Annotated in this window: 54 protein-coding genes and 1 riboswitch (1 of these 55 only partly in view); of the genes, 26 read left to right on the forward strand and 28 right to left on the reverse strand. The window is 72.4% G+C overall.

What is annotated here, in order from left to right:
• Positions 1-696: the end of an alkaline phosphatase PhoX gene (locus tag ACFVX4_RS16850; RefSeq protein WP_389977305.1), read on the forward strand. The gene continues 783 nt to the left of window position 1, outside the view; the window shows 696 of its 1,479 coding nt (coding positions 784-1,479); its start codon lies beyond the left edge, outside the window; its stop codon occupies positions 694-696.
• Between the two features lie 270 nt (positions 697-966).
• Positions 967-1,197 (forward strand): hypothetical protein, encoded by a 231-nt coding sequence (locus ACFVX4_RS16855; protein WP_037711258.1) that lies wholly within the window; start codon positions 967-969, stop codon positions 1,195-1,197.
• 122 nt (positions 1,198-1,319) lie between these two features.
• Here ACFVX4_RS16855 and ACFVX4_RS16860 read toward each other — a convergent pair whose 3' ends face one another.
• Positions 1,320-2,537, reverse strand: a complete 1,218-nt coding sequence (locus ACFVX4_RS16860; RefSeq protein WP_389977308.1) for a TerD family protein — start codon at positions 2,535-2,537, stop codon at positions 1,320-1,322.
• Between the two features lie 392 nt (positions 2,538-2,929).
• Complete coding sequence (locus ACFVX4_RS16865) at positions 2,930-3,739, reverse strand: NAD-dependent epimerase/dehydratase family protein (RefSeq protein WP_389977311.1); 810 nt, start codon at positions 3,737-3,739, stop codon at positions 2,930-2,932.
• A 342-nt stretch (positions 3,740-4,081) separates the two neighbouring features.
• On the opposite strand from ACFVX4_RS16865, the gene ACFVX4_RS16870 reads away from it, so the two are divergent.
• Both ACFVX4_RS16870 and ACFVX4_RS16875 read left to right on the forward strand, forming a co-directional pair.
• Positions 4,082-5,041 carry a 5-dehydro-4-deoxyglucarate dehydratase gene (locus ACFVX4_RS16870; RefSeq protein WP_389977314.1) on the forward strand — a complete coding sequence of 320 codons (960 nt, stop codon included), beginning with the start codon at positions 4,082-4,084 and terminating at the stop codon, positions 5,039-5,041.
• A complete protein-coding gene (locus ACFVX4_RS16875) occupies positions 5,038-6,216 on the forward strand; it encodes a hypothetical protein (RefSeq protein ID WP_389977317.1) in 1,179 nt (392 codons plus the stop codon). Before ACFVX4_RS16870 ends, ACFVX4_RS16875 begins: the two co-directional genes overlap by 4 nt.
• Here ACFVX4_RS16875 and ACFVX4_RS16880 read toward each other — a convergent pair.
• The 7 genes from ACFVX4_RS16880 to ACFVX4_RS16910 form a co-directional block, all read right to left on the reverse strand.
• Complete coding sequence (locus ACFVX4_RS16880; RefSeq protein ID WP_389977320.1) at positions 6,199-7,449, reverse strand: MFS transporter; 1,251 nt, start codon at positions 7,447-7,449, stop codon at positions 6,199-6,201. The two genes, ACFVX4_RS16875 and ACFVX4_RS16880, sit on opposite strands and share 18 nt — an antisense overlap.
• A 216-nt stretch (positions 7,450-7,665) precedes the next feature.
• Complete coding sequence (locus ACFVX4_RS16885) at positions 7,666-9,117, reverse strand: peptidoglycan D,D-transpeptidase FtsI family protein (RefSeq protein ID WP_389977324.1); 1,452 nt, start codon at positions 9,115-9,117, stop codon at positions 7,666-7,668.
• A 64-nt stretch (positions 9,118-9,181) separates the two neighbouring features.
• The gene (locus ACFVX4_RS16890) at positions 9,182-9,853 is read right to left on the reverse strand and encodes a response regulator (protein WP_389977326.1); all 672 of its coding nucleotides are present in this window, start codon (positions 9,851-9,853) and stop codon (positions 9,182-9,184) included.
• Positions 9,850-11,124, reverse strand: a complete 1,275-nt coding sequence (locus tag ACFVX4_RS16895; protein WP_389977329.1) for a sensor histidine kinase — start codon at positions 11,122-11,124, stop codon at positions 9,850-9,852. Before ACFVX4_RS16895 ends, ACFVX4_RS16890 begins: the two co-directional genes overlap by 4 nt.
• A complete protein-coding gene (locus ACFVX4_RS16900; protein ID WP_389977331.1) occupies positions 11,121-12,170 on the reverse strand; it encodes a hypothetical protein in 1,050 nt (349 codons plus the stop codon). The genes ACFVX4_RS16895 and ACFVX4_RS16900 overlap by 4 nt, the downstream gene beginning before the upstream one ends.
• Positions 12,171-12,260: 90 nt before the next feature.
• Positions 12,261-12,734, reverse strand: coding sequence for a GNAT family N-acetyltransferase (locus tag ACFVX4_RS16905; protein WP_389977334.1), 474 nt, complete (start codon positions 12,732-12,734; stop codon positions 12,261-12,263).
• 2 nt (positions 12,735-12,736) lie between these two features.
• The gene (locus tag ACFVX4_RS16910) at positions 12,737-13,507 is read right to left on the reverse strand and encodes an IclR family transcriptional regulator (RefSeq protein ID WP_389977337.1); all 771 of its coding nucleotides are present in this window, start codon (positions 13,505-13,507) and stop codon (positions 12,737-12,739) included.
• Between the two features lie 170 nt (positions 13,508-13,677).
• On the opposite strand from ACFVX4_RS16910, the gene ACFVX4_RS16915 reads away from it, so the two are divergent.
• From ACFVX4_RS16915 to ACFVX4_RS16950, 8 genes are all read left to right on the forward strand, one after another.
• Positions 13,678-15,198, forward strand: a complete 1,521-nt coding sequence (locus ACFVX4_RS16915; RefSeq protein ID WP_389977340.1) for an aldehyde dehydrogenase (NADP(+)) — start codon at positions 13,678-13,680, stop codon at positions 15,196-15,198.
• Complete coding sequence (locus ACFVX4_RS16920) at positions 15,195-15,806, forward strand: DUF1349 domain-containing protein (protein WP_389977343.1); 612 nt, start codon at positions 15,195-15,197, stop codon at positions 15,804-15,806. The genes ACFVX4_RS16915 and ACFVX4_RS16920 overlap by 4 nt, the downstream gene beginning before the upstream one ends.
• 108 nt (positions 15,807-15,914) lie before the next feature.
• Positions 15,915-16,250 (forward strand): hypothetical protein, encoded by a 336-nt coding sequence (locus tag ACFVX4_RS16925; RefSeq protein ID WP_389977346.1) that lies wholly within the window; start codon positions 15,915-15,917, stop codon positions 16,248-16,250.
• Between the two features lie 153 nt (positions 16,251-16,403).
• Complete coding sequence (locus ACFVX4_RS16930; RefSeq protein ID WP_389977349.1) at positions 16,404-16,538, forward strand: hypothetical protein; 135 nt, start codon at positions 16,404-16,406, stop codon at positions 16,536-16,538.
• Positions 16,535-17,050 carry a hypothetical protein gene (locus ACFVX4_RS16935; RefSeq protein WP_389977352.1) on the forward strand — a complete coding sequence of 172 codons (516 nt, stop codon included), beginning with the start codon at positions 16,535-16,537 and terminating at the stop codon, positions 17,048-17,050. The genes ACFVX4_RS16930 and ACFVX4_RS16935 overlap by 4 nt, the downstream gene beginning before the upstream one ends.
• A gap of 101 nt (positions 17,051-17,151) precedes the next feature.
• A complete protein-coding gene (locus tag ACFVX4_RS16940; protein ID WP_389977355.1) occupies positions 17,152-17,859 on the forward strand; it encodes a DsbA family oxidoreductase in 708 nt (235 codons plus the stop codon).
• Positions 17,860-17,979: 120 nt separating this feature from the next.
• Complete coding sequence (locus tag ACFVX4_RS16945; RefSeq protein ID WP_389977358.1) at positions 17,980-19,041, forward strand: aminotransferase class V-fold PLP-dependent enzyme; 1,062 nt, start codon at positions 17,980-17,982, stop codon at positions 19,039-19,041.
• A gap of 308 nt (positions 19,042-19,349) precedes the next feature.
• Entirely contained in the window at positions 19,350-22,040 is a 2,691-nt protein-coding gene (locus tag ACFVX4_RS16950; RefSeq protein ID WP_389977361.1) for a SpoIIE family protein phosphatase, read from the forward strand.
• A 393-nt stretch (positions 22,041-22,433) separates the two neighbouring features.
• Here ACFVX4_RS16950 and ACFVX4_RS16955 read toward each other — a convergent pair whose 3' ends face one another.
• The 6 genes from ACFVX4_RS16955 to ACFVX4_RS16980 all read right to left on the reverse strand — a co-directional run bounded on the left by ACFVX4_RS16955 (position 22,434) and on the right by ACFVX4_RS16980 (position 28,251).
• Complete coding sequence (locus ACFVX4_RS16955; protein ID WP_389977364.1) at positions 22,434-23,459, reverse strand: VOC family protein; 1,026 nt, start codon at positions 23,457-23,459, stop codon at positions 22,434-22,436.
• A gap of 111 nt (positions 23,460-23,570) precedes the next feature.
• Positions 23,571-24,464 (reverse strand): ectoine hydroxylase, encoded by an 894-nt coding sequence (gene thpD / locus ACFVX4_RS16960; protein ID WP_389977367.1) that lies wholly within the window; start codon positions 24,462-24,464, stop codon positions 23,571-23,573.
• Positions 24,465-24,467: 3 nt separating this feature from the next.
• Complete coding sequence (locus tag ACFVX4_RS16965; RefSeq protein ID WP_389977370.1) at positions 24,468-24,866, reverse strand: ectoine synthase; 399 nt, start codon at positions 24,864-24,866, stop codon at positions 24,468-24,470.
• Between the two features lie 67 nt (positions 24,867-24,933).
• Positions 24,934-26,202 (reverse strand): diaminobutyrate--2-oxoglutarate transaminase, encoded by a 1,269-nt coding sequence (gene ectB / locus ACFVX4_RS16970; protein ID WP_389977373.1) that lies wholly within the window; start codon positions 26,200-26,202, stop codon positions 24,934-24,936.
• An 83-nt stretch (positions 26,203-26,285) separates the two neighbouring features.
• Positions 26,286-26,750, reverse strand: a complete 465-nt coding sequence (gene ectA, locus ACFVX4_RS16975) for a diaminobutyrate acetyltransferase (protein ID WP_389977584.1) — start codon at positions 26,748-26,750, stop codon at positions 26,286-26,288.
• 394 nt (positions 26,751-27,144) lie between these two features.
• Positions 27,145-28,251: a pyridoxal-phosphate-dependent aminotransferase family protein gene (locus ACFVX4_RS16980; RefSeq protein ID WP_389977376.1), complete on the reverse strand. Its 1,107-nt coding sequence runs from the start codon at positions 28,249-28,251 to the stop codon at positions 27,145-27,147.
• 134 nt (positions 28,252-28,385) lie between these two features.
• On the opposite strand from ACFVX4_RS16980, the gene ACFVX4_RS16985 reads away from it, so the two are divergent.
• On the forward strand, positions 28,386-29,462 hold the full coding sequence (locus ACFVX4_RS16985; protein ID WP_389977587.1) for an amidohydrolase family protein: 1,077 nt from the start codon (positions 28,386-28,388) through the stop codon (positions 29,460-29,462).
• 325 nt (positions 29,463-29,787) lie between these two features.
• The gene (locus ACFVX4_RS16990) at positions 29,788-30,819 is read left to right on the forward strand and encodes an SCO1860 family LAETG-anchored protein (protein ID WP_389977379.1); all 1,032 of its coding nucleotides are present in this window, start codon (positions 29,788-29,790) and stop codon (positions 30,817-30,819) included.
• Between the two features lie 65 nt (positions 30,820-30,884).
• On the opposite strand, the gene cobC is transcribed toward ACFVX4_RS16990, so the two are convergent.
• On the reverse strand, positions 30,885-32,585 hold the full coding sequence (cobC, locus tag ACFVX4_RS16995; RefSeq protein ID WP_389977382.1) for an Rv2231c family pyridoxal phosphate-dependent protein CobC: 1,701 nt from the start codon (positions 32,583-32,585) through the stop codon (positions 30,885-30,887).
• 105 nt (positions 32,586-32,690) lie between these two features.
• On the opposite strand from cobC, the gene ACFVX4_RS17000 reads away from it, so the two are divergent.
• Positions 32,691-33,413 carry a ZIP family metal transporter gene (locus ACFVX4_RS17000; protein WP_389977385.1) on the forward strand — a complete coding sequence of 241 codons (723 nt, stop codon included), beginning with the start codon at positions 32,691-32,693 and terminating at the stop codon, positions 33,411-33,413.
• An 83-nt stretch (positions 33,414-33,496) separates the two neighbouring features.
• Here the strand turns inward: ACFVX4_RS17000 and ACFVX4_RS17005 are convergent, their stop codons facing one another.
• The 7 genes from ACFVX4_RS17005 to ACFVX4_RS17035 all read right to left on the reverse strand — a co-directional run bounded on the left by ACFVX4_RS17005 (position 33,497) and on the right by ACFVX4_RS17035 (position 42,028).
• Positions 33,497-34,876 (reverse strand): cobyrinate a,c-diamide synthase, encoded by a 1,380-nt coding sequence (locus ACFVX4_RS17005; RefSeq protein WP_389977388.1) that lies wholly within the window; start codon positions 34,874-34,876, stop codon positions 33,497-33,499.
• A gap of 10 nt (positions 34,877-34,886) precedes the next feature.
• Positions 34,887-35,486, reverse strand: coding sequence for a cob(I)yrinic acid a,c-diamide adenosyltransferase (gene cobO / locus ACFVX4_RS17010; RefSeq protein WP_389977390.1), 600 nt, complete (start codon positions 35,484-35,486; stop codon positions 34,887-34,889).
• Positions 35,486-37,492: a putative cobaltochelatase gene (locus ACFVX4_RS17015; protein WP_389977393.1), complete on the reverse strand. Its 2,007-nt coding sequence runs from the start codon at positions 37,490-37,492 to the stop codon at positions 35,486-35,488. The genes cobO and ACFVX4_RS17015 overlap by 1 nt, the downstream gene beginning before the upstream one ends.
• A gap of 61 nt (positions 37,493-37,553) precedes the next feature.
• Entirely contained in the window at positions 37,554-39,089 is a 1,536-nt protein-coding gene (locus tag ACFVX4_RS17020) for a cobyric acid synthase (protein ID WP_389977395.1), read from the reverse strand.
• A complete protein-coding gene (locus ACFVX4_RS17025; protein ID WP_389977398.1) occupies positions 39,086-40,084 on the reverse strand; it encodes a cobalamin biosynthesis protein in 999 nt (332 codons plus the stop codon). Before ACFVX4_RS17025 ends, ACFVX4_RS17020 begins: the two co-directional genes overlap by 4 nt.
• A gap of 144 nt (positions 40,085-40,228) precedes the next feature.
• A riboswitch (cobalamin riboswitch) is annotated at positions 40,229-40,360 on the reverse strand.
• 149 nt (positions 40,361-40,509) lie between these two features.
• Entirely contained in the window at positions 40,510-40,740 is a 231-nt protein-coding gene (locus ACFVX4_RS17030) for a hypothetical protein (RefSeq protein ID WP_389977401.1), read from the reverse strand.
• 22 nt (positions 40,741-40,762) lie between these two features.
• The gene (locus tag ACFVX4_RS17035; protein ID WP_389977404.1) at positions 40,763-42,028 is read right to left on the reverse strand and encodes an anion permease; all 1,266 of its coding nucleotides are present in this window, start codon (positions 42,026-42,028) and stop codon (positions 40,763-40,765) included.
• Positions 42,029-42,237: 209 nt separating this feature from the next.
• Here ACFVX4_RS17035 and ACFVX4_RS17040 point away from each other — a divergent pair, with 209 nt between their 5' ends.
• The 3 genes from ACFVX4_RS17040 (at position 42,238) to ACFVX4_RS17050 (ending at position 45,588) form a co-directional block, all read left to right on the forward strand.
• Positions 42,238-42,897 (forward strand): class II aldolase/adducin family protein, encoded by a 660-nt coding sequence (locus ACFVX4_RS17040; RefSeq protein ID WP_266421092.1) that lies wholly within the window; start codon positions 42,238-42,240, stop codon positions 42,895-42,897.
• A gap of 67 nt (positions 42,898-42,964) precedes the next feature.
• Entirely contained in the window at positions 42,965-44,092 is a 1,128-nt protein-coding gene (locus tag ACFVX4_RS17045) for an alpha/beta hydrolase (RefSeq protein ID WP_389977407.1), read from the forward strand.
• A 185-nt stretch (positions 44,093-44,277) separates the two neighbouring features.
• The gene (locus ACFVX4_RS17050) at positions 44,278-45,588 is read left to right on the forward strand and encodes a hypothetical protein (RefSeq protein ID WP_389977590.1); all 1,311 of its coding nucleotides are present in this window, start codon (positions 44,278-44,280) and stop codon (positions 45,586-45,588) included.
• 39 nt (positions 45,589-45,627) lie between these two features.
• Here ACFVX4_RS17050 and ACFVX4_RS17055 read toward each other — a convergent pair whose 3' ends face one another.
• Positions 45,628-46,041, reverse strand: coding sequence for a VOC family protein (locus ACFVX4_RS17055; protein ID WP_385331694.1), 414 nt, complete (start codon positions 46,039-46,041; stop codon positions 45,628-45,630).
• A 104-nt stretch (positions 46,042-46,145) separates the two neighbouring features.
• Complete coding sequence (locus tag ACFVX4_RS17060; RefSeq protein WP_389977410.1) at positions 46,146-47,036, reverse strand: neutral zinc metallopeptidase; 891 nt, start codon at positions 47,034-47,036, stop codon at positions 46,146-46,148.
• 289 nt (positions 47,037-47,325) lie between these two features.
• On the opposite strand from ACFVX4_RS17060, the gene ACFVX4_RS17065 reads away from it, so the two are divergent.
• From ACFVX4_RS17065 to ACFVX4_RS17075, 3 genes are all read left to right on the forward strand, one after another.
• A complete protein-coding gene (locus ACFVX4_RS17065) occupies positions 47,326-48,924 on the forward strand; it encodes an ABC-F family ATP-binding cassette domain-containing protein (protein WP_389977413.1) in 1,599 nt (532 codons plus the stop codon).
• A gap of 342 nt (positions 48,925-49,266) precedes the next feature.
• Positions 49,267-49,488 carry a helix-turn-helix domain-containing protein gene (locus ACFVX4_RS17070; RefSeq protein WP_018518904.1) on the forward strand — a complete coding sequence of 74 codons (222 nt, stop codon included), beginning with the start codon at positions 49,267-49,269 and terminating at the stop codon, positions 49,486-49,488.
• Between the two features lie 149 nt (positions 49,489-49,637).
• The gene (locus tag ACFVX4_RS17075; protein ID WP_389977415.1) at positions 49,638-50,429 is read left to right on the forward strand and encodes an enoyl-CoA hydratase/isomerase family protein; all 792 of its coding nucleotides are present in this window, start codon (positions 49,638-49,640) and stop codon (positions 50,427-50,429) included.
• Positions 50,430-50,646: 217 nt separating this feature from the next.
• Here the strand turns inward: ACFVX4_RS17075 and ACFVX4_RS17080 are convergent, their stop codons facing one another.
• Positions 50,647-51,348 (reverse strand): hypothetical protein, encoded by a 702-nt coding sequence (locus ACFVX4_RS17080; RefSeq protein ID WP_389977418.1) that lies wholly within the window; start codon positions 51,346-51,348, stop codon positions 50,647-50,649.
• Between the two features lie 174 nt (positions 51,349-51,522).
• Here ACFVX4_RS17080 and ACFVX4_RS17085 point away from each other — a divergent pair, with 174 nt between their 5' ends.
• Genes ACFVX4_RS17085 through amaP form a run of 5 tightly spaced genes read left to right on the forward strand, consistent with a single transcriptional unit; the run spans position 51,523 to position 53,876 of the window.
• Positions 51,523-51,996 carry an Asp23/Gls24 family envelope stress response protein gene (locus ACFVX4_RS17085; RefSeq protein ID WP_389977421.1) on the forward strand — a complete coding sequence of 158 codons (474 nt, stop codon included), beginning with the start codon at positions 51,523-51,525 and terminating at the stop codon, positions 51,994-51,996.
• Positions 51,997-52,028: 32 nt separating this feature from the next.
• Complete coding sequence (locus ACFVX4_RS17090; RefSeq protein ID WP_389977424.1) at positions 52,029-52,220, forward strand: hypothetical protein; 192 nt, start codon at positions 52,029-52,031, stop codon at positions 52,218-52,220.
• Complete coding sequence (locus tag ACFVX4_RS17095) at positions 52,217-52,579, forward strand: hypothetical protein (RefSeq protein WP_389977427.1); 363 nt, start codon at positions 52,217-52,219, stop codon at positions 52,577-52,579. Before ACFVX4_RS17090 ends, ACFVX4_RS17095 begins: the two co-directional genes overlap by 4 nt.
• Positions 52,576-53,292, forward strand: a complete 717-nt coding sequence (locus ACFVX4_RS17100; protein ID WP_389977430.1) for a DUF6286 domain-containing protein — start codon at positions 52,576-52,578, stop codon at positions 53,290-53,292. The genes ACFVX4_RS17095 and ACFVX4_RS17100 overlap by 4 nt, the downstream gene beginning before the upstream one ends.
• A gap of 5 nt (positions 53,293-53,297) precedes the next feature.
• A complete protein-coding gene (amaP, locus tag ACFVX4_RS17105; RefSeq protein ID WP_389977593.1) occupies positions 53,298-53,876 on the forward strand; it encodes an alkaline shock response membrane anchor protein AmaP in 579 nt (192 codons plus the stop codon).
• A 49-nt stretch (positions 53,877-53,925) separates the two neighbouring features.
• On the opposite strand, the gene ACFVX4_RS17110 is transcribed toward amaP, so the two are convergent.
• Both ACFVX4_RS17110 and ACFVX4_RS17115 read right to left on the reverse strand, forming a co-directional pair.
• Entirely contained in the window at positions 53,926-54,681 is a 756-nt protein-coding gene (locus ACFVX4_RS17110) for an SDR family oxidoreductase (RefSeq protein WP_389977433.1), read from the reverse strand.
• A 5-nt stretch (positions 54,682-54,686) separates the two neighbouring features.
• Positions 54,687-56,486 carry a glycoside hydrolase family 15 protein gene (locus ACFVX4_RS17115; RefSeq protein WP_389977435.1) on the reverse strand — a complete coding sequence of 600 codons (1,800 nt, stop codon included), beginning with the start codon at positions 56,484-56,486 and terminating at the stop codon, positions 54,687-54,689.
• Between the last annotated feature and the right edge of the window lie 2 nt (positions 56,487-56,488).

Here is a 56,488-nt window from a genome sequence, read left to right on the forward strand (position 1 = left end):
CGTTGGGTGCCGCCGCACGGCTTCCGGCACGGCCGCGGCAAGCTGCGCACGCTCGCCGACGACGCCGGTGTCCTCCAGGCCACCAAGTGCTTCGACAGCAGTGGCAAGTTCGTCGACGACCTGTCCCGCGCCACGAAGATCGGCACGGTGTACGGCGTGGACTGGGTCGATGTGCCCGACCGTGACGCCAGGACCGTCTCGGTGCGCAAGCAGTTCGCCGACGGCGAGGTCACCCGCGCCCGCAAGCTCGAAGGCATGTGGTGGGGCGACGGCGGCACCTACATCGTCTCCTCGTTCGCCCGTTCCGAGAGCCCCGTCCAGCACGACGGCCAGGTCTGGTTCTACGACCCGAAGCGCCGCACGCTGACGCTCAAGGTGCTCCTCGGCGTGAACGCCGACCCGTCGAAGGACGGCGCCTTCGACGGCCCGGACAACATCACCGTCTCGCCGTACGGCGGCCTGGTCATCGCCGAGGACGGCGACGGCATCCAGCACCTCTTCGGGGCGACCGAGAGCGGCCGGACCTATCCCATCGCGCGCAACGAGCTGAACACCGGCAGCGAGGCGGAGCCGGAGTACAGCGAGTTCACCGGTGTCACGTTCTCGCCCGACGGCCGGACGCTGTACGCCAACATTCAGACGCCGGGCATCATGCTCGCCATCACCGGCCCGTGGAAGCGCCAGCCGCAGAAGTAGCGGTAGCTCGTACGGGTGCCCCCGGGGCGGGAGCCCGCGCCGGGGGCCCGCGCCAAGGGCCGGCGGGGGCCGGACACGCCCCGGCGGGGGGGCGGGATGCGCCACACCTTCGGGGGTCTTTCGGACGCGGCGTCGCGCATGATGTCGCTGCCGGAGGCGGGCCGGGGCGCGGAACCGCCCGCCTCCGGCGGGTCACGAATCCGGCATCAGTGCGCCCCCAGCGGCGAACGGGCATGGCGTCGGGCGTTCCCAGGGCGCATACTCAAGGTAATGAAACAGTCAGCCGGTTCCCGGCGCCACCTGCCGTCCAGTCCCTTCAACCGCCCGGCCCAGGCGGCCCCACCGGTCGAATTGTTCGACGTGGGCGACAGGGTGTCGCACGACCAGTTCGGTCTCGGCCGCGTCCTTGCCGTCGAAGGCGACAACGACGCGGTGCTCATCGACTTCTCGGGGCGACAGGGGAGGATCCTGAGCCCGTACTCCAAGCTGACCAAGCTCTGAGAGCCGACCGGGCTCGGAGAGAGGCGGCGAGCACGCGCAGCGTCCGCGTCACGCTCTCCGGTTTCAGGGGCACCTGCACCCGCAGGTGCCCCTGAAGCCGTATCGGGAGGCCTACGCCCTGTTCACAGCGCCTGGGCGGCGGGCTTCACCATGCCGCGGACGGTGCGCGACTTCACGAAGTCGCCCAGGGCCGTCATCTCCCACTCGCCGGAGAACTGCTTGATCAGTTTGGCCATCATCACGCCGGTCTGCGGCTCGGCGCCGGTCAGGTCGAAGCGGACCAGCTCCTCGCCGGTGGCCGCGTCGACCAGTCGGCAGTAGGCCTTGGCGACCTCGGTGAACTTCTGCCCGGTGAACGAGTTGACCGTGAAGACCAGGCCGGTCGCCTCCGCCGGGATCCGGCCCAGGTCCACGACGATCACCTCGTCGTCACCCGCGCCCTCGCCCGTGAGGTTGTCGCCGGAGTGCTTGATCGCGCCGTTCAGGATGGAGAGCTTGCCGAAGTAGCAGCTGTCCAGGTGGTTCCGGTTGGGGCCGTAGGCGATCACGGAGGCGTCGAGGTCGATGTCCTTGCCCCGGAACGCGGGCTCCCAGCCGAGGCCCATCTTGACCTGGGAGAGCAGCGGCCGGCCGCCCTTGACCAGGGAGACCGTCTGGTTCTTCTGGAGGCTGACCCGGCCCTTGTCGAGGTTGATCTTGCCGCCGGCGGGCGCGGGCGGGGCGGCGGGCGGAGCCGGCGGGGCGGCGGGGACCGGGGGCGCGGCGATCCGGGGGTCCACCGGGGCTGCGGCGGGCACCGGGGGCGCCACGGGCGCGGGGGCCGGCGTGGCGGCGGGCTCCTCCTCGACCGAGACGCCGAAGTCCGTGGCGATACCGGCCAGTCCGTTCGCATAGCCCTGGCCGACCGCGCGGGCCTTCCAGGCGCCGTTGCGGAGGTAGACCTCGATGACCACGAGCGCCGTCTCGGCACCCAGCCGGGGCGGGGTGAACGTGGCGAGCACGCTGCCGTCGTCGGCGTTGCGCACCGTCGCGGTGGGCTCGATGCCCTGGAAGGACTGGCCCGCCGCGTCCGGGCTCGCCGTGACGACGATCTTCTCGATGCCGGGCGGGACTGCGGCGGTGTCCACCACGATCGCGTCCGGCGCGGTGCCGCCGCCGGAGCGGTAGGTCACGCCGGGGCCGTTGGGCTGGTTGTAGAAGATGAAGTCGTCGTCGGAGCGCACCTTGCCGTCGACGGTGAGCAGCAGGCCCGAAACGTCGAGCCGCACCGGTGCGGAGACGTCCACTGCCACGCGGGCCGCGGAGAGAGGGATGTTCGAGCCGGGGGTCATAGCGGTCATGCTCGGGGTAACGAACGACTTCGCTTTGCCGTTCCCTTACCTTCGCCGACCTTCGCCGACCTTCGCCGACCTTCGCGGGCCTTCGCGGCTCTTCGGTCGACCTCCGTGGATCGTCGTGGATCTTCGGTCGTGCGGGGCGGGCGCCCGCCCGTACGCCCCGTCAGCGGTTGCGGGGGTGGTTGCGCGCGGCGCGCTCGTTGCCGTGCTTGTACGCCCGTCCAGCGGGCCATCACCAGCTGTGCGTCCCCCGACTCCACCTCGGCCAGGAACTTCTCCGCACGGCTGCTCTGTCGCGCGGACTTCTCCGGGTGTGCGGATTTCTCGGGCATGAAGATCTCCCCGGACGCGAGGATTTTCCCGGACCCGCGGATCTCCGCGGCCCCGGGCCGTCGTCAGCGCGGCCAGATCGGCGGGTTGGTGCAGAAGTGGCCGCCGAGGTGGGTGTGGTCGGGGTTGTCCGGGTCGAGTTCGCCCTGTTCGGCGATGAGCCGGGCCGCGTACGGCTCCGAGTCGTCCCGCGGCTCGTATCCCAGCGAGCGGGCCGTCGTCAGGTCCCACCACAGCCGGGTGTTGTCGGACGAGCCGTGGACGACGGTGTGCCGCACGTCCTCGGCGGTGAGCGCGGCGTGGAAGAGCCGGGCGCCGTCCGCGGGGCTCATCCAGACCGAGAGCATCCGTACCGATGTCGGCTCGGGGAAGCAGGAGCCGATGCGCACCGAGACGGTCTCCATGCCGTGCCGGTCCCAGTACAGCTGGGCGAGGTCCTCCCCGAACGACTTGGACAGGCCGTAGAAGGTGTCGGGGCGGCGCGGGGCGCCGATGGGGATCAGCGGGTCGCCGGGCAGCGGCCGGGGGGTGTAGCCGACGACATGGTTGGAGGAGGCGAACACGATGCGCCGCACGCCCTCGTCGCGCGCGGCCTCGTAGAGGTTGTACGTGCCCTCGATGTTCGCCCGGAGAATCTTGTCGAAAGAGGCTTCCAGGGAGATGCCCGCGAGGTGGATGATCGCGTCGACACCCCGCACGGCCTCGCGCAGCGCCTCCCGGTCGCCGAGATCGGCGGTGATCGCGTCCGGCTCGCCCTCGACGGGGACGACGTCGAAGAGGCGGAGCTCGTAGCCGTACGCGGGCAGGAGTCCGCGCATCAGGGTGCCGAGGCCGCCGGCGGCGCCGGTGAGCAGGACGGTGCGGGGAGCGGGCATACGCGGATCTCCTCGGTACGTAGGTGCCCACGCGCGGCCTGGGCGCACGGCACGGCCCCTGCGGTACCTGCGACACCTGCCCGCAGGGCATCAAATCCATGGACGACATTCATATGCGTGGACAAGCTAAGAAGTCCTGGCGTACGGAGTCAAGTGTGCGACCCAGGGGTGGGTGCCGCTCGCCCGGAGCCGGCGGCTCCGCCTCAACTCCGCCTGCGGGGTCGGCTGTCTCGTGCGTTCCCCTCCTTGACCTGCGCCGGACGGCTGCCTTAGCGTGAAGGCGTTCATGAATATGGACGCCGATCAGAATTGTGCACGCCTGAACCCGCTCAGGGAGCGCCAGTGACCTCAGCCCCTCTTGCCGCCCGACTCGGCCGTGTCGCCGGGCCGCTCTTCTTCCCCGTCACCGCGTACGGACCGGACGGCGCCGTCGACCTCGATGCCTTCCGCGCGCATGTGCGGGCCGGTGTCGACGCCGGCGCGGCGGCGGTCTTCGCCTGCTGCGGCACCGGTGAGTTCCACGCGCTCACGCCGGAGGAGTTCCGCCGTGTCGTCGCCGCGGCCGTCGAGGAGACCGCCGGAGAGGTGCCCGTCGTCGCGGGGGCCGGATACGGCACGGCGCTCGCGATCCAGTACGCGAAGCTCGCCGAGGAAGCGGGCGCGGACGGGCTCCTCGCCATGCCCCCGTATCTCGTCGTCGCCGACCAGGAAGGGCTGCTGAGCCACTACGCCGCGCTCGCCGCGGCCACCTCCCTGGAGACGATCGTCTACCAGCGCGACAACGCCGTCTTCACCCCCGAGACCGTCGTCGCACTGGCCGGGACGCCCGGCGTCATCGGTCTCAAGGACGGCTACGGCGACCTCGACCTGATGCAGCGCATCGTCAGCGCCGTCCGCACCGAACTGCCGGGCCGGGACTTCCTGTACTTCAACGGGCTGCCCACCGCCGAACTCACCGGCCCGGCCTACCGCGGCATCGGCGTCACGCTCTACTCCTCCGCCGTCTTCGCCTTCGCGCCCGACATCGCGCTCGCCTTCTACCGGGCGATGGACTCCGGCGACGACGAACTGACGGGCGCCCTGCTCGACCACTTCTACCGCCCGCTCGTCGAACTGCGCGCCAAGGGCCGCGGCTACGCCGTCTCGCTCGTCAAGGCGGGAGTCCGGCTGGGCGGCCTGGACGTCGGCGAGGTCCGCACCCCGCTCACCGAGCCGCCCACCGCCCACGTCGAGGAGCTCGCCGCGATCATCGCGCGCGGCCGGGCCCTGCTGGAGAAGTACGGGCAGGAGCGGCGCGGGTGAAGACCTCGGCCTTCCTCTACCCCTGGGACGTCATCGGCGACCCGGACGCGGCCGCCCGCGTCGCGGACCTGGGTGTCCAGCAGGTGTCGCTCGCCGCCGCCTACCACTCCACCCGGGCGCTGACCCCGCGTCACCCGGCCCGCCGCATCGTCACCGCCGAGCACGCCGCGGTGCTCTACCCGCCGGACCCCGCCCGGTGGGCAGGGCGCGAACTGCGTCCCCACGCGCAGTCCTGGGTGGCCTCGGACGATCCGTTCGCCGAGGCCGCCGAGGCCCTCACCGGCGCCGGTCTGGAGGTCCATACCTGGGTGGTCCTGGCCCACAACTCCCGGCTGGGCGCCGAACATCCGGACACCTCCGTGGTCAACGCCTACGGCGACCGGTACCCCTGGGCCCCGTGCATCGCCCGGCCCGCGGTCCGCGAGTACCTGGTCGCACTGGCGGCGGAGGCGGCGGTGCGCGCCGGTGCGCGCGGCACCGAACTGGAGTCCTGCGGCTGGTACGGCTTCGCGCATCTGCACGCCCACGACAAGATCGCGGGTGTCGGGCTCGGGGACGCGGCGCAGTATCTGATGTCGCTCTGTTTCTGCTCAGACTGCCGGACCGGCTATGCCGAACACGGTCTGGACGCCGACGGGCTGGCCGCGGCCGTACGCGCGGCGCTGGAACCGGTCTGGGCCGGCTCCGGCTCCCCGGAGGCCGGCCGGGCGGGCATCGGGAAGCTCCTCGGCGCCGACCTCGCCGCCGCCACCCTCCAGTGGCGCGGCAAGGCCGCCCGTACGCTCCAGGAGTCCGCGGTCGCCGCCGTACGGGCGGCGGCGGAGCCGGGGTTCCAGGTGCTGCTGCACGCCGACCCCGCGTCCCACCGCACCGGTGCGAACGTCGGTGTCGACCCGGAGCACATCCTGTCCGTGGCGGACGGCGTGGTGCTGCCCTGCACCGGCGGCGACGCGGCGCGCGAGGCCGTACTCGGCCCGTTCGCCGGGCACGACGGGGTGCTCGCGGCCAACTTCTCCGTGGTCACGGGGATGGGCGGCAGCCCCGCCACGCTGGAGCGGGACGCCGCGCACGCCGCGGCGCTCGGCGCGGACCAACTGCGGCTGTACCACGCCGGGCTGGCATCCGATCCGGACCTCCGGGCCGTCGCCGGAGCGCTTTCACGCCTCCGCCGATGAAGGAGGCGGGCCGGTGGGGGCGTCCGTCAGCCACCCCCACCGGCCCGTCACCAGCAGGGTCGCGGTCAGCAGTCCCGCCGCGCCGACCAGCGGCAGCAGCACCCGGATGTCCACCAGCGCGATCAGGCCCGCGCCGAGTGCCAGTGCCACCGCGTTCGGCACCATCATCATCGTGTTGGCGGTCGCGGCGGTGCGGCCCAGCACGGCCTCCGGAGTCTCCCGCTGCACCGCCGTCATCGCGGCGATCAGCACACACGGCAGCCCGGCCCCGACGGCCGCGCTCGCCACCAGCGCCACCGCGTCGTACGGCAGTGCCCGCACCCCCACCGCCACCGCGAACAGCGCGATCCCGGCCGCCGTGAACACCCGCTCCGGAAGCCGCCGCAGCAGCGGACCGGCCAGCAGCCCGACCACGACGGACCCGGCGCCCTGCACCGCGTACAGCACACCCGCGTACGTGGGGGAGCGGCCCAGAACGATGTCGATGACGGCGTAGATCGCGGCCCCGTTGAGCCCCGCGCACAGCATCGCCACCGAGCCCGCCAGCACGAGCGGCCGCAGCACCGGCGAACCCCACACCTGCCTTATGCCTGCGGTGAGTTCGCCCCGCCGGCCGGCCGATGCGGCGTCGGCAGGCTCCCGGGCCGGCAGCAGCACGCAGACCCCGGCCGCCAGCGCGAACGACGCCGCGTCCAGCAGTGCCACGGCCCCGCCCCCGAACCGCGCGTACAGCCCGGCACCGGCCAGCGGCGCCAGCAGCTTCATGCCCTCGCTCGCCATCATCCGCAGCCCGTTGAAATCACCCAGCAGCCGGGCGTCGACGGCCCCGGCGATCAGCGACGACTCGGCCGCGCCCATCAGGACGAAACTCGCGCCGTACAGGACGAGCACGACGAAGAGGCTCCAGATCCGGCCCGCCGAATCGACCATCGTCAGCAAGGTGAGCAGCCCCGCCATGACGAGATTCGACCCGACGAGGAGCGGCTTCGCCGGGATCCGGTCGGCGATCGTCCCGAGCGCCGGCCCGACCAGCACCGGCAGCCACATGGCGAACACGGCGAGCGCCGCCAGGCTGTCCGACCCGGTGAGGGACTTGACCCAGACCCCGGCCGCGAGCCACATCGCGGAGGTCCCGAAACCCGAGACGACGACCACCACCAGAAACAGCCCGGCCGTACGGTCCCGCAGCACCCGCACCGTCGCCGACCCCGTCACCGCACCCACCGCACCCACCGAACCCTCCCGACCAGCGCCTTCGTCATGGGTCCAGGCTGCTGACCGAGGTGCCCCGGCGGCATCGGGAGGATGCCCTATTCCGCACCCGGCGCGAGGAGCCGGCCCGCGCGGGGAGTAGGGCACATGCCGGACGTCCGCGAACACGTCCGGCGCGGGTGCGTGCCCGGGGCCACGCGCCCGCGCCGGATCCGGCGTACGGCTCCCGACAGGCTCTCAGTCCGCCAGTGCCGCCTTCATCATCTTCTGGGCGATCGGCGCCGCCAGACCGTTGCCGCTGACCTCCGAGCGCGCCGCGCCCGAATCCTCGACGACCACGGCGACCGCGACCTCCTTGCCACTGGACGTGTCCTTCGCGTACGAGGTGAACCAGGCGTACGGGGTCTTGCTGTTGCCCACGCCGTTCTGCGCGGTACCCGTCTTCCCGCCCACCTCGGCCCCGGCGATCCGGGCGTTGGTGCCGGTGCCCTGCTCGACGACGGTCACCATTGCGCTGCGCAGCTGCTCGGCGGTGGACTGCGAGACCACCCGCTCGGTGTCGCCGTCCGCGAATTCCTGAAGCGTGCCGCCCTTGGAGTCGGTCACCTCGGACACCATGTGCGGCGCGGCCAGTTCGCCGCCGTTGGCGAGGGCGGCCGAGACCATGGCCATCTGCAACGGCGTCGCGGTGACCTCGAACTGGCCGATGCCCGTGAGCGCCGTCTGCGGCCTGTCCATGCCGGACGGGTAGACGCTCGCGGACGCCCGTACCGGCACATCGAGCTTGTCGGTGTTGAAGCCGAACTTCTCCGCCATCGCCCTGACCTTGTCCTGGCCGAGGTCGACGGCGGCCTTCGCGAAGACGTTGTTGCAGGAGTACTGGAGCGCGGTGCGCAGCGTGGCGTTCTCGCAGGGCGCCGACGCGCTCTCGTTCCGCAGGACGGTGCTGGTGCCGGGCAGCGTGTACGGATTGGGGCTGTCCGTGCGCTCGTCGACCGAGCCGTACAGCCCGTCCTCCAGCGCCGCGGCCGCCACCACCAGCTTGAACGTGGAGCCGGGCGCCAGCGGCTGCCGCAGCGCGCGGTTGACCATCGGCTTGTCCTCGTCGTCGAGCAGCTTCTGCCAGGCCTCGCCGTCCGTCGTCCCGCTGATCGCCGACGGGTCGTACGAGGGGGTCGAGACCATGCCCAGGATCCGGCCGGTCTTCGGGTCGATCGCGACCGCCGCCCCCTTGTCGTCGCCGAGCGCCTCGTACGCGGCCTTCTGCACGTCCGGGTCGATCGTCGTCAGGACGTTGCCCGGGGCCGCCTGCTTGCGCGTCAACGCGCCCATCGGGTTCTTCAGCCGGTCGTCGGTGCCGTCCAGCACATGGCTGTAGATCCCTTCGAGCTGCGTGGCGCCGTATGCCTGCGAGCTGTAGCCGGTGACGGCCGAGTAGAGCTCCCCCTGGGTGTATGTGCGCTTGTACGCGAGGTCGCTGCCCACCGTCCTCTTCGATCCGGTGACCGGGTTTCCGGCCACGATGATGTCGCCGAGCGGCTGCGCGTACTGCGCGATGGTGTTCCGCCGGTTGTGGTCGTCGTCTGCGAGCGCCCGTGCCTGGTACGCCTGCACCCAGGTCGCCCGCCCCAGCAGGGCGAGGACCAGCAGCAGGCAGAAGACCGAAGCGTGCCTGATCGTTCTGTTCATCCCGCCCGAGGGACGAGCGGGGCGCCGCGCACCGTTCCCGAATGCGGCGATTCTCACCGGTTTCTCATGGCGGGCCGGGGTGCCCGGGGGCGATGAAACCCGACTCGTACGCCGCTATCACCGCCTGGGTGCGATCCCGCGCACCGGTCTTCGCGAGCACCGCCGCCACATGCGTCTTCGCCGTCGCGGGCCCCACGGAGAGCCGCCCGGCGATCTCCGCGTTGGTCAGCCCCGCCGCCATCAGCCGCAGCACCTCCGCCTCCCGGTCGGTGAGCCGGGACGCCCACCGCGGCGGGTCGGGCGCCCGCTTCCGGTACTCGGCCGCGAGTGCCCGTACCGCCGACGGGAACAGCAGCGTGTCGCTGCGGGCGACCAGCCGCACCGCCTGCACGAGGTCCTCGGCCGCCGCCCGCTTGAGCAGGAAACCGGCGGCTCCGGCGACGAGCGCGTCGTACACGTAGGAGTCGTTCTCGAAGGTGGTGACGACGACGATCCTCGGGGGCGCGTCTAGCGTGCCGAGGATCTGCTCGGTGGCCCGGATGCCGTCGGTCTCCGGCATCCGTACGTCCATCAGCACCACGTCGGGGCGCAGTTCCCGCACCACGGACACCGCCTCCGCGCCGGTCGCCGCCTCGCCGACGACCTCCAGATCGGGTTCGGCGTCCAGGATGACGCGCAGCGCCGTACGCACCATCCGCTCGTCGTCGGCGAGGACCACCCGGACCGTCGTGCTCATCGGTTCTCCTGTTCGGTCGTACGCAGGTGTCCGGCCGCACGCAGCGGGAGGCGGGCGGTCACCCGCCACCCGCGGTCGCCGTGCTCGCCGGCCTCCGCGCGGCCGCCCAGCAGTACGGCCCGCTCGGCGATGCCGCGCAGCCCGCGGCCGCCCCCGGGCCGCACCACCGCGGCCCGCTCCGGCAGCGGATTGTCCATGGTGATCTCCAGCTCCGCCGCGCGCACCGTGATCCGCAGCTCCACCGGCACCCCGTGCCCGCCGTGCCGCAGCGCGTTGCTCAGGCCCTCCTGCACGATGCGGTACGCCTCCCTCGACACGGCGGCCGGGACCGTGCCGGGGTCGCCCCGCACGGCACAGGAGACGGGCACCCCGCAGTGCTCCAGCAGTCCGTCCAGCGCGTCGAGCGCCGGGCCGGTCGCCGCGGACGCCCCGTGCTCCTCGCCGCTGCGCAACAGGCCGAGCACGGAGTCGAGTTCGCCGACCGTGCGCCGGGTGGTCTCCTCGATCGCGGTCAGCGCCTCGCGGACGAACTCCGGGTCGCTGTCCAGGACCCTGCGGGCCGCGCCCGCCTGGAGGGTGACGGCGCTCAGCGCATGGCCGACCGAGTCGTGCAGCTCCCGGGCGAGCCGGTTGCGCACCGCGAGATCGGCCGCCCGGCGTTCGGCCGCGGCCAGCCGGTCCTCCGGCGTCGGGCCCAGCAGCACCGGCGCCCGGCCGGCCAGCAGCGCTCCGGCCAGTGCCGCGCAGCCGGCCATCGCCGCGAGCACCGCGAGCCCGGCGAAGGGGACCAGGGCGAGAATCCACGGCCGGTCCATCGCCTCGGGCAGACCGAAGGCAGGGGAGTCGCGCACCGACTCCGAGAACGGCAGCACCATGATGGTCACCGCGAGCGGCGGCACGGTCAGCGTCGCGCCGCTGATGATGCCGCCGAGCCCGAGATGCAGGGTGTACCAGCCGGCCGTGCGCACCCGCGCCTGCCGGGTCCTGGCGGACCCGTCGGCGAGCGGCCGGTCGCCGGGGATGCCGCACAGCGCACGGGCCGCGGCCACCGAGAGCTGCCGGGCCGGTCCGAAGAGCGCGGTGACCGCGGCCAGGGGCAGGGCGCAGGCGAACGCGGTGAACTGGTGGGACAGGGACGAGAAGATGTTGGTGTGCGGGCGGAACCAGCCGACGATCACCAGTGCCGCCAGGAAGTACGGCATCAGCAAGGCGCCGCCGATGATCAGGTGCAGCCAGCGCAGCCGGGCCCGCCGCCCGAAGAGCAGCGTCACGCGCGGGCGCCGGAGAGCCGTGTGGCCGACGCCGTCCCGGGGGAGCCGGGCAGCCGGTCGGGCACGACGGCCGCGCGTTCCGAGAGGAAGTACCCGCCGAGGGTGACCACCAGCGCTCCGAGCACCATCTGGACACCGTAGGTCAACATCATTGCGGGCGTGGCCCGTTCGGAGAGCTTCTCGGCCGTGGTCAGTGCGGCGAGGCTCATCCACCCTCCCCAGCAGGCCGAGGCCGCGGAGCCGCCCCAGGCCAGGACGAGCGGCACGGCGAGGGGGAGCGCGGCGCGGCGGCGGAAGGCGAGCAGCAGCACACCGGCGGCGGCGGCGAGGACGAAGAGGGTGTTGAGCGCTTCCATGACGTAGAAGACGTTGTTCCGGTCCGCGGCCCTGCCCTCGTCGAGCCCCGCGGTCGAGCCGGTGGCCCACACCAGATGCATGACGGCCGGTGCGAGTGCGAGCAGCGTGGCGACGGCCGCGGTGGTGCGCAGTGCGGGCCCGGTCGGGCTCGGCGGAAGATCCCGCAGCGTGCCCTGCCACAGATGGCCCCAGCGGTCCCGGGCGTACAGCGTGAAGAGGGTGCCGAGGGCGAGGCCCTGGAGGATGAAGCCGCCGTAGACGACGCCGAAGACCCACCCGTCCAGGAAGGAGGGCTCGTCGCTCCCGCTCCCGGTGCCGTCTCCACGGGCCAGGCCGACCACCAGCTGCAGCGGGTACCCGGTCATGATCGGCAGCAGCAGCCCGGACGCCACCCACATGGGCAGCACGAGCAGCCAGGTGGGCACCCGCCGCCCCCATGCCCGGGTGAGCAGCAGGGCGATGACCACGACGGCGCTGTCCATCAGGATCGTGATGCCGTTGGCGACGATCATCGTGGTGCGGTGGTCGAGCAGCGGGCTGCCTTCCGGGATGCCGATGCGACCGCCGAGGATCCAGACGGCCTTGAGCGCGATGTACGGCAGGGTGGCGGCGATGGCGAGGGTACGGAGCGCGGTGCGGGTGCCCGGCCGCCGTGGGGCGGCGGTCGCGGTGAGCGGTGTCTGTGTCATGACCACCACGCTTCCGTGCGGCCCGCGCCGGCACGTCCTGCCCCGTGACGATCCGTCTCCGCCGGACGGCGGAGACGGACCGCCGTCCGGTCATCCCGGCAGCGTGAACAGCAGCTCGTCGGTCTCCTCGCCGCGGGCGTGCGCGTACCCGTGGTCCTTGCCGGTGACGGCGAATCCGCACTTCTCCAGCACCCGGCGCGAGCCGGTGTTGTCGGCCGCGGCCCGTGCGTGCAGCGGGCGTTCCGGTACGGCGTCGAGCAGCGCCGACAGCGCGGCCGTGGCGAGCCCTCGGCCCCACTGCGCCCGGTCGATCCAGTAGGTGACCTGGCGGTCGCCCGGCGGCCCGTACACCCCGGCGTTGCCGACCACCGCGCCGTCCGCGACCACCGTGCGCATCACCACGGAGCCGTCGGCCAGGACGCGCCGCCAGTGGGCGCCGAAGGCCCGCCGGTCGGTGGGGTCCTCGCTGGTGAAGGCGGCCGTCCTGACCGACTCCGGGTCGGACATGAACGCGAAGAACAGCGGCAGATCGCTGTCGTGCACCTTGCGCAGGGCGATCCGCACGGTCAGAGCCTCCGGGTGGCGAGCGCCAGCCGGTCCCGGGCGTCGAACAGCGCGTCCTTCACCATCTGTTCGTGCGCGGGCGTGAGCCGGGCGACCGGCACCGAGCAGCTGATGGCATCGCGGGCGGGGGTGCGGTACGGGACGGCGACGCCGAAGCAGCGCAGTCCGAGGGTGTTCTCCTCGCGGTCCACCGCGTACCCCTGTTCGCGGATGAGGTGCAGCTCCTCGATGAGCTTCTCGCGGTCGGTGATGGTGTGCTCGGTCAGCGCGGGCAGCGTCTCGGGGAGCAGCTTGCGGACCTGCTCGTCGCTGTGGGTGGCCAGCAGCGCCTTGCCGAGCGAGGTGGAATGGGCGGGCAGCCGACGGCCGACGCGGGTGAAGGGGCGCAGATAGTGCTGGGACTGGCGGGTGGCGAGGTACACCACGTTCGTCCCGTCGAGACGCGCCAGGTGGATGGTCTCCGTGGTGTCGTCGGAGAGCCGGTCCAGGGTCGGCCGGGCCGCCGCGACGACCTCGTCGCCGTCGATGTACGAGGTGCCGACGAGCAGGGCCCGTACGCCGATCCCGTACCGCGTGCCCGTCGCGTCGGTCTCCACCCAGCCCAGCTCCACCAGCGTGCGCAGCAGCATGTAGAGGCTGGACTTGGGATAGCCGACGGCCTCCTGCACCGCGGCGAGCGAGTGCATGCCGGGCCGCCCCGCGAAGTATTCGAGCAGCTCCACCGTCCGTACGGCGGACTTGACCTGTGCCCCACCGGATTCGGCAACCGACATCGCCCTACGCCCCTTCCAGCCCACTTGCGAAACCCTGAGACTTCTTGAACCGGCGACTTCTTGCCAACACTGAACGCCCGGAAATAGAGTCGCTTCATATTCACGATCAGGAACAATGTTCAGAATACCGAACAACTTCTGATGTGTGGCAGTGAGCGGAAGGAATCACGGTGGCAGCAGCACCAGTCTGGAGCGTCGACCCCCGCACCGGGAACCCGCGTGAGCAGGTTGCGGTGGAGGCTACAGCGGAGGAGCTCGACCGTGCGGTCCGGGCCGCCCACGCGGTACGTGAATCGCTCGCCGACCGCACCGTGCGCGCCGCCTTCCTGCGCACCGCGGCCGATCTGCTCACCGAGGCCGGGGAGCACGTCATCGAGGCCGCCGACGCGGAGACCGCGCTCGGACCGGCCCGGCTGACCGGTGAACTCGCGCGCACCGCCGCCCAGTTGAGGGCCTTCGCGGAGGTCGTCGACGAAGGCGCCTTCCTCGACATCCACATCGACCACGCGGACGCCACCCGGACCCCGCCCTGGCCCGACCTGCGCCGCTACAAGGTCCCGCTCGGTGTCGTCGCCGTCTACGCGGCCAGCAACTTCCCGCTCGCCTTCTCCGTCCCCGGCGGCGACACCGCGAGCGCGCTGGCGGCCGGCTGCCCCGTCGTAGTCAAGGCGCACCCCGACCACCCCGCCACCTCCGAACTGTGCGCCTCCGTACTGCGCAGGGCGGCGGCGAAGGCCGGCCTGCCCGAGGACGTGCTGATCCTGGTCCACGGCTTCGACGCGGGCATCGAGCTGATCCGGCACCCGCTCGTCGCCGCCGCCGGGTTCACCGGCTCGGTCCGGGGCGGACGCGCCCTGTTCGACGCCGCGGCGGCCCGCCCCCGCCCCATCCCCTTCCACGGCGAACTGGGCTCCCTCAACCCCGTCGTCGTCACCGGGGCGGCCGCCGCCGAGCGGGCCGAGGAGATCGGCGCCGGGCTCGCGGGCTCGATGACCATGGGCGCGGGCCAGTTCTGCACCAAGCCCGGCTTCGTCCTGGCCCCGGCGGGCGAGACGGGCGACCGGCTGCTGAAGTCCCTCACCGACGCGGTCAGCGACACCGAGGCCGCGGTCCTGCTCGACCACCGGATGCGCGACGCCTTCGTCGCGGGCGTACGGACCCGGGCCGAACTCCCCGGCGTGGCGGCCCCGGTCACCCCCGGCGCGGGCGGCGACCACACCGTCTCGGCCGGCTTCCTCACCGTACCGGCGCAGCTCCTCGCCGCCGAGGGCCCGCACGACGAACTCCTGGAGGAGTGCTTCGGCCCCGTCACCGTCGTCGCCCGCTACACCTCCTACGACGAGATCACCGCCGTGCTCTCCCGCCTCCCCGGCAACCTCACCGCCACCCTCCAGACCGCCACGGACGGCGCCGACGCCGACGCCCCCGGACTCCTCGCGGCCCTCACCCCGCTGGCCGGCCGGGTCCTCGTCAACGGCTGGCCGACCGGCGTCGCCGTCGCCCCCGCCCAGCACCACGGCGGCCCCTACCCGGCCACCACCTCCACCTCCACCTCGGTCGGCGCCACCGCGATCGAGCGCTGGCTGCGCCCGGTCACCTACCAGACGACCCCCGAGGCCCTGCTTCCGCCGGAGCTCCGCGAGGACAACCCCCTCGACCTTCCCCGCCGAGTGGACGGACGACGCGCATGACCCCGCAACTTCCCGAACTCCCCTTCGAGCTCGGCCCGTTCGGCCCCAGCGGCGACTGGACGTACGAGAACGGCACCCTGACCGGCCGCGCCGGCGCCCGCCAGGACCGCTTCGTACCGCCGGGCGGCGAAGCCCTCGACTCCGCGAGCGACGCCCCCCGCCTGCTCGGCCCCGTGCCCCGGGGCGACTTCCAGCTGCTCGCCCGGGTGAAGGTCGGCTTCGCGGCGGCCTTCGACGCCGGGGTGCTCTACCTGCACGTCGGGGAACGGGAGTGGGCCAAGATCTGCCTGGAGCTCTCCCCGGACCGCCCCACCGTCTGCACGGTCGTCACCCGCGGCCACTCCGACGACGTCAACTCCTTCGTCGTGGACGGCGACAGCTGCTGGCTGCGCCTCAGCCGCACGGGCAACGCGTTCGCCTTCCACGCCTCCGCCGACGGCGAGAAATGGACCTTCGTCCGCGTCTTCGCCCTCGGCGCCCCGGAACACGCGGCCGAGGCGTCGATCGGCTTCCTGGTCCAGTCACCGACGGGCGAGGGCTGCGAGGCGTCCTTCGACCGGATCGCGTTCCGCGCGACGGGGCCGGGGGACCTGCGGGACGGGAGCTGAAGCCTCTCGGACCTCCGTCGTGCCATCGAACGAATGAGCACGAGTACACGGTGGAACCGAGTAGCGGCACTCAACCCTCCAGCCGTGCCGGAGGGTTGGATGATCCGCATGGACATCACTTCCACCCCCGCCGAACACCAGGACCGCGGCATCCGCAGGGCCTCCTGGATCGCCCTCGCCCTGCTGGTGCCGGTGGTCGTCGGCGCCGGCCTCGTCACGCTGAGCACGACCCGGGCGAGCGGCTGTGTGACCTACGGCGTGGAGTGTGCCGATGTGCCCGACGGCTCGATCCCCGGCTCTTTCCTGGCCGCACTTCTGCTCGGCATCCTGGCGGTGGCCTGGCCGAGGAAGCTGCTGCCGTTCGCCTCTGCGCGTGGCTGGCTGCTGGGCCTGCACGGTGCGGCGCAGCTCATGACGGCGGCACTGATCCTCGGCTTCGCCTGACGCCCGGGGCCCGGGAGGGAGGCGCAGACCTGGCGGCCGGGACTGCGGGCGAATGTGGTTGATAGTGCTTTGGCGGGCATGATTTTCTGCTCTGGCCTGCGGCAGGGGTTCTGTCGTGTCGTGCGACAGGGGGAGGGGCGAGCGGTGCCCAAGATGTCAAGGTTCGATCAGCGGGCGGTTGCTCCGGGCGACCTGCGCTGCGCGCGGCGCCGCCCCGGCCTCACCCCCGGCGCCTGCCGAGCCTCCCTCGGCGGACCGACCGCACCGGCCGGGGCGGCGGCGCTGTGACCGCCCGGAGCGGGGAGACGTTCGGGACCGGCCGCGCGGTCTCCGACATCGAGGCGCTGCTCGCCGGGCCTGTACCCGTCGCGGGGCCGACGGTCGCCGAGGGGGAGCCGGACACCGGGGAGTGGAGCGCGACGGCGGGCGAGGGATTCCGGATCGTGCCGCTCTGGGAGAGCGACGATCTCGTGGGCGTGTACGAACGTGAGTGGGAGGAGGCCGAGGAGGCCGCCTCGGGTCATCGCGCGGAGCTCGTCGGTGAGTTGGACCGCCGGTGGGGCGCCCATCGGATGGCGGGCATGCGGGTGCCGATCTTCCGCGACCTCGCGGGCGAGCCCTTGCCGCCGCTGTACCGGGCGCTGTGCGACGCGGACTGCCGCGGCGACCTGGCGGTGTGGGGGCCGGTGGACGGCCGGTGGGTCGCGGTCTCCCTCAACCAGTGCGACGGCGACGCACCGATGATCCTGGTGGCCGTGGTCGCCGACCGGCCGATCGTCGAGCTCGACGACGGGGCGTGAGAGGGAATGAGGGAGTCCGCTCCTGTGTTGTGCACGGGAGCGGAGGGTGGCTCCGCCACCACTTGAGCTGTACGTACGAGGACACGGAGAGAAGAAGAGACATGCGCGTCGAGATCTGGAGCGACATAGCCTGCCCCTGGTGCTACATCGGGAAGGCCCGCTTCGAGAAGGGCCTGGCCGGGTTCGCCCACCGCGACCAGGTCGAGGTCGTGCACCGGTCCTTCGAGCTCGACCCCGGGCACGCCAAGGGGGACACCGCGCAGGTGATCGACATGCTGGCGCAGAAGTACGGGCGCACCCGTGAAGAGGCGCAGGCCATGGAGGCGAACGTCGCGGCCAACGCGCAGGCCGAAGGGCTCGGCTACCTCACCGAGGGCCGTGACCACGGCAACACCTTCGACATCCACCGGCTGCTCCACCTGGCCAAGGCGCGCGGGCGCCAGGACGAGCTGCTGAGCCTCGCCTACCGGGCGAACTTCGCCGAGGAGCGGTCCGTCTACGACGGCGACGTGCTGGTCGAGCTGGCCGTGGAGGCCGGGCTCGACGCCGACGAGGCGCGCGCCGTGCTCGCCGACCCGGAGGCCTACGCGGCCGAGGTGCGGGCCGATGAGCGGGAGGCGTCCGAGCTGGGTGCCGACGCGGTGCCGTTCTTCGTGCTCGACCGGCGCTACGGCATCTCCGGCGGCCAGCCCGCGGAGGTCTTCGCCCAGGCGCTGGAGCAGGCGTGGAAGGACCGTCCGCTCACCGCGATCGGCGGGGACTCCGCGGCGTGCGACGCCGACGGCGCCTGCGAGGTTCCGCAGGCCTGAGGCACCACGTCCGGGGCCGCGCCCGAATGCCGATTCCGGCGGCAGGCATAAGCGGTGCTTGGGAGTTCCCCCCAACTTTTCGTGATTGACCAGAGGTTGAGGGGGCCCCAGGCTGGGCGCATGGACACTACTTCGCTCAGCCGTGCGGCGGACGGCGAGTTCGCGCCGAGGACGAGCTATCTCAACACCTCCACCTGCGGGCTGCTGCCCCGGCGGACCGTGGCGGCCGTGACGGCGCTCGCCGAGGCGATCGCCTCGGGCGTCACGGACGGTTCCGGCGACTCCGAAGTGGTGGAAGCGGCCAGGGCCGGCTTCGCCCGCCTCGCCGGGGTGGACGCCGACCGGGTCGCCGTCGGCAGCTCGGTCTCCGTGCATGTCGGACTGATCGCCGCCTCGCTGCCGCCGGGGGCCGAAATCGTGGCACCCGAGGGAGAGTTCAGCTCCGTCGTCAGTCCCTTCGCGGTCCGCGGCGACCTCAGGATGCGCTACGTCCCGCTGGACCGGCTGGCCGATGCGGTGCGGCCGGGCACCGCGCTCGTCGCCTTCTCCTCCGTGCAGTCGGCCGACGGCCGGATCGCCGACCTGAAGGCGGTGCGCGCGGCGGCCGCCGCCCACGGTGCCCGGACACTGCTCGACGCCACCCAGTCGGCCGGCTGGCTGCCGCTGGACGCCGGGGAGTACGACTACACCGTCACCGGCGGCTTCAAGTTCCTGCTCTGCCCGCGGGGCGCGTCGTTCCTCACCGTCACCGAGGAGGCGCAGCGGGCCCTGCCGCCGGTCTTCGTCGGCATGTCCGCCGCCGACGACCCCTGGAGCAGCACGTACGGCCCGGTCGAGCAGCTCTCCCGGACCGCGCGCCGCTACGACGAACCGCCAGCCTTCCTCTCGTACCACGGCGCCGAGCGGTCCCTCGCGCTGCTGGGCGAGGTCGGGGTGGAGGCCATCCACGCCCATGCCACCGGGCTCGCGGCCCGCCTGCGGGCGGGGCTGGCCGGGCTGGGGCACGAGACGGTGCCGGGGGAGTCGGCGATCGTGGCCGTGCCCGGACTGGGCGGGCGGGAGCCGGAGCTCGCGCGGGCCGGGGTGGTGGTCTCGAACCGGGCGGGGAGTCTGCGCGCGGCCTTCCACCTGTACAACACGGAGGCCGATGTGGACCGGGTCCTGGACGTGCTCTCCGGCTGAGAGCCTGTCGGGGGGCAGCGGCGCTCGGGGCCGTCCCCGGACCTCCGGCCGGTCGCGACGGCGGCTACGACGAATCGCGGTGCACCGGCTTGGAGGGGAGTATCACCGGGGCCGGATCCTCCCCACCGATCCGGGCCGGCCGCATCCCGTACCGTCCTGGCGTCGATCCGGTCCCGCGGCTGCCGGATCGTCGTCGGGCCGCCGCGCGGTACCGCCTCCGAGCGAGCCCCGGCCGCACGCACCTTCGACCGCGCGGTGTTACAAAGGGCAGTGGGGTCAATCGTTTCGGCCGATTCCGGAGTGCACAGATGCGGTCACTCACGGGCAAGCATCCCCGGAGCCTCGCAGGCCAGGTCTTCGCCCTGCAGGTGGCTGTGGTCGTGCTCCTCGTGGCCGCTTCGGTGCTGGCGCTCGTAGTGCAGGCCCGGCACAACAGCAGTACGGAGGCGAGAAACCGCTCCATCGCCGTCGCGCAGACATTCGCTCACTCACCGGGCCTCCTGACCGCGCTGAAGGCTCCTGATCCTTCCAAGGTGCTCCAGCCGCTCACCGAGGCGGGGCGGAAGGCGGCCGGCGTCGACTTCATCGTGGTGATGGACACGAAAGGGATCCGCTACACGCACCCCCGGCCGGAGCTGATCGGGAAGAGGGCCGTCGCCACCCTTGCGCCGGCGCTGGCCGGCCACGTGTACACCGAGAGCGTCAATGGCCCGCTCGGCCGCGAGGTGCAGGCGATCGTCCCCGTCCACGATCACGCGAAGGTCGTGGCCCTGGTAACTGCCGGCATGAAGGTCAAGCACGTGACCGGCGTGGTGGCACAGCAGACTCCGATCATCCTCGGTGCAGGAGCGGTTGCGCTCGGAGTGGCCACGAGCGGGACGGCGCTGGTGGCCAGGCGGCTGCGGCGGCAGACCCACCGTCTGGGCCCTGCCGAGATGACTCGTATGTACGAGCATCACGACGCGGTGCTGCACGCCGTGCGCGAAGGCGTGCTCATCGTCAGCGAAGACGGTCGACTGCTGCTGGCAAACGACGAGGCCAGACGGCTGCTGGATCTGCCGCTCGACGCCGAGGGGCGACACATCCCGGACCTGTCCAGCCTTGATCCTGGCATGGTGGAGCTGCTGACCTCGGGGCGCACGGCCACGGACGAAGTGCACCTCGCGGGGAGCCGACTGCTCGCGGTGAACCAGCGGCCGACAGGTCGCCGCGGCGGCCCCCGGGGGACAGTCGCGACCTTGCGTGACTCCACGGAGCTGCGGGCACTGTCCGGCAGGGCGGAGAACGCCCGCGAGCGGCTGCGCCTGCTGTACGACGCCGGTCTCGGTGTCGGTACCACCCTCGATGTGGTGCGCACGGCCGAGGAACTGACCAAGATCGCGGTCCCCCGGCTCGCCGACTTCGTCACCGTCGATCTGGCCGAACCGGTCCTCCACGGGGACGAGCCGACCCATACGGACATGGACATGCGCCGCACCGCTGTACGCGGCATCCGGGACGACCATCCCCTGTACGAACCCGGTCAGCTGATCAACTTTCTCCCCTCCACGCCACAGGCACGGGCCTTCGCCACAGGCCGGCCGGAGCTGGTGCCCGACCTGTCCGACGCACCCGGCTGGCTCGCCCAGGACCCGGAGCGGACGCGGACGATCGTCGATTACGGCATCCATTCGCTCATCACGGTGCCCCTCCAGGCGCGGGGCGTCATCCTGGGCATGGCCAACTTCTGGCGCTCCGAGAAGCCCCAGCCGTTCGAGGAGGACGACCTTTCCCTGGCCGAGGAACTGGCCGCCCGGGCGGCCGTCAGCATCGACAACGCCCGCCGCTACACCCGTGAGCACGTCATGGCCGTGACTCTGCAACGCAGCCTGCTCCCGCGGGCCCTGCCCGAACAGAGCGCGCTCGACGTCGCCCATCGCTACCTGCCCGCATTCTCCGGGGTGAGCGGCGACTGGTTCGACGTGATCCCGCTCCCGGGCAGCCGGGTGGCGCTGGTCGTCGGGGATGTCGTCGGCCACGGCCTGCACGCGGCCGCCACGATGGGACGGCTGCGCACGGCCGTGCACAACTTCTCCACACTCGACCTGCCGCCCGACGAGATCCTCAGCCATCTGGACGACCTGATCGGGCGCATCGACCAGGAGGAGGCGGGGTCCGACGCCGACGCGGGGATCATCGGAGCCACCTGTCTGTACGCGATTTACGATCCCGTCTCCCGTCACTGCGCCATGGCTCGGGCCGGGCATCCCCTGCCCGCACTGGTCCGGCCCGACGGCAGTGTGTCGTTCCCCGACCTGCCGGCCGGCCCGCCCCTGGGCCTGGGCGGTATGCCGTTCGAGACGGCGGAACTGGAAGTGGCGGAGGGCACGCAGTTCGTCCTCTACACCGATGGGCTCATCGAGGACCGCACCCGAGACATCGACGTGGGGCTCGAGCTGCTGCGTGAGACCCTGGCGGGCCACCCCGACCGGTCGCCGGAGGAGAGCTGTCAGGCGGTGCTCGACGCGCTCCTGCCCAGTCGGCCGAAGGACGATGTGGCGCTGCTCATCGCCCGGACACGGGCGATCCCGTCCGACCGTGTCGCCGACTGGGACGTACCGTTCGATCCCGCCGCCGTGGCGGGGATGCGTGCTGTCGTGGCCGAGAAGCTCGACGACTGGGGTCTGTCCGAGCTCGCGTTCACCACGGAACTGGTGCTCAGCGAGTTGATCACCAACGCCATCCGCTACGGCTCCGCGCCGGTCACCGTACGACTGCTGCACGACCGCACCCTGACCTGCGAGGTGGCCGACAGCAGCAGCACCTCGCCCCATCTGCGCTATGCCGCCGCGATGGACGAAGGAGGCCGCGGTCTCTTCCTCGTCGCCCGACTGGCCGAACGCTGGGGCACTCGTTACACCTCCCAGGGAAAGGTCATCTGGGCGGAGATGGCGCTGCCCCGGCCCGACGGGAGCGCGGACGGCACGGCGTGGGCGGCCATCCTCGACGCGGAACTCTGACCGCTGGACCGGCAAGCCTTCGAGAAGAGCGCTTCCTCGACCATCCCGGCACGGTGGCCGGGACAAGGGTCGTCGTACGACCGCCGCCGATGCCGACGGCCACGCGCTTTCGCGGACCGGCCGACGAGCTGACATCCGTGGCCCGCACACGCCGCGTGAGCAGTCACTCCCTGTCCGTCCCCGGGTGCGGTCTCGTTCAGGAGTTCTGCTGGACCGTGGGCCGGGCGTCCGGAAAGAGGCTCCGTACGTCCTCCTGCAGGCTCATGATGTCGGTCATGACCCAGAGGCCCTCGCCCGGCCGGGGCTCCTCACCGTGCGGCGGGCGGGGCCGCTGCGCCTCGACCGATTCCGGCAGTTGCCGCGACCGGCCGGCCGCCCGGACCCCGCCTCGCGCTAGTCCCGGCCGGACTCGTCCAGCGGCGCGCTGTGCCACTTCCACGAGGTGACGCGAGGGCGGCCGGGCAGCTCGGCGCGGCCGGTGGCCCAGCACAGCACGGCCCACCGGTCGGCGTCCTCGGGGGCGTCCGGGAACAACCGGGCCAGCACCCGGTCGCAGAGGCCGGCGGGCGGCGTCCAGGCGACACCCAGGCTCCCGGCGAGATCGTGTGTGTGCACCAGGGTCTCCACGATCCCCATCGCGGCGAAGCCCTCCGGGTCGGACACCCCGTAGGAGTGGTACGAGCGGAGTCCGGGCGAGGCCGTCCGCACCATCGCGGCGAGCAGCGCGCCGCTCGCCTCCAGCGTCCGCAGCAGCCCGACGGGTCCGGCCGACCGGTCCGCGAAGACCGCGTTCCACGGACCGCCCTCGCGCCCGGGACTCCAGCGGTACGGGACGTACGCGTCCAGCGCCGGCCGCTGCGGGCCCAGCTGGGTCGCGTAGGAGAAGAGGTCGTCGCTCAGGTGCTCCGCGGTCTCCCAGCAACTCCACTCCAACGACCCTGCCGGGACGTCCCAGTTCTCCACCGGGGACTCCTGGAGCGCGGCGACCGCGAGCCGTACCGCGGTGGTGACGTCGTCCGCCGTGACCGGCAGCCGGGTCCCGGTCAGGGCCGCTCGTTCCGCCGCACCGCACTCGACGCAGAACTCGTTCCCCTCGGGGTCGGCGAGCGTCGCCCAGCCCCGCCCGTCCGGCCTGCGGTGGTCGGCGACGAGGGTGGCACCCAGGCCGAGCAGCCGCTCGACCTCCTCGTCCCTGGTCCGGTCCTGCGGCTGGATGTCCAGGTGGACACGGTTCTTGGCGCTCTTCGCTTCCGGCACCGAGATGAAGAGCAGCGCGGCACCGGGGGACTCGACGAGCGCCTCGGGATCACCGGGGGCGTCCCCGTCCGAGATCCGCGCGCCGAGCACTCCGGCCCAGAAACCGGCCAGCCCGTAGGCGTCGGCGCAGTCGATCGTGATGTGACGTACGAGTGAGGTCATGGGCCCCACTGTCTCCGGGCGGGGCCGTCGTGGTCCACCGGCTTTCGGCGGAGGCGGGCGGTGCGACACCGCCGCACCGCCCGCCCGGTCCCGATTCGGCCCGGCAGTCCCTCACCTCACCGGCGTGAAGTCCCGCGCCCCGATGAACTCCGGCCGCCGCGTCGGTGCCGAGAACGGCTCCCCGGCGGCGTTCTCCACGCTGTTGAAGACGATGAAGACATTGCTGCGGGGGTACGGAGTGATGTTGTCGCCCGAGCCGTGCATGCAGTTGCAGTCGAACCAGGTCGCCGAACCCGCCTTGCCCGTGAAGAGCTTGATGCCGTGCCGGTCGGCCATCTTCGTCAGCGCCTCGTCGGACGGGGTGCCGGCGTCCTGCATCTTCAGGGACTGCTTGTAGTTGTCCTTCGGCGTCCCGCCCGCACAGCCGAGGAACGACTTGTGCGAGCCAGGCATGATCATCAGCCCGCCGTTGGTGTCGTGGTTCTCGGTCAGCGCGATCGACACGGACACCGCCCGCATGTTCGGCAGACCGTCCTCGGCGTGCCAGGTCTCGAAGTCCGAGTGCCAGTAGAACCCCGAAGCACCGAAGCCCGGCTTGACGTTGATCCGGGACTGGTGGACGTACACGTCCGAGCCGAGGATCTGACGGGCCCGGCCCACCACCCGCTCGTCGCTCACCAGCCGGGCGAAGACCTCGCTGATCCGGTGGACCTCGAAGACCGACCGCACCTTCTGCGACTTCGGCTCGATGATCGAGCGCTCGTCGGCCCGGACCGACGGGTCGGCGATCAGACGTTCCAGTTCGGTGTGGAGGACGGCCACCTCGTCGGGCGTGATCATCCGGTCCACGGAGAGGAAGCCGTCGCGTTCGAAGGCCTGGAGATCCTTCACGCCCACCGGCCCCGGGGCGCCGGGCGCGGACCAGATCACCGGGTCCTGACGGGGGGTTGTCATCTCGGCGGTGCCGCGTGTCGGGTAAAGGTCGGCGCGCACATCGGTGGTCATGGTTCAGCCCTCCTCGGTGAGCAGCGGGTAGACACCGTTCTCGTCGTGCTCCTCCCGCCCGGTGACCGGTGGGTTGAAGACACAGACGCAGCGGAAGTCGGTCTTCGGCCGCATGGTGTGGTGTTCATGGCCATTCAGCAGATACATCGTGCCGGGGGTGATCCAGTGCTTCTCGCCGGTCTCGTCGTCGGTGAGCTCGGCCTCGCCCTCGACGCACAGGACGGCCTCGATGTGGTTCGCGTACCACATCGACGTCTCGGTGCCCGCGTACATCGTTGTCTCGTGGAGCGAGAAGCCCACCTTCTCCTGCGCGAGCACGATGCGCTTGCTCTCCCAGGTGCCGGAAGCGGCCTTCACATGCCGGTCGGTGTTCTCTATGTCACGGAACGATCGGACGATCACGGTGGGTCGGTGCCTTTCTCTCTGCAGCGGTGTTTCTCGTCGGACCCGCGTCGGGGCGGGCCCGGGATCAGGCGGTGTCGCGGACCGCGCGGGCCAGCGTGCGCAGCCCCTCGTCCAGCTCCTCGGGGGTGACGGTCAGCGGCGGCAGCAGCTTCACGACCTCGCTCTTCGGGCCGGAGGTCTCGACCAGGAGGCCCAGCTCGAAGGCACGGGCGCAGATCGCGGCGGCACGCGACGCGTCGGTGAACTCCATGCCCCACACCAGGCCGCGGCCCCGGAACCGCGCACCGAGCCGGGTGTGTTCGTCGCAGATCGCGAGCAGCGTCTGCTCGACCTGCTCGCCCCGGGCCAGGGTCTGCTTCTCCATCTGACCGTCCGCCCAGTAGGCGTCCAGCGCGGCGGTGGCCGTGACGAACGCCGGGTTGTTGCCGCGGAAGGTGCCGTTGTGCTCGCCCGGTCCCCAGATGTCCAGCTCCGGGTTGAACAGGCAGAGCGACATCGGCAGGCCGTAGCCGCTGATGGACTTCGACAGGGTGACGATGTCGGGCGTGATGCCGGCCTCCTCGAAGGAGAAGAACGCCCCGGTACGTCCGCAGCCCATCTGGATGTCGTCGACGATCAGGAGCATGTCGCGGCGGTGGCACAGGTCGGACAGTGCCCGCAGCCACTCGGGGCGCGCCACATTGATGCCGCCTTCGCCCTGCACGGTCTCGACGATCACCGCGGAGGGCTTGTTGAGGCCGGAGCCCTGGTCCTCCAGGAGCCGCTCGAACCAGAGGAAGTCGGGTACCCGGCCGTCGAGGTAGTTGTCGAACGGCATCGGGGTGCCGTGCACCAGGGGGATGCCCGCCCCGGCCCGCTTGAAGGCGTTGCCGGTGACGGCGAGCGAACCCAGCGACATGCCGTGGAAGGCGTTGGTGAACGAGACGATCGACTCGCGCCCCTTCACCTTGCGGGCCAGCTTCAGCGCGGCCTCGACCGCGTTGGTCCCGGTCGGTCCGGGGAACATCACCTTGTACGGGAGGTCGCGCGGACGCAGCACGTTGTTCTGGAAGGACTCCAGGAACGCGCGTTTCGCGGTGGTGGCCATGTCGAGGCCGTGGGTGATGCCGTCGCGCTCGATGTAGTCGATCAGCGCGCGCTTCATGACCGGGTTGTTGTGGCCGTAGTTGAGCGATCCCGCGCCGGCGAAGAAGTCCAGGTAGGTGTGGCCGTCCTCGTCGGTCAGCCGGGCGCCCTGGGCACGGTCGAACACCGCGGGCCAGCCGCGGCAGTAGCTCCGTACCTCCGACTCCAGGGTCTCGAAGACACTCAGGGCGGGCGGGGTGATGGTCACAGGGAGTCTCCTGCTTGCGGGGGGTGTGTGACGGGCGGCGGTGCGGGCGGGCTCGGGCGTGGAACGGGGCGGTGCGAAGGCGCTCACGCGTGGAACGGGCCGATGCGGTACAGGACTTCGGGCAGGTGCGTGTCCTCGGGGAACAGCCCGCCGTCGAAGAGCACCTTGCGTTCCAGGGCCACGTCGTGGCGCTGTGCGTAGGAGGTGAACAGCCGGTCCGACGCGGTGTTGTCCGGGGTGACGGTCGTCTCGACCGAGGCCAGGCCCTGTTCGGCGGCGACCCGCGAGGTCAGCGCGTCCAGCAGCTTGCCCGCCAGGCCGGTCCCGCGGTGGCCGTGGTCGACGGCCACCTGCCAGACGACGAGCGTCCCGGGGCGGTCCGGCCGGAGGTATCCCGTCACGAAGGCGATGGGCTCGCCGGCCTCGTCGCGGGCGACCACGGAGGTCGCCGCGAAGTCACGGCACCACAGCAGGTAGCTGTACGAGGAGTTGAGGTCCAGGACCTCGGAGTCGCGGGCCATGCGCCAGATCGCGGCCCCGTCCTCCACTCGTGGGGTGTCGATGGTGATGAATTCGTTTCGGGCACGTGCAAAATCTGCTGGTGCGGCGGTCATGCGAATTGAATTTACCCAGCAAATTCTGAAATTGCATCGACGCGAAGGGTTGGGTGGAGCGGTTCTCTGTGTTATCAGGCGGGCGCGTGCCCTGGCGCGGGCCCGATGTGCTTTATCCCGTTTCGTGTGTCATTTATCCGTCATAACGGTCGCGATGTGGAGTCGGTCACATGGGCGTAACTCGCGGGCGACGCAACGGAATTGTGTGGAAGGGGCTCCTGGAAACCGGGGTGTTTAGGGTCCGGGAAAGCGGGCAGAAGAATGCGGGGAGCTGCTCTGAATAAGGCAGCTCCCCGCATTTATGAAATATTGGCGTGCCGGTGCGTATTTATTCGCTCGGCCAGGTTTCCGAGACGGCCTTGCGGGCAGCTTCGAAGTCGACCTGCCGGCCCGCATCGGCCAGCGCCGCCCCCAGTGCCGCGAGCGAGGACCGCACCGCGCCCCGCGTCGCGTCCACGCCGTAGTGATTGACCCGGATCATCTCCTTGGACAGTGCACCCCCGCCCGCGATCAGCGGCAAGGACGGGTCGGCCGCGAGTGCCCGTGCGACCAGTTCGGCGGCGTCGACCCCCTCGGGGGCGCGCAGCGTCGTCGCGACCGGCGCCGCCTCCCCGGCCGCGTGCACGTACGGCGAAAGGCCGCCGCCGAGCGCCACCGCGCCCACACGGGTCGCCGCGGCGGCCGCGGCGTGACGGGCCATCAGCGCGTCCAGGCCCTCGGCCTCGATCCGCTCCACACAGGCCTCCAGCGCCAGCATCTCCAGCTGGGCGGGGGCGTGCAGCAGGGCCTTGCGGCCGCCGTCGATCCAGCGCTCCTTCCAGTCCAGGAGCGAGAGGTACGAGCGGCGCGGAGCCTCGGGGTTGGCGGCGATCCGCTCCCAGGCGCGCTCGCTCACCGACACCGCCGACACCCCGGCCGGGCCGCCCATCGCCTTCTGCGCGCCGATCACGCAGAGGTCGACGCCCCACACGTCCGGCAGCAGCGGCTCGGCACCCACCGAGGCGACGGCGTCCAGCATGAACAGCGCCCCGTGCGAACGGACCACCTCGCCGATCTCGGCGACCGGATTGGTGTTGCCGGTCGCCGCCTCCGCGTGGACCAGGGAGACGAAGTCGATCTCCGGGTGCTCGGCCAGCGCCCGCGCGACCTGGTCGGCGGTGACCGCCGTGTGGAAGGGGACCGTCAGGTCGACCACATTGGCACCGCAGTCCCGCAGCCAGTTCCCGAAGGTCTGCCCGTACGGCCCGGTGACGACGTTCAGCGCGGTCGAGCCGGGCCGGGCGCCGCCCCGGATGCAGCCTTCGAGGGGGAGCAGCGCCTCGCCCTGCATGATGACGACGTCCTGCTCGGTGGCGAGGAGGCCGGCCACCCGCTGCTCGATGGCCGCGAAGTGCGCGGCGGTGAGCGGGGCGAGGTCGAGGAAGGGGTGCGTCACGGTGGTGCTCTCTTCGGGTCGGGTCGGGTCGGTGCGCGGTGGCGCGTACGGGCGGTGCTTCCGTCGAAGCGTACCCAGGGCCCCGCGCGCCGCCTCGTACAGTGCTGCCCATGAGTGATCACAAGGCATCGCAGGTGCTGCATGTGAAGGGGCGGGTGCTCGTCGGTCCCGAGGACGTACGGGACGAGCTCTGGGTGGTCGACGGACGGATCTCGTACGGGAGACCGGCCGGCGGGGACGGGGCGGTGACCCTCACCGGCTGGGCGCTGCCGGGCCTGGTGGACGCCCACTGCCACGTCGGGCTCGACCACCACGGCGCCGTCGACGCGGCGACCAGCGAGAAGCAGGCCCTCGCCGACCGGGAGGCGGGCGCGCTGCTGCTGCGGGACGCGGGTTCACCGGCCGACACCCGGTGGATCGACGACCGCGAGGACCTGCCGAAGATCATCAGGGCCGGCCGGCACATCGCCAGGCCCCGCAGGTACACCCGGAACTACGCCCATGAGATCGAGCCGGAGGAGCTGGTCGCGTACGTCGCGCAGGAGGCGCGCCGCGGCGACGGCTGGGTGAAGCTGGTCGGCGACTGGATCGACCGGGAGGTGGGCGATCTGACCGCCCTCTGGCCGCGCGACGCGGTCCAGGCGGCCATCGCCGAGGCGCACCGGCTCGGTGCCCGGGTCACCGCGCACTGCTTCGCCGAGGACTCGCTGCGCGATCTCGTCGAGGCCGGGATCGACTGCATCGAGCACGCCACCGGGCTCACCGAGGACACCATTCCGCTGTTCGCCGAGCGCGGGGTCGCGATCGTCCCCACCCTGGTCAACATCGCCACGTTCCCCTCGCTCGCGGCGGGCGGCGACGCCAAGTTCCCCCGCTGGTCGGCCCATATGCGGCGGCTGCACGAGCGGCGCTACGACACGGTGCGCGCCGCGTACGACGCCGGGGTCCCGGTCTTCGTCGGCACCGACGCGGGCGGTGTGCTCGCCCACGGACTGGTGGCGGACGAGGTCGCCGAGCTGGTGAAGGCGGGCATCCCGGCCCTGGACGCGCTCTCCGCGACGACCTGGGGCGCCCGGCAGTGGCTGGGGCGATCGGTGCTGGAGGAGGGCGCCCCGGCGGACCTGGTGGTGTACGACGAGGACCCGCGGGCGGACGTACGGGTGCTCGCGGCGCCGCGGCGGGTGGTGCTGAACGGGCGGGTGATCGGCTGAGTCCGGCGGCCCTCCGGCCGGGGTACGCCGTGTTGACGGGCAGTTACCGAACCCCTGCCCTGTCGTTGAAACACCTTCGCGCGCACCCCGGCGCAGTCGGCTCCGGCGCCGACCGCGCTCAGCGGATCGGGTGACCCGGAGGAACGAACGTCCCGAGATAATCGAATACAGGCACGGAAACCCCTCTTTGGGGTGAACTCACGTCAGGTGTCCGCCAGTTCACCCTCCGTGCGTAAAGCTTTCGGGGTCGAGGCCACCGGAGCTCTCGATGTCCCCCATTGGACGGCACCGGTGGCTCCATGTCTCTTGTGGGGGTTCCACCACTTTGAACAGCAACACCTTCCGCCTGGCCGCCCTGGCGGTCGCCGCCGCTCCCGTCGCCCTGCTGGTCGCCGTGCCGGCGCAGGCCGCCACCGCGACCACCACGACCACCGGCGACGGGAAGGCGAGCGCGGTCGTACTCCGTGCCGCACTCGACGTCTCGCTCCTGAACAAGACGGTCGACGTGCCGCTCAGGGCCACGCTCAATGAGGTGAAGGCGCCCGCCGACGCCAAGGAGACCGCGCTCAGCGTGCGGCTCGACGGGGTGGACGGCGGCCGGCCGGTCAGCGTGCTCGCCGCCGATGTGGCCACCGCGAACGCGACCGTCGACAAGCACCGGGCCGAGGGCTACAGCAATGTGGCGAAGGCCCGGGTCCACGTCCCCGGGCTGCCGCTGCTCTCACTGATCGAGGTGGAGAAGGTCACGTCCAAGGCGGTCTGCGAGGTGGGCCGGAAGCCGGTCGCCGAGTCGAACGTGCTGGGGCACGTGTCGGTCCTCGGCAAGCGGATCGATCTCACCGCGGGCGGTACCACGCAGGTCAGCGTTCCGGGTGTCGGCGAGGTGACCCTCGACCTCTCGAAGACGCACACCACCTCGCGCACCGCCGCGGCGACCGCGCTGCGGCTGAAGGTCTCCGTCAACCCGCTCAAACTGAACGTCGCCGATGTGCAGGGCGAGATCACGCTCGTCGAGGCGACCTGCGAGACGCCGAAGTCGACCGGACCCGGCGGCAGCGACAACGGCGGGTCGAGCAACGGCGGGTCGAGCGATGGCGGGTCGAGCGATGGCGGCTCCAGCGACGGTGGTTCCAGTGACGGCGGCGCCTCCGGCAACGGCGGTTCCAGCGGCAGCGGGGGCAACAGCAACGGCGGTGTGAAGCCGCAGACCGGCACCGGCCACGAACCGGCCGTCGACTCCAACCTCGCGGAGACCGGCGGCAGTTCCGCCACTCCGTACATCGCGGGCGGCGCGGTCGCACTGCTGGCGGCGGGCGCCGGGGCGGTGGTCGTGGCCAGGCGGCGCGCCCAGGGCTGACCCTTTCCGGGGCTTGAGGGGAGCGGCGTTCCTGTGACGGGGTGCTGCTCCCCGCGGGCGCCCCGTCAGCGCATGGCCGCACCCAGCGTCTGGAGTGCCTGGTCGAATGCCTGCAGGAAGCGGTTGGTCGTGGCCCGGTCGCGCACGGCCAGCCGCAGCCACTCGGGGCCGAGCCCGGGAAACGTATCTCCCCGGCGCGCCGCGAACCCCAGCAACCGCAACCGCTCCCGCACCTCGGCGGCCCGTTCCAGCCGCACCAGGACGAACGGCCCCTCGGCCGGCTCCGCCACCCGCACCTCGGTGAACTCCATGAGCCCCGCCACCAGATGGGCCCGGTCCACCGCGATCCGCTCCGCGGCGGCAGCCGCCTCGGCCAGGGCCCGCGGTTCCATGCACGCCTCGGCCGCCGTCAGAGCCGGGGACGACACCGGCCACAGCGGCTGGGTCTCCTCCAGCGCGCGGACGGTCCCCTGGTCGGCCAGCACATAACCGATCCGCAGCCCCGCGAGCCCCCAGGTCTTGGTGAGGCTCCGCAGCACGACCAGCCCCGGCACGTCCGTACGCCCGCACAGTGTTTCGCGCTCGCCCGGCACCGCGTCCATGAACGCCTCGTCGACCACCAGCGTCCGGCCGGGACGCGCCAGTTGCTCCAGCACCGCCGCCGGATGCAGCACGGACGTGGGGTTGGTCGGATTGCCGACCACCACCAGATCCGCGTCCTCGGGCACCGCCGAGGGGTCCAGCCGGAACCCGTCCTCGGCCCGCAGCAGCACCCGCCCCACCTGGTGCCCGGCCGCGCGCAGCGCCGCCTCCGGCTCGGTGAACTGCGGATGGACCACGACCGGACGGCAGACCGGCAGCGCCCGTGCGATCAGCACGAACGCCTCCGCCGCACCCGCCGTCAGCAGCACCCGCTCCACCGGCAGCCCGTGCCGCTCCGCGACCGCCGCCCGCGCCGGACGGCCGTCCGGGTAGGCGGCGAGCGAGCCCAGTGACGCGGATATCCGCTCCCTCAGCCAGGCCGGGGGAGTACCGGCCCGTACGTTGACGGCGAGATCGGTCAGATCCCGGTCCCGTCCCCGTACTTCCGCGTCACCGTGGTGCCGCAGATCGTGCGTGCCCGCGCCGGTCGCGTCGGGACTTTCCGTGGGAGTGTGCATGGCCGCCGTGGGGTGGTGGTGATGGCCGTCGTCGTCGGGGCGGGAGGCCGACTGCTGCGGCAGCCCCACATTGTCCTCGAAGTCCGGCAGAACGACTATGCGCCCGGCACCCGGTTTCACGCAACGGTCGGGACCGGACGGCACGTCCGGCGCCGGGAGCGCGACGGCCGCCGCCCGCCCGCGCGGATCGCGGCGCGCCACCGCACAGGTCGCCATCGGAGCCCGCCCCTGCGGGGCCGACTTCCGCTTCGGTACGAGGAGCTCACCCCCCGCCGCGAGCGCTGCGGCCTCCGCGACCGACGGCGTTCCGACAGCGGCGAGCGGTGCGCCGGACGGACCGGGCACCTCGATACGGGCCAGCTCCCCGGCCGGGTACGTACGCAGCGGTACGCCGAGCGCGGCGGCGGCGGCGACGATTCCCGGTTCGTCCGCCTTGGCGTCCACGGTCACCAGCTCCGCGATGCCCAGCGGCGAGAGCCCGGCCTCGCGCAGGGCGTCCCGGACCAGCCCGAGGATCTCGTCGACCGGTGCGCCCCTGGACGCGCCGACCCCGACGGCGAGCGAAGCGGGGCGCAACACGGCGGCTGCGTCGACGGCTTCGGACATGGAGCAGGGTCCTTTCGGAATGCGGGGAGAGGGAGGAGCGACGCCGGGCGGGCGGCAGGGCGCGCTGAGATGCGCGCACCGGGGTCAATCGGCTAGCAAGAGCGCATGGCGGTGTTCGTCGCGCTCGGCGCGTTCCTGATGACCCTGGCAGGCGGCTGGGTCGCCCAGCGCGTCACCGACCGCCGCCACCTCGTGCTCGGCTTCGCCGGCGGGCTGATGCTCGGAGTGGTCGGCCTGGACCTGCTGCCGGAGGCGATCGAAGCCGCGGGCGGACCCGTCTTCGGGGTCCCGGCCGCCCTGCTGCTGTTCGTGGGCGGCTTCCTCCTCGCCCACCTCGTGGAGCGGCTGCTCGCCGTACGCCAGGCGGCACACGGCGCGGGCGAGGAGCGGGTGCCGCAGGTCGGGCTCACGGCAGCGGCGGCGATGGTCGGCCACAGCCTGATGGACGGCGTCGCACTCGGCGCGGCGTTCCAGGTGGGCGCCGGCATGGGGGCCGCCGTGGCCCTCGCCGTCATCACGCACGACTTCGCCGACGGCTTCAACACCTACACGATCACCAGCCTGTACGGGAACGCCCGCCGCAAGGCCGTGCTCATGCTGTTCGCGGACGCCCTGGCGCCGCTCGTGGGCGCCGCGACGACCCTGCTGTTCACCCTTCCGGCGGAACTCCTCGGCTGCTATCTCGGCTTCTTCAGCGGCGCACTGCTCTACCTCGCCGCCGCCGAGATCCTTCCCGAGGCACACCACGAACACCCGGCCCGCTCCACGCTGCTGTGCACCGTGGCCGGGGTGGGCTTCATCTGGCTCGTGGTGGGCATCGCGGACTGAGCACCGCGCCGGTGCCGGGCCGGCCGGCCCGACGCCGAAGCCGGCACCGACGCCGGTCGCCCTGCTCGCAGCGCGGCCGCGGTTCATCTCCCGCACCGCTCGACGAACCGGCGGGCCATGCCGGGCTCCGAGGCCCAGTGCGTATGCAGATAGCTGGCGTGCACGCCGCCCTGCACGAACCCCTCGACCCGCCGCTCCGGCTGGTGCATGCCCCACGCCGGAGCGGCCCCGGCACCCGGCTCCAGCACGGTCCGGTGGAACTCGTGCCCGCGCACCCGTGTGCCGGGCGCCGCCAGCACACTGTCGGAGACCGCCACGGCCTGCCGGTAGCCGAGCGTCAGCCGCTTCGACATCCGCGCCTCGGCATCGAGGACCCCGCACATCGGCAGCCCGTCGAGCGAACGCGCCAGATACAGCAGCCCCGCACACTCGGCGGAGACCGGAGCCCCCGACTCCGCCAGCTCGACGACGGCCTTGCGCAGCGCCGTGTTGGCCGACAGCTCGGAGGCGTACACCTCCGGGAAACCCCCGCCTATGACCAGCCCATGCGTGCCCCGGGGCAACGCCTCGTCCCGCAAGGGATCGAACGGCACGACTTCGGCCCCGGCGGCGGTGAGCAGCTCGGCGTGCTCGGCGTAGGAGAAGGTGAACGCGGCGCCGGAGGCCACGGCCACGACCGGGCCCCGGCCACCAACGGGGGCGGGCAGCGGAACAGGCCCGCCGCAGGCGCCGATCGCCTCTGTCGCGTCCCACACCTCACTCGGCAACGCGGGCGCGGACCGGGCCAACGCCATCAGCGCGTCCAGATCGCACCCCGCCACCACCTGCTCCCGCATCGCCTCGACCGCGCCCACCGCGTCGCCGCGCCGCTCGGCCACCGGCACCAGCCCCAGATGCCGCGACGGCACAGCCACCTGCTCGGCCCGCCGCAACACCCCCAGCACCGGCAGACCGGACTCGTCGAGGGCGTCCCGCAACAGCGCCTCGTGCCGCTGGGAGGCGACCTTGTTCAGAATCACCCCGCCGATCCGCACCTGCGGATCCCACGAGGCGAAGCCGTGCACCAGCGCGGCCACGGAACGCGACTGCGACGACGCGTCGACGACCAGCACCACGGGCGCCCGCAGCAGCTTCGCGACCTGGGCGGTCGACGCCAGTTCGCCCTGCCCCGCAGCCCCGTCGTACAGCCCCATCACGCCCTCGACCACCGCCAGGTCGCACCCCCGCGCCCCGTGCGCGAACAGCGGGGCGACCAGATCGGGGCCGCACATGTACGCGTCGAGGTTCCGCCCCGGCCGGCCCGTGGCCAGCGTGTGATAGCCGGGGTCGATGTAGTCGGGCCCGACCTTGTGCGGGGACACGGCGAGGCCCCGCCCCGCGAAGGCCGCCATCAGCCCCGTGGCGACGGTGGTCTTGCCGCTGCCCGACGAGGGCGCGGCGATCACCAGACGAGGAACGTTCACCGCCGGTCCCTCACCATTCGATGCCCCGCTGACCCTTCTGACCGGCGTCCATCGGGTGCTTGACCTTCGACATCTCGGTCACCAGGTCGGCGGCGTCCAGCAGCTTCTGCGGTGCGTTGCGCCCGGTGATGACCACGTGCTGCGTCCCGGGACGGTCGCGCAGCACGTCGATCACCTCGTCGGTGTCGACCCATCCCCAGTGCATCGGGTACGCGAACTCGTCGAGGACGTACAGCCGGTACGTCTCGGCGGCCAGGTCGCGCTTGACCTGCTCCCAGCCCTCGCGCGCCGCCTCCTCGTTGTTCAGCTGGTCGTCGCGCTGCACCCACGACCAGCCCTCGCCCATCTTGTTCCAGACGACGGACCCGCCCTCGCCGCTCGCGCCGAGGACCTTCAGCGCGTTCTCCTCGCCGACCTTCCACTTCGCCGACTTGACGAACTGGAAGACGCCGATGGGCCACCCCTGATTCCAGGCGCGCAGCGCGAGCCCGAAGGCCGCCGTCGACTTCCCCTTGCCGATGCCGGTGTGCACCATCAGCAGCGGACGATTGCGGCGCTGACGGGTGGTGAGCCCGTCGTCGGGCACGGTGGTCGGCTGTCCCTGTGGCATTACGCGGCCCTCCTGTTGGTTTCCTGAACGTCCTTGACGAGCCCGGCGATCGAGTCGGCCCGCAGCTCGTCGAGCGTGACGGCACTGCCCCCGAGATCGTGCGCGAGGCTTCCCGCGAGGCCGAGCCGTACCGGCCCCGACTCGCAGTCCACGACGACGGACGCGATGCCCTCCGCCTCGTGCAGCCGTGCCGCCCGGGTCGCCAGCGCCACCGGATCGGGCCCCCCGGTCGCCCGCCCGTCGGTCACCACGACCAGCAGCGGCCGACGCGACGGATCACGCAACCGCTCCACCCGCAGCACCTCATGGGCCTTCAGCAGCCCGGCCGCGACGGGGGTGCGCCCACCGGTCGGCAGCAGTTCCAGCCGCGCCGCCGCGGCGTCCACCGAGGACGTCGGCGGCAGCGCCACCTCGGCGTCCTTGCCCCGGAAGGTGATCAGCCCGACCTTGTCCCGCCGCTGGTACGCGTCCAGCAGCAGCGAGAGGACCGCGCCCTTCACGGCGGCCATCCGCTGGCGGGCCGCCATCGACCCGGAGGCGTCCACCACGAAGAGCACGAGATTCCCCTCGCGCCCCTCCCGGGCCGCCTGCCGCAGATCGTCCCGCCGGACCACCAGCCCGCGCCCGGACCGCCCCCGCGCCCGCTGATGCGGGGCGGCGGCCTGCACGGTCGCCGCCAGATGCAGCTTGGTCAGGGCGCCCTGCGGACGCCGCGCACCAGTCGTACGCCCGTGCTCGGTGCGCGCCCGGGACCGCCGCCCCGCCGCACCCTCGCCCAGACCGGGAACGCTCAGCATCTTCGTGCGGAACGGCTCGCCGGCGCGTACCGGTTGCTGCTCACCGCCCCCGGAGGACTGCCCCCGACCCTGCTCGGGCACGGACGGCGCGGGCGTGTCGCCCGCCTCGCCCTCGGGCTGCGGCGGCGTGTCGGGGCCGTCGCCCCGCGGGGGCCGGCCGCCGCCACCGGGGCCGTCCGGGTCGGGGTCCTCGTCCTCGCCGCGGTTCTGCTCCAGCGTGTCGTCGAGCTTGTCCTCGTCGAGCCCCGGCGCGTCGAACGGATTGCGCCGACGCCGGTGGGGGAGCGCGAGCAGGGCCGCCTGCCGCACGTCTTCGGCGAGCACATCCGTACGTCCCGCCCAGGCGGCCAGTGCGGTGGCCGTCCGCGCCATCACGATGTCCGCGCGCATCCCGTCGACCTCGAAGGCCGCGCAGGTGGCCGCGATCTGCCGCAACGCCGCGTCCCCGAGCCGCACTTCGGGCAGCAGCGCACGCGCGGCGACGATCCGCGCCCGCAGCGCGTCCTCCTCGTCGGCCCAGCCGGCTGCGAAAGCCGCAGGGTCGTCGTCGTACGCGAGGCGCCGCCGCACGACCTCGACCCGCTGATCCGTCTCCCGGGACGCGGCGACCTCGACGGTCAGCCCGAAGCGGTCGAGCAGTTGCGGCCGCAGTTCGCCCTCCTCGGGGTTCATCGTCCCGACGAGCAGGAAGCGCGCCGCGTGCCGTACCGAGACGCCTTCGCGCTCGACGTACGAGGCACCCATGGCGGCCGCGTCCAGCAACAGGTCCACGAGGTGGTCGTGGAGCAGGTTGACCTCGTCGACGTAGAGAATCCCGCGATGCGCGTCGGCGAGCAGGCCCGGCTCGAACGCCTTCACGCCCTCCGCGAGCGCCCGCTCGATGTCGAGCGCCCCGACGAGCCGGTCCTCGGACGCGCCGACGGGCAGCTCCACCATCCGGGCGTCCCGCGACACACCGGTCCCCGCCTCATGGGGACCGTCGGGACACGCCGGGTCCGGCGACGCGGGGTCGCAGGAGAAACGGCACCCGGACACGACGTTCACCCCCGGCAGCAGCGCCGAGAGCGCGCGCACGGCGGTGCTCTTCGCGGTGCCCTTCTCTCCCCGTACGAGCACGCCACCGATGTTCGGTGCGACGGAGTTGAGCAGCAGGGCGAGTTGCAGGTCCTGCTGCCCGACGACGGCGGTGAACGGGAAATGCGTGCTCACGAGGCGATCCTTCCTGCGGGTGAATGGGCATGAACAAGGCGGCCTCGGCCGGCGCCCGGGGTCATCGGTGGCCTCCCGGGGCCGCGGGGGCCGCGGGGGCTCCCGGGGCGATGAAGGGGAGCCCCGGCGGCGCACCCGACTCTATGAGCCGGAGCAACGCGTCGGTGTCCGCGTGCTCTTCGACGAGATCGCCGAGGCGGTCGAGCTGCTCCTCGCGCAGCGCCGCGAACCCGGTGTCGGGAGCGGGGACGAAGCGCCGGCCGGCGGCCCGCGCGACCTCGGTCAGGAAACGGCGGCGGAATTCGTCGCTCTCCAGCGAACCGTGCCAGTGGGTGCCCCACACGGCGCCGACCCGGCAACCGTCGAGGAACGCCTCTCCGCCGCGTACGTCCGCCACGCCGTGGTGGATCTCGTACCCCTCGACGGGCGCGCCGAGCGCCTCGCCGACGGGCCGGGCCAGGGTCTTCTCGCGGTCGAAGCGGATGCGTACGGGGAGGAGGCCGAGGCCCTCGACCAGCCCGGCCCGCGACTCGACCTCGTCCTCGATGTGCTCGCCGAGGAGCTGGAAGCCGCCGCAGATGCCGAGGACCGGCCGGCCCTCGGCCGCGCGCCGCGCCAGCGCGTCGGCGAGGCCGCGCTCGCGCAGCCAGGCCAGCGCCTTCACGGTGCCGCGGGTGCCCGGCACGACGACGAGGTCGGCGTCGGACAGCTCCTCGGCGCGGTCCACGAACCTGACGACGACGCCGGGCTCGGCGGCCAGCGCGTCCACATCGGTGAAGTTCGACATCAGGGGCACCGCGCACACCGCGACGCGCAGCACGTCCTCGCCGTGCGGCGGCGCGACGACCGATTCGCGCACGGCTCCGCGCAACGAGACCCGCAGACCGTCCTCCTCGTCGATGCCGAGACCGTGGGCGAAGGGCAGCACTCCGTACGTCGGCCGCCCGGTGATGTCCCGCAGCATCTCCAGGCCCGGCTCCAGCAGCGACACGTCGCCGCGGAACTTGTTGACGAGATAGCCGGCGATCAGCGACTGGTCCTCGGCGGCGAGCAGCGCCGTCGTACCGAAGAAGGAGGCGAAGACGCCGCCGCGGTCGATGTCGCCGACGACCACCACCGGGAAGCGCGCCGCCCGTGCGATGCCCATGTTCACGATGTCCGTGCGCCGCAGATTGATCTCGGCCGGGCTGCCCGCCCCCTCGCAGATCACCGCGTCGTACGTGCCCCGGAGCTGCTCCAGGCAGTCCATGACCGTGGAGAGGAGCGCTTCCTGCCTGCCCCCGTGGTAGCCGCGCGCGCTCATCTCGCCGACCGGCTTCCCCATCAGGACGACCTGGCTGGAGCGGTCGCTGCCGGGCTTGAGCAGGACCGGGTTCATCAGCGCGGTCGGCTCGACGCGGGCGGCCTGGGCCTGCATGGCCTGGGCGCGCCCGATCTCGGCACCCTCGCGGGTGACGAACGAGTTCAGCGACATGTTCTGCGCCTTGAAGGGCGCCACCTTCACGCCCCGGCGCACGAGCCAGCGGCAGATGCCTGCCGTCACGACGCTCTTGCCCGCGTCGGAAGTGGTTCCGGCGACCAGCAGTCCGCCGCTCATGTGCTTCTCCGTCCTGCGATGCGAGGCGCTGCCGTCCGGCGCCCCGCGATCCGTCGTGCGGCGAGGGCCGCGCCGATCCGTCCCGCCACGCACACGCCGAGGGCCAGCGCGCCCACCCGGCGCGACAGCCGTACCGCGGCCTCGATGTCCTCGGCCTCCACGGCCCGGCCCGTCTCCCCGTTGAGCACGGGGCGGTGCTCGACCCGGCCGCCGTACGCGAGGGTTCCGCCGAGGCGTACGCCGAGCGCACCCGCGAACGAGGCCTCCACCGGGCCCGCGTTGGGGCTCGGGTGCTTGGCGGCATCGGCCCGCCAGGCGCGGACCGCTCCGTCCGGCCGCCCCCCGGCGGCCACGGCGAGCAGGGCCGTGAGCCGGGCGCCGGGCCAGCCCGCGAGGTCGTCGAGGCGGGCCGAGGCCCAGCCGTAGCGATGGTGGCGGGGCGACTTGTGACCGACCATCGCGTCGAGGGTGTTGGCGGCCCGGAAGCCGGCCAGCCCGGGGACCCCGGCCAGCGCGCCCCACACCAGGGCGCCGACCACGGCGTCCGAGGTGTTCTCCGCCACGGACTCCACCACGGCGCGGGCGATCTGCGGCCCGTCCAGGGACTGCGGGTCGCGCCCGCACAGATGCGGCAGCCGCTCGCGGGCCAGGTCGAGGTCACCGGCCGCCAGGGCGTCGCCGATGGCCCGCGCCTCGCGCCCCAGGGACGTACCGCCGACGACGGACCAGGTGACGGCCGCGGTCAGCGCCACGGAGGCGGCGGGGCTGCGGCGTACGGCGCGGGTGATCAGCGCGGCACCACCTGCAGCGCCTCCGGCGCAGACGAGGGTGTGCAGCGCGCCCCACCCGCGGTGGTCGCGCCACAGACGGCGTTCGACGCCCGCCGCGGCCCGCCCGAAGGCGGCGACCGGGTGTCCCCTGCGGGGGTCACCGAGCAGCAGATCGCCGATCAGACCGGCCGTGGCGCCGTACGCGAAGATGCGGTCGGCTCGCACGGCTCAACCGGCCGTCGTGCCTCGGAGGACCTTCGTACAGGCGGCTCTCGTCGAGAGCGCCGGAACAGCGGACGCAGGGCGGCCAGGCATGGCGATATGTCCTCACTCAGGGTCCGCGCCCTGGTTCGACGTGACCGGCGACGAGAGTCTCCTGGCTCCCGGATCCGCGGTTCCCCCGGCCTTCCAGCCCGCTCGCGCGTGCCGTGACTTCCGGTGTGGGGGACCGCTCCCCGGTGACAGTGGCGGGACCGCGCCGGATTCGCACCGGCTTCCTCTGCTGTCGCCGTAATTGGCTCCGGCAGTCCACCACGCTGTGCGAACGCCCGTCAACCTGCCGTTGACCTGCGACGGCGCAGTGTGCTGAGACCCACATCGGGCCGGACACCTGTGGTGTCCGGCCCGATCCGAGGTCACCCGACAGGCTCTCAGGCGACGATCAGATAGATGCCGTACGCGACGGCCGCCGCGCACAGCGTGAAGCAGACGTACGCGCCGGCGCGGGCCAGCAGCAGCGAGCCGCCGGAGCCGCCCTGTGTCGCCGGTTCCGGCTGCTTGGAGAGGCCGACGATGCCCAGGGTGAAGAGGCCCACCAGCGCGACGGTGACAACGAGGGAGACGCCGAATACGGAGCCGAGGGCTGCCCAGTCGATGTTCATGCTGAATCCTTAGACGGCCGGGTCAGACGGTGGCGGGTCGCGCCGGGTCCTGGGTGGCTCCGGCCGGGGCCGGAATGGTGGTCATGAGGTTCTGGGCCGTCGCCTGGGCCGCGGTGGGCGGCGGGCTGACGGCGGCGATGGCCGTGGTGACGACACCCGCGGGCTCGATGCCGACGTCCGCCGGCGCGACGTCGTCGTGGCCGACCGGCTTGCGGCGCGACACCAGCCAGATCGCGCCGGAGCCCGCGACCAGCAGCACCGCGACGACCACGACACCCCAGGTGCCCTGCTTGGTGAGGAGTTCCGCGCCCGCGCCGACCAGACCCGCGGCCGGCAGGGTCAGACCCCAGGCGACGAACATCCGGGTGGCGGTGGACCAGCGGACCACACCGCCCTGGCGGCCGAGGCCCGCGCCCATCACGGCGCCGGAGCAGGACTGGGTGGTGGAGAGGGAGAAACCGAGGTGCGAGGAGGCCAGGATGACGGTGGCCGCGCTGGTCTGGGCGGCGAAGCCCTGCGGCGGCCTGAGGTCGGTGAGGCCGCTGCCCATGGTGCGGATGATGCGCCAGCCGCCCAGGTAGGTGCCGAGCGCGATGGCCGTACCGGCGCAGACGATGACCCAGACCGGCGGGTTGGCGCCCGGGTGCAGGACGCCGCCGGTGACCAGGGCCAGGGTGATGATGCCCATGGTCTTCTGCGCGTCGTTGGTGCCGTGGGCGAGGGAGACCAGTCCGGCCGAGGCGATCTGGCCCGCGCGGTAACCCTTGGCGGTGGCCTTCTCCTGGGCGTCGTTGCGGACCTTCCCGCTGATCCGGTACGTCAGCCTGGTGGCCAGCAGCGCGGCCAGACCGGCGACGATCGGGGCGGCGAGGGCAGGCAGCAGCACCTTGGTGACGACGGTGCCGCCGTTGACGGACGACCAGCCCGCCGACATCACGGCCGCGCCGATCAGACCGCCGAACAGGGCGTGCGAGGAGCTGGACGGCAGTCCGACCAGCCAGGTCAGCAGATTCCACAGAATGGCGCCGACGAGTGCCGCGAAGATGACTTCTGTTCGCAGCCCGTCCTCGTTGATGATCCCGCCGGAGATCGTCTTGGCGACCTCCACAGACAGGAACGCGCCGACGAGATTGAGAACGGCGGACATGGCCACCGCTGTCTTCGGTCTGAGTGCACCGGTCGAGATGGTCGTCGCCATCGCGTTCGCGGTGTCGTGGAAACCGTTCGTGAAATCGAACACTAGAGCTGTCACGATCACAATCGCGAGTAGCAGCGTGATGTGTTCCATTTACCCAGGCAATCGTTCGACGTCATTGGCATGTGGACCGTAGGCAACCTGGGTGAACGGAAGATGAACTAGGCAGGGCGTTGGGGTGTTCCAAACCGGAGCGGGAGCATTCCGCTTGTGTCCGGGCGAGGCGTGGCCCGGCTTTCCGGCGGGGGCGCCCTGTGGCCGATCGCATACCCGTTCGCCTCCGGGGCTGCCAGGATCGGCGTATGAGCGAGCAGCAGCGGGACGCGATCGGACGCGCCTGGGACGGTGTCGTCACCACCGCCCGGCGGACGGCGGCCGAGGGCCTCGTCGTCGGGACCTCGGGAAACGTGTCGGCACGGGTCGGCGACACCATCCTGGTCACGCCGAGCGGAGTGCCGTACGACCGGCTGGGCCCCGAGGACGCCGTCGGCGTCGATCCGGAAGGCAACCGCGTACTCGGCGAACTGGCCCCGACCAGCGAACTGCCGCTCCACCTCGCCGTCTACCGGAACACCGACGCGGCTGCCGTCGTGCACACCCACGCGGTGCACGCCACGGCCGTCTCCACACTGGTCCCCGAGGTCCCGTCGATCCACTACGCCGCCGCCGTGCTGGGCGGCCCCGTCCGCGTCGCGGCCTACGCGCGCTACGGCACCGCGGAACTGGCCGAGAACATGCTCGCCGCCCTGCGGGGCCGTACGGGCTGTCTGCTCCAGAACCACGGAACCGTCACCTACGGAGCCACCCTGGACGAGGCGTACGACCGGACCGCCCAGCTGGAATGGCTCTGCCGGCTCTGGCTCACCGCGAGCTCCGTCCCCGGACACACCCCGAACCTGCTCTCGCCGGAGCAGCTGCGCGATGTGCAGGAGGCGCTCAAGGGGTACGGACAGCCGGGCTGACCCGGCCGGCCCGCCGGACAGCCCCCGTCCGCTGGCAGGGTCCCGCACCCCCCACGACACTGGAGCAGTGCGCCCGGCAACAGTTACGGCAGCAGCCGTCACCACGATCCTCGGCGTCGGTGCGGCAGCGGTCGCGGCCGGCCGGTTCGCCAGCGACGCCGCCCTCAGGGCGCCCTCCGGACGACCGCTCCCCGCCGACCGCAGACTCACCGTGCACGCCACGGCGGCCGGGCAGGTGACCCTGACCCGCTCCTTCACCGCCCTGCGGCCCGGCATGTACGGACTGGTGAGCAAGGACGTCCATGCCGTGGTCGGCCCGGTGATCGAGCACGCCCACCACGCCCCCGACACCGTCGTCCGCAGACTGGAACGCGTCGACCGCGGCAGCCTGGAGACCGGCGCCAAGGTCCGCGTCACCCCGCAGCTGCACAGCGGCGACCCGTTCTCGGCGCTCGGCCTCCACCACCGGGAGGTCGAGATCCCCGGCGAACTCGGCGCCCTGCCCGCCTGGTTCCTGCCCGGCCCCCGTGACACCTGGGTCATCACGGTGCACGGCCTCGGCACCACCAGGGAACACCCCATGAACGTCATGAGGTTCCTGCACGACCTGCGCCTGCCCGTGCTCGACCTGGCCTACCGCGGCGACGCCGGAGCCCCGCGTTCCCCCGACGGTCTCGCCCATCTCGGCGAATCCGAATGGCGCGACCTGGACGCCGCGATCCGCTTCGCCGTGCGGTACGGAGCCGAGAAGGTCGTCCTGCACGGCTGGTCCACCGGGGCCTCGATGGCCCTGCACGCGGCCGTCAACTCCGCGCTGCGCGACCGGATCTGCGGTCTCGTCCTCGACTCCCCGGTGCTGGACTGGGTCGCCACGCTGCGCGCCCTGGCCGTCGCTCGGGGCGTCCCGGCCGCCCTGCTGCCGCTCGCCGTCCGCGCCGCCGAGGGGCAGACCGGACTGCACGGCGCCCGGCTGCTGGACGGCTCCCTCGCACCGGCCCTGCATGCCCCGACCCTGATCTTCCACGGCCCCGACGACAGGCTCGCCCCCTGGCAGCCGTCCCGCGATCTCGCCGCCCGCCGTCCGGACCTGATCGCTCTGCACGCCGTGCCGCAGGCTCCGCATGCGGCGATGTGGAATGCCGACCCGGCCCACTACGAAGAGACCCTGCGCCGCTTCCTGACGCCCCTGATGTGACCTGATGAGGGGGATCGGCCGTTTGGTCCCGGGCCCCGTCCACCGGCCCCTCCACCGGGAATTCGGGTTCCGTTTGGGCTTTCGGGCCGTCAGGAGCAAGACTGCTCCCCGTGACGTCCCGTAACCCGCGCGACTCCAGGCTGCGACTTGTCCGCCCGCGACCCCTTGCCACCGCTCGCAAGGCCGTGACCACCCGGCGCACCAGGCCGGCCCCCCGCCCTCCGGAGGGCACCCCGCCCCGGTCGGAACTGGCCCGGCAGGCCAGGACGGCCCTCGCCGACGCCGTACGGATCGCCCACTGGGCAGCCGACGGCGCGATCCCCGGCGCACCACCGCTCGCCGCCCAGGCGCTCCAACGGGCCGCGACAGCTCTGGAATTGTCCCCGGCCCAGGTGCGCTCCGGCTGGGACCGGGCCAGGCTCGCCGGCCTCGTCGAACTGCACGGCGACACCGCGCGCCCCGGGTGGCGGCTGCGCGCCTGGGACCGCGACGACTCCGCCGTGCTCCGCGGCTGGGTGGCGCTCTTCGACGCCTGGTCGCTCGTCCACCCGGCGCCCGCGGACATCGAGTCCACCGCGGTCGCCGAGGCCGTCGAGGCCGTGCCGCAGGTCCTCTCCCTCCTCCAGCTCTCGGCGGGCCCGGTCACCGTGCCCGCCCTGCTGGACCTGCTCGGCCAGCGCGTCGCGGAACTCCGCGAGGAGCGTTGCGAGGTGCCCTACGGACCCCAGTCGCTGCCGGTCCCGGCCGAATCCGCTCCCGCCGCGCACCCGGCCGCCCTGGTGGCGCTGCTGCTGGACTGGGCCCTGGAGGGGCTGGCCGCCGTCGGCGCGCTCACCCTCGGCGCCGGACACGCCACCCTCACCCCGCTCGGCAACTGGGCGGTCTGGGTCAAGCTGGAACAGATCTGCGTCGCGGCCCAGAGCCCGGCCGGGAACATCGAGCAGTCCGCCGCCGACATGCTGCTCGGCTGCGCCCGGCTCACCCCCGGCCCGGCCCGCGACGAATACCGGGCCTGGCTGGCCGCCCGCCCGGTCGGCAGCGCCGTCGCCGAACTCCTCGCCGTCGCCCGCGGAGAGGACGCGCTCCTGCGGGGGCTCGCCTTCGAGGCGCTCCGGGTCGTCGGCGCCCCCGCCGAGCCCGAGGTGCGCTCCGTCGTCGCCGACCCCTCGCTGCGCCCCTACGCGCTGCTCTGGCTGGCCGAGTACGACGGAGCCGACCCCGAGGACGCCCAGGACGTCCTCAGCCGGGAGGAGGCCACCTGGCTCTGGGTCGACACCGCGGCGGCCGTCGCCGACCACGGCGAGACCGGGCTGCTGGTCCGCCATCTCGACTCGGCCGTCCAGGGCACGGTGCCGGCCCTGCTGGACGAGGTACGGGCCGTCGGCCACCCGCGCACCGTGCAGGTGCTGGTGGCCCTGGCCGCCGCGCACCCGGACCCGGCGCTGGCCAAGGCGGTGCGCCGGGCCGCGTTCCAGGTGCACACCGGCGGCGTCTGATACCCCGCGCCGGACGGGCCGTCCCGGCCCGTCCGGCCGTCAGTCCGCCGACCCCGGCGCGTACGTACCGAAGCTCCACACATTGCCCTCGGCGTCCCGCGCCATGTAGTCACGCGAGCCGTAGTCCTGATCGGTGGGCGGCATCAGGATCTCCACCCCGTGCTCCACGGCTCTGGCATGGTGCGCGTCGACCTCGTCGACCACGACATAGACGCCGGCGGGACCCGCTCCCTGCATCGCCTTGGCGAAGACGCCCTCGCGGCCCTTGGAGCCCAGCATCACCCTGCCGTTGCCGCAGGACAGCTCGGCATGGAGCACCTGGCCGCCCTCGCCCTCGTACACCGCTTCCTCGGTGAAGCCGAGGCCCTCCGTCAGTGTCCTGATCGCGGCCTTCGCGTCGTCGTACAGAATCGTCGGATAGATCGTCGGAACGCCGGCCTGTGCGCCTGCCATGGCGCTCACCTCTCCTCGTACTCCCGTGACCCGCTTCTGTGATCTGTGTCTCAGTCTTCCATCGGCCACTGACAACGGCCCGGCGCGGCCCCGGGGTCCGGGGTTCAGCGGAAGGTGTTGCAGTCGGCCATGTCGCCGCTGCGGAAGCCGGTGGTGAACCACTGCCGGCGCTGCGCGGCCGAACCGTGCGTCCAGGACTCCGGCGTGACCCGGCCCTGGAACTTCTCCTGGATCCGGTCGTCGCCGACCGCGGCCGCCGCGTCGAGCCCGTCCCGGATGTCCGCCTGCGTCAGTGAGGTGATCAGCGGCCGCCCGGTCGATTCGTCGGGTGTGGTCGTCGCGTGATGCGCCCAGACCCCGGCGTAGCAGTCCGCCTGCAGCTCCACCCGGACCGCGTTGCTGTTCGCGCCGGTCCGGCCGTCCCGGGACCGGTCCAGCGTTCCCATCAGGTCCTGCACATGGTGTCCGTACTCATGGGCGACGACATAGGCCTCGGCGAACGGGCCGCCGCTGGAGCCGAACTTGGTCCGCAGTTCGTCGAAGAACCCCAGATCCAGGTAGACCTGCCGGTCACCCGGGCAGTAGAACGGCCCGACCGCCGAGGTCGCGGAGCCGCACGCGGTGCCGATCCGGTCGCTGAACAGGACCGTGCGCGAAGGCGTGTACGTGCCCTGACGCCGCCGGAATTCCTGCCGCCAGAAGTCCTGCACGCTGTTGACCACCGCCACGGTCCGGCAGTCGTCCCTGGTGTTCGCGTCCCGCCCGGTCCGGCAGGACTGCTCCACCTGTGCCGCCGTCGACGCGGTCGCCGTCGTGTCCGGTCCGCCGGACGAGAGGCCGAGCTGATCGGGGCCGACACCGAAGAGCAGCCCCAGGATCAGCGCGATGATGCCGACGATGCCGCCGCCCACGGTGGCCCTGCCGCCCGGGATCCGGCTGCCGCGCACATCCTGGACCTCGGACGTGTCCAGATCGGCGTCGTCGTCGAACTGCATGGGGCACCACCCTCCGCTCCGGCCGCGGTGGTCTCGCCACCTCCGCCGAGTATCGGGTAGTTCACACCGTGATGCCCTTTTGGGTTGCGCGGTGGAGTGGGGCGGCGACGCCGGGCGACGGCCGGGCACCTTCCATGGATGCATCGGGCACGTGCCATGGATGCATGCGGAAAAGCAGTTGCACACCGCCAGTAGAATGGTCCGCATGGCAATTCTCCTTGTGCATTAGCGGCGTCGAGACACCTCCGCCCTCGTCCCGTCAGCCGTCCAACCGCCCTGGAGTTTTACCGTGATCACCGCTTCCGGCATCGAGCTGCGTGCCGGCGCCCGCATCCTCATCGAGTCCGCCTCCTTCCGCATCGCCAAGGGCGACCGCATCGGCCTCGTCGGCCGCAACGGAGCGGGCAAGACCACGCTCACCAAGTGCCTCGCCGGCGAGGGCAACCCCGTCGGAGGCACCATCACCCGCTCCGGCGAGGTGGGCTACCTCCCGCAGGACCCCCGCACCGGCGACCTCGACGTGCTGGCCCGCGACCGCATCCTCTCCGCCCGCGGCCTCGACGAGATCCTGCGCAAGATGCGGGAGAACGAGGAGCGGATGGCGACCGGCAAGGGCGCCACCCGCGAGAAGGCGATGAAGAAGTACGAGCGCCTGGAGACGGAGTTCCTCACCAAGGGCGGATACGCCGCCGAGGCCGAGGCCGCCACCATCGCCGCCGCGCTCAGCCTGCCCGACCGGGTGCTCGGCCAGCCGCTCCACACGCTCTCCGGTGGTCAGCGCCGCCGTGTCGAGCTGGCCCGGATCCTCTTCTCGGACGCCGACATCCTGCTGCTCGACGAGCCGACCAACCACCTCGACGCCGACTCGATCGTCTGGCTGCGCGACTACCTCAAGACCTACCGCGGCGGCTTCATCGTGATCTCCCACGATGTCGAGCTCGTCGAGACGGTCGTCAACAAGGTCTTCTACCTCGACGCCAACCGCTCGCAGATCGACATCTACAACATGGGCTGGAAGCTCTACCAGCAGCAGCGCGAGGCCGACGAGAAGCGCCGCAAGCGCGAGCGGCAGAACGCCGAGAAGAAGGCCGCCGCCCTCAACTCGCAGGCCGACAAGATGCGCGCCAAGGCCACCAAGACCGTCGCCGCGCAGAACATGGCCAAGCGCGCCGAGCGGCTGCTCTCCGGTCTGGAGGCCGTCCGGATCTCCGACAAGGTCGCCAAGCTCCGCTTCCCCGAGCCTGCTCCGTGCGGCAAGACCCCCCTGATGGCGGAAGGCCTGTCCAAGTCGTACGGCTCCCTCGAAATCTTCACCGATGTGGATCTCGCCATCGACAAGGGCTCCCGGGTCGTCATCCTCGGCCTCAACGGCGCGGGCAAGACCACGCTGCTGCGGCTGCTCGGCGGTGCCGAGAAGCCCGACACCGGCGAGGTGATCGAGGGCCACGGCCTCAAGCTCGGCTACTACGCCCAGGAGCACGAGACCCTCGACCCGGACCGCTCCGTCCTGGAGAACATGCGCTCCGCGGCGCCCGACCTCGACCTCGTCGAGGTCCGCAAGACGCTGGGCTCCTTCCTCTTCTCCGGCGACGACGTCGACAAGCCCGCCGGTGTCCTCTCCGGCGGTGAGAAGACCCGTCTCGCGCTGGCGACCCTGGTGGTCTCCTCCGCCAACGTGCTGCTCCTGGACGAGCCGACGAACAACCTCGACCCCGCCAGCCGCGAGGAGATCCTCGGCGCGCTGCGCACGTACAAGGGCGCCGTCGTCCTCGTCACGCACGACGAGGGAGCGGTCGAGGCCCTCCAGCCGGAGCGCATCATCCTGCTGCCGGACGGCGTCGAGGACCTGTGGGGCGCGGACTACCAGGACCTGGTCGCACTGGCCTGATCCCGCCCCGCTGTCCGTCTGATCCACTCCGTCTGGATCATTCGGCCTACGCGTGATCCATCATCTGCGTGAGTACGTCTCGTACCCCGGCGCGGCGCCCGGCAGATACCTGCCGGGCGCACCCATATGGGGGCCGCGCACCCCGTGTGGCCCTGACCTGCCGGTTCTTCCGGGACCCTGCCCCACCGGCCGCCACGACCCCGCGGAATGCAGGATTCCGGTCGTGTGGAGCCCTTCCCTGGCCGGGAACCGGGTTGCACGGACCTTGCCGAATGGGTGGCCAGGAAGCTCCCGAGGGGTGATCATGAGAGTCCAGAGCGCACTTCCCATGAGGAGGCACGGGTGGCCGAGACTCTGAAGAAGGGCAGCCGGGTTACCGGCGCCGCGCGTGACAAGCTCGCGGCAGACCTGAAGAAGAAGTACGACTCCGGTGCGAGCATCCGGGCGTTGGCCGAAGAGACCGGCCGCTCCTACGGATTCGTCCACCGGATGCTCAGTGAGTCCGGAGTCACGCTGCGGGGACGCGGCGGAGCGACACGGGGCAAGAAGGCTGCAACAGCCTGACGCCCCAGGCGGTCGGGGCAGGTCGTCCGGCCTGTCCCGGGGCTCACCGGTTTCGGCGGTGGCCACCCGGTCGGCAGTGATGCCGGCCGGGTGGTTACTGTTCAGTCACTTAGCTCTGCGTGCTGACTGAACCGATCCGGAGGCGCCCCATGACCTCGCTCGACTCTGTGCTCGACAAGGACGGCGTACGACTCACCGTCGACGACGCGGTCGCCACGGTGACCCTCACCAATCCGGCCAAGCGCAACGCTCAGTCCCCCGCTCTGTGGCGGGCGTTGACGGAGGCCGGCCGGGCACTGCCCGGAAGCGTGCGGGTCGTCGTGCTCCGCGGCGAGGGCAAGTCCTTCTCCGCGGGACTCGACCGGCAGGCGTTCACCCCCGAGGGGTTCGACGGCGAGCCGTCCTTCCTCGACATGGCGCGCGGCCCGGAGGCCGAGCTCGACGCGACCATCGCCGAGTATCAGGAGGCGTTCAGCTGGTGGCGCCGCAACGACATCGTGTCGATCGCGGCCGTCCAGGGACATGCGATCGGTGCCGGCTTCCAGCTCGCCCTCGCCTGCGATCTGCGGATCGTCGCCGAGGACGTGCAGTTCGCCATGCGCGAGACCAGCCTCGGTCTGGTGCCCGACCTCACCGGCACGCACCCCCTGGTGAACCTGGTGGGGTACGCCCGCGCGCTCGAAATCTGCGCCACGGGCCGCTTCGTGCACGCCGAGGAGGCCGAGCGCACCGGCCTGGCCAACCTCGTCGTCCCCGCCGGTGAGCTGGACGCCGCGGCCCGCGATCTGGCCGGCGCGCTGCTGGCCGCCCCGCGCGACGCCGTCGTGGAGACCAAGGCGCTGCTGAGCGGTGCCGTCTCCCGTGGTTACGAGGAGCAGCGCGTCGCCGAACGCGCCGCGCAGGGCCGTCGGCTGCGCGATCTGGCGGGCATCACCGACTGAGCGCCCGTCCCACGACCGCGGGCGGGCCCGGCGCCCCGGGCCCGCCCCGCGCTGAGAGGCTGTCGGGTGACCTCGGACCGGGCGGCCACGCCCTGGCACGCACGCTTCCCGCGTTGTCGTCGGTCGACGACGCTCCGCGTCGCCTCCCTCCTCCGCCTTGGAATCGCACGCACCAGACCGCGTCCGCTTTTCCGGTCCGAGGTCACCCGACAGCCTCTCAGCCCCGCTCCACCACCGCGGTGACCAGCACCGCGACCGAGGGGTGCCCCTCCACGGCGTTCGCCACGGCGCCCCGCACCGCACGGGCCACGTCGAGCGCCCGGTGGCCCGGGTCCGTCGCCAGCTCGACCCGCACCTGGTCCGGGCCCGTGTGCACCGCATGGCCCAGCACCCGGGTCAGCGTCACCACACCCGGAACACCCGCAGCCGCGGTCGCCGCCACTCCCTCCGCCCGTGCCCCGCGCACCTCGGCCGGGGCGGGAGCAGGCCGTTCGGGCGGTGTGTCCAGCAGCTCCGTCACCCGGACGTCCACCGCGGCCACCACCAGGCCGAGCCGCTGCGAGGCGGCCGTCAGCAGAGCCGAGCGCAGCGCCTCGGCCGCGACGGGCAGCGGCTGACCGGACACGGCCGACATGGTCGCCTCGATCCGCAGCGGCCCCGGCGGCAGCGCGCTGGGCGGCGGCTCCACCTCCGCCTCCGGTGCCCCGTCCGGATCGGCCACCGAGATCCTGAGCTCCCCGAGCACGGGGCCGGGACCCGGTCCCGCCACCACGCCGCGCAGCACCGTGGCCGCGGCCCGCTCGGAGATCCAGGCCCCGTCCGCCGGACCGCCCAGCGGAAGCAGTCGGCCGAGGCCGAGCCGTTGCCGGACCGCCGCTGTCCATCCGTCGGCCCCGCGCGGGCCGTCAGCCGTCATCATTTCCCCAGCCTGCCGCATCCACGGCGCGGGACGGGGCAAGCACACCTAATGTGGGCAAAGAGGGCCTTTCATTTGAGTCAGGGCGGATCAAGGCGCAGTGCCAGACCCCGCGAGCCCGGCATGGTCCGGACGAGAGGCCCTGGGTCCCAACCTGCCCCGAAGGGAAGAATGGCGATGACCGACACCACACAGCGGAACCGGCCCGAGAGCCCCGACAAGGAGTCGAGCCCGCTCACCAAGCGCGGCGGGGGAGCCCCCGCCACCCGTGGCCGTACGACCATCGCCGACGGAGTGGTCGAGAAGATCGCGGGAATGGCGGCACGCGATGTGGTCGGCGTCCACGCGATGGGCAGCGGCTTCTCGCGCACCTTCGGAGCGGTGCGCGACCGGGTACCCGGTGGTGGCAAGTCCGTCACCCGCGGGGTGAAGGCGGAGGTCGGTGAGTCCCAGACCGCTCTCGACCTGGAGATCGTCGTCGACTACGGCGTTGCGATCGCCGATGTCGCCCGTGACGTACGGGAGAACGTGGTCGCGGCGGTCGAGCGGATGACCGGTCTGGAGGTCGTCGAGGTCAATATCGCGGTGAGCGACGTGAAGCTGCCCGACGAGGCCGAAGACGACGACCAGCCCGAGCCACGTCTCCAGTAGGCCTCCGGCGTGAGGCAGTTGAGGAGCGCACGATGAGCATGGCTGTGGTCGGCATGGTGGCCGGCATGGCACTCGGATTCGCCGGGTACTTCGGCGGTTTCGGGGCCTTCCTGCTGGTGGCGGCCCTGGGAGCGGTCGGCTTCGTCGTCGGCCGCCTCCTGGAGGGCGACCTGGAACCCGGCGACTTCTTCCGGAGTCGCGAGCGCGGCGACCGACGGCGGTGACGGCGTTGTCGGGGGCGAGCGGCCGGATCGCCGCAGGTGAGCGCGGGGAGACCCGGATCGCCGACCGGGTGGTCGCGAAGATCGCCGCACAGGCGGCGAAGGAGGCGATCGACGAGCCGCCGGAGGAGGGCGCCGCACCGCATGCCACGGTCACGGTGCACCGGGACACCGCCCGGATCCGGGTGAGCCTGGAGCTCGGATACCCCTCCGACATCGGCCGCCAGTGCGGCGGGGTGCGTCGGCATGTCGCCGAGCGGGTAAAGGCGTTGGCGGGGATGGAAGTGCCCGAGGTGGCCGTACAGGTCGAGCGCCTGCATCCGACGGGAGCGAGCATCGCGGCACAGGGGAGGATCCGATGACCGAGCCCCATGAACCCGAGCACCCTACGCGACGACTGCCCACCACCGGCCCGGTCGAAGAGGCCGGGAAGGGGGATGAGCTCGCAGAGACGGGGGATGTGCTCCAACTCGACCAGTCCGCCTCGTCCGCCGCGTACGACCCGGTGCCCGCACAGGGGGAGGGCGGCGGCAGGGCGGGCCGCTTCTGGTCCGCGCGCCGCGTCCCCGCCGCGGTCCTCGCGCTCGTGGTCCTCGGCAGCAGTGGCCTGCTGCTCTACGACGTGGCGGCGGTGCGGGCCGACCGCCCCGCGATGCGGTGGCGCAGAGTGCTGGCCGACGAGCTCGCCCGGCGCCCGCTGGAGAGTGTCTGGTTGCTCGGCGCCGCGGCGGTCGCCGTGGCGATCGGCCTGTGGCTGTTCGTGCTCGCCGTCACCCCCGGGCTCCGCGACCTGCTGCCCATGCGCCGCGACCGTCCCGGCGTACGGGCCGCCCTCGACCGGTCCGCGGCCGCACTGGTCCTGCGCGACCGGGCCGTCGAGGTGTCCGGGGTGCAGTCGGTACGGGTCCGGATGGGGCGGAGCAGGGCGGTGGTGCGTGCCGTGTCGCACTTCCGTGAACTCGACGACGTACGGGCCGATCTGGACACCGTGCTCGGGACCGGCATCAGGGAACTGGGGCTGGCCAGGCCGCCGAGCCTGTCCGTGCATGTCCGCCGGCCCGCGAAGAAGGGGTGAGCCCGTTGCTCAGGACCGTCAACCGGGTACTGCTCGGCCTGGCCGGGCTGGTACTGATCTGCGGCGGCGGCGCGGTGCTCGCCGCCGGTCTCGGCCTCTCCGTACCGTCCTGGTGGCCCTGGTACGGCAAGCGCGATGTGCTCATCAGTGAGGCCGACCGGGACCGCTGGCACGACCAGGGCTGGTGGTGGCCGACGGTCATCGCCGTTCTCGCCGTCGTGGTCGTCCTCGCCCTGTGGTGGCTGCTGGCCCAGCTGCGTCGCGCCCGTCTCGCCGAGGTGCTGGTGGACAGCGGCGACGGCGAGGGGGCGCTGCTGCGGGGCCGGGCCCTGGAAGGGGTGCTCGCCGACGAGGCGGGGACGCTGGACGGGGTGGCCCGCGCCCAGGTCGCGCTGACCGGCCGGCGCAGCTCGCCGCATGCCCGGATCCGCCTGCTGATGGAGCCGCACGCGGCGCCGGACGAGGCGCTCGGCCGCCTCACCGACGAGGCGCTGGCCCATGCGCGGGATTCGGCGGGGCTGGCCGAGCTGCCGGCCGAGGTACGGCTGAGGGCGGTCAAGCACCGCGCGGAGCGGGTGAGCTGACAGCCGGTCGCCGGACGAGCCGGCCGGCGACCGGGGGACGGGCCCCGGTTCAGAAACCGTGCCGGGAACCGCCGTCGACCGGCACCATGATGCCCGTCAGATACGACGCCGCGGGCGAGAGCAGGAACGCCGCGGTCCGGCCGAACTCCTCCGGCGTGCCGTAGCGCCGCAGCGGGATCCGTGCCTCGTTGGCCGCCCGGGAGGCCTCCGCGTCGCCCGAGAGGGCGTCCAGTTCACGCACCCGGTCCGTGTCGATCCGGGCCGGCAGCACGCCCACCACCCGGATGCCGCGGGGACCGAGCTCGTCGGCCAGGGACTTGGCGAAACCGGCCAGGCCGGGACGCAGACCGTTGGAGATGGTCAGCCCGGCGATCGGCTCGTACACGGAGCCGGAGAGCACGAAGCCGATGACACCGCCCTCGCCGAGCACGGCCGCCGCGGCCCTGGCGAGACGTACCGCGCCAAGGAACACCGACTCGAAGGCCGACTGCCACTGCTCGTCGGTGTTGTCGGCCAGGAAACCGGGAGCCGGTCCGCCGACGCTGATGAGAATGCCGTCGAGCCGCCCGAACCGCTCGTGCGCCGCGTCCACCAGGCGCTGTGCGGACATGGGGTCGGCGTTGTCGGCGGCGAGGCCGACCGCGTCCGGCCCCAGCTCGGCGGCGGCGACCTCGGCACGCTTCCCGTCCCGGCCGGTGACGATCACCCTCGCGCCGTCGTCGGCGAGCGCCCGCGCCGTGGCGTTGCCCAGCCCCCGGGTCGCTCCGGTGACGATGTACACACGGTCCTTCAGTCCAAGATCCATGGCCCCTATCCTGCCGCGTCGGGCTCCAGCGTGTCCTCCCCGGCCAGTGCCATGGCGGTGCCCACGAGGCCGATGTGGCTGAACGCCTGCGGGAAGTTGCCCAGCTGACGGCATCCGGCGGTGTCGTACTCCTCGGCGAGCAGCCCCACATCGTTACGGAGCTCCAGGAGCCGCTCGAAGAGATCTCTGGCCTCTTCGGCGCGCCCGGTCAGGAGCAGGGCGTCGGCCAGCCAGAACGAGCACGCCAGAAAGGCGCCCTCGCTGCCGGGCAGCCCGTCGATCGAGGAGCCGTCCGTGCTGTAGCGGCGGACCAGGCAGCCGCTGCCGAGTTCGGCCCGGACCGCGTCGACCGTTCCGATCAGCCGGGGATCGTCCGGCGGCAGGAAGCCCGTCCGGGCGATCAGCAGCGTCGCGGCGTCCAGGTTCCGGGAGCCGTAGGACTGCGTGAAGGTGTTCCGTTCCGGGTCGTAGCCCTTCTCGCACACCTCCCGGTGCACGGCCTCCCGCATCGCCCGCCACCGGTCGGGGTCGCCGGTCAGCGCGGGGTTGTTCTCCAGGGTGCGTACGGCACGGTCGGCGGCGACCCAGGCCATCACCTTGGAGTGCACGAAGTGGCGGCGCTGGCCGCGGATCTCCCACAGCCCCTCGTCCGGCTCGCGCCAGGTGGACTCCAGGAAGCCGAGCAGGCTGAGCTGCAGATTCCAGGCGTGCGGCTTGTCGTCCAGACCCGCCTCGCGCGCGAGCCGCAAGGAGTCGATGACCTCCCCGTACACATCGAGCTGACGCTGGCGGACCGCGGCGTTGCCGATCCGGACCGGGGCGGAGCTCTCGTATCCGCGCAGCCACGGCAGCTCCGCCTCGGGCAGTCTGCGTTCGCCCGCGAGGCCGTACATGATCTGCAGGTCGGCCGGGTCGCCGGCGACCGCCCGCAGCAGCCAGTCCCGCCAGGCGGCGGCCTCCTCCAGGTAGCCGGCCGAGATGAGGGCGCCGAGGGTCAGCGTGGAGTCCCGCAGCCAGCAGAAGCGGTAGTCCCAGTTCCGTACGCCCCCGATCTCCTCCGGCAGCGAGGTGGTGGGCGCTGCCACGATGCCGCCGGTCGGGCCGAAGGTCAGCGCCTTCAGCGTGATCAGCGAGCGGATCACCGCTTCCCGGTAGGGGCCCCGGTACTTGCACCGCGAGGACCACTCGGCCCAGTCGGACAGGGTGTTCTCCAGGGCCTGGTGGGGGTCGACGAGCTCGGGGCGGGGCGAGTGCGAGGGGTGCCAGGTCAGTACGAACGCCACCTTCTCGCCCGCGGAGACGGTGAAGGACGAGCAGGTGGAGAACTGCTGGCCCCAGGTCTTGACCGGCGGCTCGCTGCGCAGCCAGGCCGAGTCCGGCCCTGCGACCGCCACCCGGTGCCCCTGCGAGCGGCGCACCCACGGCACGACCGAGCCGAAGTCGAAGCGCAGCCGGATCACGGAGCTCATCTCGACCGTGCCGCTGATGCCCTCGATGATCCGCATGACGTCGGGTTCCCGGTCGCGCTGCGGCATGAAGTCGACGACCTTGACCGTGCCGGTGCGGGTCTCCCAGAAGGTCTCCAGGACGAGGGACTCACCCGCGTAGCCGCGCCGGGTGCAGGTCTCCGCCCCCTTCGGGGCGATCCGCCAGTGGCCGTTGTCCTCGTCGCCGAGCAGGGCGGCGAAGCAGGCGCCCGAGTCGAAGCGGGGCAGACACAGCCAGTCGACAGAACCGTTTCTGCCGACCAGGGCGGCTGTCTGGAGATCGCCGATGAGGGCGTAGTCCTCGATGCGTGGAGTCACGT

It is taken from the genome of Streptomyces sp. NPDC058240, from assembly GCF_042882135.1.
Taxonomy (GTDB): Bacteria; Actinomycetota; Actinomycetes; order Streptomycetales; family Streptomycetaceae; genus Streptomyces.

Coding starts and splice junctions, on each gene's coding strand:
- ACFVX4_RS16855 (WP_037711258.1), top strand. CDS start 967: ATGAAACAGTCAGCCGGTTCCCGGCGCCACCTGCCGTCCAGTCCCTTC.
- ACFVX4_RS16860 (WP_389977308.1), bottom strand. CDS start 2,537: ATGACCGCTATGACCCCCGGCTCGAACATCCCTCTCTCCGCGGCCCGC.
- ACFVX4_RS16865 (WP_389977311.1), bottom strand. CDS start 3,739: ATGCCCGCTCCCCGCACCGTCCTGCTCACCGGCGCCGCCGGCGGCCTC.
- ACFVX4_RS16885 (WP_389977324.1), bottom strand. CDS start 9,117: ATGAACAGAACGATCAGGCACGCTTCGGTCTTCTGCCTGCTGCTGGTC.
- ACFVX4_RS16890 (WP_389977326.1), bottom strand. CDS start 9,853: ATGAGCACGACGGTCCGGGTGGTCCTCGCCGACGACGAGCGGATGGTG.
- ACFVX4_RS16900 (WP_389977331.1), bottom strand. CDS start 12,170: ATGACACAGACACCGCTCACCGCGACCGCCGCCCCACGGCGGCCGGGC.
- ACFVX4_RS16910 (WP_389977337.1), bottom strand. CDS start 13,507: ATGTCGGTTGCCGAATCCGGTGGGGCACAGGTCAAGTCCGCCGTACGG.
- ACFVX4_RS16920 (WP_389977343.1), top strand. CDS start 15,195: ATGACCCCGCAACTTCCCGAACTCCCCTTCGAGCTCGGCCCGTTCGGC.
- ACFVX4_RS16925 (WP_389977346.1), top strand. CDS start 15,915: ATGGACATCACTTCCACCCCCGCCGAACACCAGGACCGCGGCATCCGC.
- ACFVX4_RS16930 (WP_389977349.1), top strand. CDS start 16,404: ATGTCAAGGTTCGATCAGCGGGCGGTTGCTCCGGGCGACCTGCGCTGC.
- ACFVX4_RS16940 (WP_389977355.1), top strand. CDS start 17,152: ATGCGCGTCGAGATCTGGAGCGACATAGCCTGCCCCTGGTGCTACATC.
- ACFVX4_RS16945 (WP_389977358.1), top strand. CDS start 17,980: ATGGACACTACTTCGCTCAGCCGTGCGGCGGACGGCGAGTTCGCGCCG.
- ACFVX4_RS16950 (WP_389977361.1), top strand. CDS start 19,350: ATGCGGTCACTCACGGGCAAGCATCCCCGGAGCCTCGCAGGCCAGGTC.
- ACFVX4_RS16955 (WP_389977364.1), bottom strand. CDS start 23,459: ATGACCTCACTCGTACGTCACATCACGATCGACTGCGCCGACGCCTAC.
- thpD (WP_389977367.1), bottom strand. CDS start 24,464: ATGACCACCGATGTGCGCGCCGACCTTTACCCGACACGCGGCACCGCC.
- cobC (WP_389977382.1), bottom strand. CDS start 32,585: ATGTCCGAAGCCGTCGACGCAGCCGCCGTGTTGCGCCCCGCTTCGCTC.
- ACFVX4_RS17000 (WP_389977385.1), top strand. CDS start 32,691: ATGGCGGTGTTCGTCGCGCTCGGCGCGTTCCTGATGACCCTGGCAGGC.
- cobO (WP_389977390.1), bottom strand. CDS start 35,486: ATGCCACAGGGACAGCCGACCACCGTGCCCGACGACGGGCTCACCACC.
- ACFVX4_RS17020 (WP_389977395.1), bottom strand. CDS start 39,089: ATGAGCGGCGGACTGCTGGTCGCCGGAACCACTTCCGACGCGGGCAAG.
- ACFVX4_RS17030 (WP_389977401.1), bottom strand. CDS start 40,740: ATGAACATCGACTGGGCAGCCCTCGGCTCCGTATTCGGCGTCTCCCTC.
- ACFVX4_RS17035 (WP_389977404.1), bottom strand. CDS start 42,028: ATGGAACACATCACGCTGCTACTCGCGATTGTGATCGTGACAGCTCTA.
- ACFVX4_RS17040 (WP_266421092.1), top strand. CDS start 42,238: ATGAGCGAGCAGCAGCGGGACGCGATCGGACGCGCCTGGGACGGTGTC.
- ACFVX4_RS17055 (WP_385331694.1), bottom strand. CDS start 46,041: ATGGCAGGCGCACAGGCCGGCGTTCCGACGATCTATCCGACGATTCTG.
- ACFVX4_RS17060 (WP_389977410.1), bottom strand. CDS start 47,036: ATGCAGTTCGACGACGACGCCGATCTGGACACGTCCGAGGTCCAGGAT.
- ACFVX4_RS17075 (WP_389977415.1), top strand. CDS start 49,638: ATGACCTCGCTCGACTCTGTGCTCGACAAGGACGGCGTACGACTCACC.
- ACFVX4_RS17080 (WP_389977418.1), bottom strand. CDS start 51,348: ATGATGACGGCTGACGGCCCGCGCGGGGCCGACGGATGGACAGCGGCG.
- ACFVX4_RS17085 (WP_389977421.1), top strand. CDS start 51,523: ATGACCGACACCACACAGCGGAACCGGCCCGAGAGCCCCGACAAGGAG.
- ACFVX4_RS17090 (WP_389977424.1), top strand. CDS start 52,029: ATGAGCATGGCTGTGGTCGGCATGGTGGCCGGCATGGCACTCGGATTC.
- ACFVX4_RS17100 (WP_389977430.1), top strand. CDS start 52,576: ATGACCGAGCCCCATGAACCCGAGCACCCTACGCGACGACTGCCCACC.
- ACFVX4_RS17110 (WP_389977433.1), bottom strand. CDS start 54,681: ATGGATCTTGGACTGAAGGACCGTGTGTACATCGTCACCGGAGCGACC.